This window comes from Alkalihalobacterium sp. TH-98, from assembly GCF_057473385.1.
On record NZ_JBYCKM010000057.1, the window covers coordinates 1 to 44940 of the forward strand.

Annotated in this window: 41 protein-coding genes and 1 riboswitch; of the genes, 31 read left to right on the forward strand and 10 right to left on the reverse strand. The window is 38.9% G+C overall.

Translation table 11 applies throughout. From position 1 onward, the window contains the following. Positions 1-416: 416 nt before the first annotated feature. The 7 genes from AC2VNP_RS21415 (at position 417) to AC2VNP_RS21445 (ending at position 7511) form a co-directional block, all read left to right on the forward strand. Positions 417-1397, forward strand: coding sequence for a hypothetical protein (locus AC2VNP_RS21415; RefSeq protein ID WP_486919370.1), 981 nt, complete (start codon positions 417-419; stop codon positions 1395-1397). A gap of 21 nt (positions 1398-1418) precedes the next feature. Beyond that, a complete protein-coding gene (gene fahA / locus AC2VNP_RS21420) occupies positions 1419-2681 on the forward strand; it encodes a fumarylacetoacetase (protein WP_486919371.1) in 1263 nt (420 codons plus the stop codon). A 58-nt stretch (positions 2682-2739) separates the two neighbouring features. Further along, positions 2740-3873, forward strand: coding sequence for a homogentisate 1,2-dioxygenase (locus AC2VNP_RS21425; protein ID WP_486919424.1), 1134 nt, complete (start codon positions 2740-2742; stop codon positions 3871-3873). A gap of 470 nt (positions 3874-4343) precedes the next feature. Continuing rightward, the gene (locus AC2VNP_RS21430; protein ID WP_486919372.1) at positions 4344-4643 is read left to right on the forward strand and encodes a 4a-hydroxytetrahydrobiopterin dehydratase; all 300 of its coding nucleotides are present in this window, start codon (positions 4344-4346) and stop codon (positions 4641-4643) included. Between the two features lie 87 nt (positions 4644-4730). After that, positions 4731-6461: an aromatic amino acid hydroxylase gene (locus AC2VNP_RS21435; RefSeq protein WP_486919374.1), complete on the forward strand. Its 1731-nt coding sequence runs from the start codon at positions 4731-4733 to the stop codon at positions 6459-6461. A 250-nt stretch (positions 6462-6711) separates the two neighbouring features. Beyond that, the gene (locus AC2VNP_RS21440; protein WP_486919375.1) at positions 6712-6858 is read left to right on the forward strand and encodes a zinc-ribbon domain-containing protein; all 147 of its coding nucleotides are present in this window, start codon (positions 6712-6714) and stop codon (positions 6856-6858) included. 317 nt (positions 6859-7175) lie between these two features. Next, positions 7176-7511: a hypothetical protein gene (locus AC2VNP_RS21445; RefSeq protein WP_486919377.1), complete on the forward strand. Its 336-nt coding sequence runs from the start codon at positions 7176-7178 to the stop codon at positions 7509-7511. A 56-nt stretch (positions 7512-7567) separates the two neighbouring features. On the opposite strand, the gene AC2VNP_RS21450 is transcribed toward AC2VNP_RS21445, so the two are convergent. Then, positions 7568-8155: a TetR/AcrR family transcriptional regulator gene (locus AC2VNP_RS21450; protein ID WP_486919378.1), complete on the reverse strand. Its 588-nt coding sequence runs from the start codon at positions 8153-8155 to the stop codon at positions 7568-7570. 156 nt (positions 8156-8311) lie between these two features. Here AC2VNP_RS21450 and AC2VNP_RS21455 point away from each other — a divergent pair, with 156 nt between their 5' ends. From AC2VNP_RS21455 to AC2VNP_RS21510, 12 genes are all read left to right on the forward strand, one after another. Continuing rightward, positions 8312-9478 carry a type 2 periplasmic-binding domain-containing protein gene (locus AC2VNP_RS21455; RefSeq protein WP_486919379.1) on the forward strand — a complete coding sequence of 389 codons (1167 nt, stop codon included), beginning with the start codon at positions 8312-8314 and terminating at the stop codon, positions 9476-9478. An 88-nt stretch (positions 9479-9566) separates the two neighbouring features. After that, positions 9567-10880 (forward strand): TRAP transporter large permease, encoded by a 1314-nt coding sequence (locus AC2VNP_RS21460; RefSeq protein WP_486919380.1) that lies wholly within the window; start codon positions 9567-9569, stop codon positions 10878-10880. 26 nt (positions 10881-10906) lie between these two features. Continuing rightward, positions 10907-11461, forward strand: coding sequence for a TRAP transporter small permease (locus AC2VNP_RS21465; protein ID WP_486919381.1), 555 nt, complete (start codon positions 10907-10909; stop codon positions 11459-11461). A gap of 32 nt (positions 11462-11493) precedes the next feature. Continuing rightward, on the forward strand, positions 11494-11718 hold the full coding sequence (locus tag AC2VNP_RS21470; protein ID WP_486919383.1) for an enoyl-CoA hydratase/isomerase family protein: 225 nt from the start codon (positions 11494-11496) through the stop codon (positions 11716-11718). 119 nt (positions 11719-11837) lie between these two features. Beyond that, positions 11838-12347, forward strand: coding sequence for a YusW family protein (locus AC2VNP_RS21475; RefSeq protein ID WP_486919384.1), 510 nt, complete (start codon positions 11838-11840; stop codon positions 12345-12347). Positions 12348-12465: 118 nt separating this feature from the next. Continuing rightward, positions 12466-12801, forward strand: a complete 336-nt coding sequence (locus tag AC2VNP_RS21480) for a thioredoxin family protein (protein ID WP_486919385.1) — start codon at positions 12466-12468, stop codon at positions 12799-12801. Between the two features lie 68 nt (positions 12802-12869). Then, positions 12870-13148: a DUF1292 domain-containing protein gene (locus tag AC2VNP_RS21485; RefSeq protein WP_486919386.1), complete on the forward strand. Its 279-nt coding sequence runs from the start codon at positions 12870-12872 to the stop codon at positions 13146-13148. A gap of 720 nt (positions 13149-13868) precedes the next feature. Continuing rightward, positions 13869-14366: a MarR family winged helix-turn-helix transcriptional regulator gene (locus tag AC2VNP_RS21490; protein ID WP_486919388.1), complete on the forward strand. Its 498-nt coding sequence runs from the start codon at positions 13869-13871 to the stop codon at positions 14364-14366. A 513-nt stretch (positions 14367-14879) separates the two neighbouring features. Continuing rightward, positions 14880-16490 carry a gamma-glutamyltransferase family protein gene (locus AC2VNP_RS21495; protein WP_486919389.1) on the forward strand — a complete coding sequence of 537 codons (1611 nt, stop codon included), beginning with the start codon at positions 14880-14882 and terminating at the stop codon, positions 16488-16490. 18 nt (positions 16491-16508) lie between these two features. Next, positions 16509-18650 (forward strand): M20/M25/M40 family metallo-hydrolase, encoded by a 2142-nt coding sequence (locus tag AC2VNP_RS21500; protein ID WP_486919390.1) that lies wholly within the window; start codon positions 16509-16511, stop codon positions 18648-18650. Between the two features lies 1 nt (position 18651). Beyond that, positions 18652-19485, forward strand: coding sequence for an N-formylglutamate amidohydrolase (locus AC2VNP_RS21505; RefSeq protein ID WP_486919391.1), 834 nt, complete (start codon positions 18652-18654; stop codon positions 19483-19485). A gap of 238 nt (positions 19486-19723) precedes the next feature. Beyond that, positions 19724-20422, forward strand: a complete 699-nt coding sequence (locus tag AC2VNP_RS21510) for a hypothetical protein (protein ID WP_486919392.1) — start codon at positions 19724-19726, stop codon at positions 20420-20422. 392 nt (positions 20423-20814) lie between these two features. Here the strand turns inward: AC2VNP_RS21510 and AC2VNP_RS21515 are convergent, their stop codons facing one another. From AC2VNP_RS21515 to AC2VNP_RS21525, 3 genes are read right to left on the reverse strand one after another with little or no spacing between them, the layout of a single operon-like run. Further along, positions 20815-21969, reverse strand: a complete 1155-nt coding sequence (locus AC2VNP_RS21515) for a Ger(x)C family spore germination protein (RefSeq protein WP_486919394.1) — start codon at positions 21967-21969, stop codon at positions 20815-20817. 2 nt (positions 21970-21971) lie between these two features. Further along, positions 21972-23426, reverse strand: coding sequence for a spore germination protein (locus AC2VNP_RS21520; RefSeq protein WP_486919395.1), 1455 nt, complete (start codon positions 23424-23426; stop codon positions 21972-21974). Further along, on the reverse strand, positions 23392-24504 hold the full coding sequence (locus AC2VNP_RS21525) for a GerAB/ArcD/ProY family transporter (protein ID WP_486919396.1): 1113 nt from the start codon (positions 24502-24504) through the stop codon (positions 23392-23394). Before AC2VNP_RS21525 ends, AC2VNP_RS21520 begins: the two co-directional genes overlap by 35 nt. A gap of 1015 nt (positions 24505-25519) precedes the next feature. Here AC2VNP_RS21525 and AC2VNP_RS21530 point away from each other — a divergent pair. From AC2VNP_RS21530 to AC2VNP_RS21550, 5 genes are all read left to right on the forward strand, one after another. Further along, positions 25520-26869: a YeiH family protein gene (locus tag AC2VNP_RS21530; protein WP_486919398.1), complete on the forward strand. Its 1350-nt coding sequence runs from the start codon at positions 25520-25522 to the stop codon at positions 26867-26869. A gap of 8 nt (positions 26870-26877) precedes the next feature. Further along, a complete protein-coding gene (locus AC2VNP_RS21535; RefSeq protein ID WP_486919399.1) occupies positions 26878-27057 on the forward strand; it encodes a hypothetical protein in 180 nt (59 codons plus the stop codon). Positions 27058-27504: 447 nt separating this feature from the next. Then, the gene (locus tag AC2VNP_RS21540) at positions 27505-28050 is read left to right on the forward strand and encodes a sigma-70 family RNA polymerase sigma factor (RefSeq protein ID WP_486919400.1); all 546 of its coding nucleotides are present in this window, start codon (positions 27505-27507) and stop codon (positions 28048-28050) included. Beyond that, positions 28043-28768, forward strand: a complete 726-nt coding sequence (locus AC2VNP_RS21545; protein WP_486919401.1) for a DUF4179 domain-containing protein — start codon at positions 28043-28045, stop codon at positions 28766-28768. The genes AC2VNP_RS21540 and AC2VNP_RS21545 overlap by 8 nt, the downstream gene beginning before the upstream one ends. Next, positions 28765-29331, forward strand: coding sequence for a hypothetical protein (locus tag AC2VNP_RS21550; protein ID WP_486919402.1), 567 nt, complete (start codon positions 28765-28767; stop codon positions 29329-29331). The genes AC2VNP_RS21545 and AC2VNP_RS21550 overlap by 4 nt, the downstream gene beginning before the upstream one ends. 246 nt (positions 29332-29577) lie before the next feature. On the opposite strand, the gene AC2VNP_RS21555 is transcribed toward AC2VNP_RS21550, so the two are convergent. From AC2VNP_RS21555 to AC2VNP_RS21565, 3 genes are all read right to left on the reverse strand, one after another. Then, the gene (locus AC2VNP_RS21555; RefSeq protein WP_486919403.1) at positions 29578-30969 is read right to left on the reverse strand and encodes an amidase; all 1392 of its coding nucleotides are present in this window, start codon (positions 30967-30969) and stop codon (positions 29578-29580) included. After that, positions 30962-31153, reverse strand: a complete 192-nt coding sequence (locus AC2VNP_RS21560) for a hypothetical protein (RefSeq protein ID WP_486919405.1) — start codon at positions 31151-31153, stop codon at positions 30962-30964. The genes AC2VNP_RS21555 and AC2VNP_RS21560 overlap by 8 nt, the downstream gene beginning before the upstream one ends. Before the next feature lie 99 nt (positions 31154-31252). Further along, positions 31253-31753, reverse strand: coding sequence for a spore coat protein (locus AC2VNP_RS21565; RefSeq protein ID WP_486919406.1), 501 nt, complete (start codon positions 31751-31753; stop codon positions 31253-31255). Between the two features lie 938 nt (positions 31754-32691). On the opposite strand from AC2VNP_RS21565, the gene AC2VNP_RS21570 reads away from it, so the two are divergent. From AC2VNP_RS21570 to AC2VNP_RS21580, 3 genes are all read left to right on the forward strand, one after another. Further along, positions 32692-33351, forward strand: a complete 660-nt coding sequence (locus AC2VNP_RS21570; RefSeq protein WP_486919408.1) for a DUF429 domain-containing protein — start codon at positions 32692-32694, stop codon at positions 33349-33351. Between the two features lie 229 nt (positions 33352-33580). After that, on the forward strand, positions 33581-35131 hold the full coding sequence (locus tag AC2VNP_RS21575; protein WP_486919409.1) for an ATP-binding protein: 1551 nt from the start codon (positions 33581-33583) through the stop codon (positions 35129-35131). Positions 35132-35141: 10 nt separating this feature from the next. Next, a complete protein-coding gene (locus AC2VNP_RS21580; protein WP_486919411.1) occupies positions 35142-35585 on the forward strand; it encodes a YhfM domain-containing protein in 444 nt (147 codons plus the stop codon). Positions 35586-35689: 104 nt separating this feature from the next. Here the strand turns inward: AC2VNP_RS21580 and AC2VNP_RS21585 are convergent, their stop codons facing one another. The 3 genes from AC2VNP_RS21585 to AC2VNP_RS21595 form a co-directional block, all read right to left on the reverse strand. Beyond that, the gene (locus AC2VNP_RS21585; protein WP_486919413.1) at positions 35690-36178 is read right to left on the reverse strand and encodes a sigma-70 family RNA polymerase sigma factor; all 489 of its coding nucleotides are present in this window, start codon (positions 36176-36178) and stop codon (positions 35690-35692) included. Between the two features lie 337 nt (positions 36179-36515). After that, the gene (locus AC2VNP_RS21590; RefSeq protein ID WP_486919415.1) at positions 36516-36812 is read right to left on the reverse strand and encodes a transposase; all 297 of its coding nucleotides are present in this window, start codon (positions 36810-36812) and stop codon (positions 36516-36518) included. A gap of 206 nt (positions 36813-37018) precedes the next feature. Beyond that, positions 37019-38281 carry an L-lactate MFS transporter gene (locus AC2VNP_RS21595; RefSeq protein WP_486919417.1) on the reverse strand — a complete coding sequence of 421 codons (1263 nt, stop codon included), beginning with the start codon at positions 38279-38281 and terminating at the stop codon, positions 37019-37021. Between the two features lie 193 nt (positions 38282-38474). Continuing rightward, positions 38475-38669, reverse strand: a riboswitch (cobalamin riboswitch). A 307-nt stretch (positions 38670-38976) separates the two neighbouring features. Here AC2VNP_RS21595 and AC2VNP_RS21600 point away from each other — a divergent pair. The 4 genes from AC2VNP_RS21600 (at position 38977) to AC2VNP_RS21615 (ending at position 44561) form a co-directional block, all read left to right on the forward strand. Beyond that, the gene (locus tag AC2VNP_RS21600) at positions 38977-39660 is read left to right on the forward strand and encodes a histidine phosphatase family protein (protein WP_486919419.1); all 684 of its coding nucleotides are present in this window, start codon (positions 38977-38979) and stop codon (positions 39658-39660) included. A gap of 354 nt (positions 39661-40014) precedes the next feature. Beyond that, positions 40015-41091, forward strand: coding sequence for a Y-family DNA polymerase (locus AC2VNP_RS21605; protein ID WP_486919421.1), 1077 nt, complete (start codon positions 40015-40017; stop codon positions 41089-41091). Positions 41092-41258: 167 nt separating this feature from the next. Further along, complete coding sequence (locus AC2VNP_RS21610; RefSeq protein ID WP_486919422.1) at positions 41259-42473, forward strand: YecA family protein; 1215 nt, start codon at positions 41259-41261, stop codon at positions 42471-42473. 459 nt (positions 42474-42932) lie between these two features. Next, positions 42933-44561, forward strand: coding sequence for a ribonuclease J (locus tag AC2VNP_RS21615; RefSeq protein ID WP_486919426.1), 1629 nt, complete (start codon positions 42933-42935; stop codon positions 44559-44561). Positions 44562-44940: the final 379 nt, after the last annotated feature.

The following is a 44940-nucleotide window of genomic DNA, read 5'->3' on the forward strand; positions in this document are numbered from 1 at the left end:
AAATACTAGGAGATCCCGCTATACAAAGTGGTTGTTTCGTTAGCACTAGAGGGAAATACTAGGAGATCCCGCTATACAAAGTGGCTGTTTCGTTGGCGCTTGAGGGAAATACTAGGAGATCTCGCTATACAAAGTGGCCGTTTCGTTCGCGCTAGAGGGAAATACTAGGAGATCCCGCTATACAAAGTGGTTGTTTCGTTGGCACTTGAGGTAATTTTAGGGGATGCCGTTATCCAATGAGGGTATTCGGTGTAACCTTAAGGTAAAGCTCAGGAGCAATCCAATAACGAAAGCGAAAAAACCTTAATACACGAGAGCAATGACTCTTCAAACTAAGGAGTAACTGGAATAACATAAACGGATAACGATCTCCCGTTACTCCAAAGTTCATTAAACAAATAAAGGAGGGAGGACAAATGGTAGAAGAGAACAACCGAAGTGAAACGCAAAAGCAAAATTCTAGCACTCTACATTTTTTTTCAAACCTAATTGATTACGCAGGACTATTCCCTCCTGCACAACTGCCATTAGAGCAGGCGCTTCAAAATTATGCCTCGTACCAAAAAAATGAGGAGGCGTGGATGCTAGGTTACTTTATCATTCCTGCTACTAGGTTAGATGAGCTTGACCTTTACCTGTCGCTTTTTTCAAAGAAAAATCCTTTACCTGTTTCAGCCATTGGTCAAAGAAGTGTCGATAGCATAATGTGCTTGGAACAACTTGCTTATGATTTAGAAAAAATCCATTCATTCCATGACAAGCATGGGGAAGTTGCGCACGTCAAAGTGTTAGAAATGTCGCTTCCACCTGTTGTGCCTAATCGTCAATTACTGGAAAATATATCAAAAATCGTTCAGATGCATCCATTACAACTGTTTTGCGAAGTAACGGTTCCGCTAGATGATGAACATTGGCACCAAAAGATGATCCTCACGTTAAATGAAATCGCGATCCACAATAACAAAGGCGGTTTACGGATGGGTTTGAAATTACGGACCGGTGGAGTCACTGCTGAAGCTTTCCCAACACCCCAACAAGTAGCAACCGTATTGCACGCATGTGCTGAACGGGATATTCCCCAAAAGTTCACTGCCGGTCTACATCATCCAATCCGTATGTACCGGAATGAAGTGAACACCTCTATGCACGGGTTCTTGAATATTTTTACAGCTGGGATGCTAGCACGAACGAATGCATGTAGCGTGAAAGCCCTTGCTGAGGTGATTGCAGATGAAGACGCATCTCATTTTACGTTTACTGAAGAAGGTGTAAGGTGGAAGGAGTATCTTATCCGCGCCAAAAAAATGAAAGACCTTCGACAGCATGCACTATGTTCGTACGGAAGCTGCAGTTTTGATGAACCGCGAGACGACCTGCGAACGTTGAATATTCTCTAAGTATAGGAGGGGCTTTTATAGATGTTGAAATCTTTTATTCCCGTTGAATCGGACTCTCATTTTCCAATACAGAACTTACCTTTTGGTATATTTCGGCCTTTAGATGGCGGAAAGCCCCGCGTTGGTGTGGCTATAGGTGAATATGTCCTCGACCTTTCTGTATTAGAAGGTGCTGGGCTTTTAAAAGATACTGGTTTACCTGACGAAGCAATTTTTGCCAGACCTTCACTTAATGCATTCATGGCTTTAGGTAAAGACGTCTGGAAAAAGGTACGTGCGAAACTGCAACATTTATTAAGAGAAAATGAACCGACTTTGCGAGACCTAGCAGAGCTTCGAACAGCAGCAATACGCAAACAAAGTGAAGTGGAACTCCTATTACCAGCACAAATTGGCGACTATACCGACTTTTATGCTTCAAAGGAACACGCGACGAATGTCGGGACGATGTTTAGAGGAAAAGAAAATGCGTTAATGCCGAACTGGACACACTTACCTGTGGGCTATCACGGAAGGTCTAGCTCGGTCGTGGTCAGTGGTACGGATATCCACCGACCAAAAGGGCAAATGAAACCGAAAGATGCGGACGCACCACTTTTTGGACCGAGTAACCAACTAGATATCGAGCTTGAAATGGGCTGGTTTATCGGCCCTGGAAATGAACGAGGCAAACCGATTTCTGCTGCAGCTGCTGAAGAACAAATATTCGGACTCGTGTTAGTGAATGATTGGAGTGCCCGTGATATTCAAGCATGGGAGTATCAGCCGCTCGGACCATTTCTGTCAAAAAGCTTCGCGACCTCAATTTCTCCTTGGGTTGTCCCGCTTGAGGCGCTTGAACCATTTCGTACGGCGGGCCCAAAACAAGATCCAGCTCCTTTACCGTACTTGCAAAAAGAGGGGCCAAGTACGTTTGATATTCATCTAGAAGTTCATTTAAAAGGTAAAGAGATGGATCAATCGCAAAAGATCATTTCTACCAATTTTAGCTACCTTTATTGGAGCATGGCTCAGCAAATTGCACATCATACGGTAGCGGGTTGTAATCTAAGACCAGGTGATTTACACGCTTCAGGTACGATCAGCGGTGAGAAAAAACATGAACGTGGTTGTTTACTAGAATTAACGTGGCGAGGCTCAGAACCAATTGAGCTAGATAATGGAGAGCAGCGAGTATGGTTAAAAGACGAAGATGAAATTACGATGACAGGCTGGTGTCAAGGAGACGGGTATCGAATTGGATTTGGAGAAGTGACCGGGCGAATTCTTCCAGTCGTAGACTAATAAAATAGTAATAAAACTAGTCATAGAAGGAGGGTTTAGCGTGCCATTTTATAAGCAAATGGGAGAAATTCCTCGCAAACGCCACACGATGTTTAAAAAGGAGGATGGAACGTTATACCGGGAGCAAGTGATGGGTACAAAAGGCTTTTCGGGTATTCAGTCGATTTTATATCATCATTATCCGCCGACAAGTATCGTTAAATCTGAGCTTTTAAAAGATTGCAGCGTTCATTATGAAGGGCAAGGTGATTTGGCTCACCGTCATTTTTACTCGCATCAGTATACGGAAAAGACGGACGCCGTTATGGGTAGACACTATTTGCTAGGCAACGAAGATGTCCTCATCGGTGTCGTCAATCCAACAGAACCGATGGACTTTTTTTACCGAAATGGGGACGGTGACGAAGTGCTGTTCGTTCATTATGGTACAGGGAAAGTCGAGACAATGTTTGGCACGTTAACGTATAAACCTGGGGATTATATTGTCATTCCGATCGGGACGATTTACCGTGTCGTACCGGACGAAGGGGATGCCAAATTTTTAGTCATTGAAACGAATAGCTGGATTTCCACACCAAAGCGCTATCGTAATGCGCATGGACAACTACTAGAACATAGTCCATTTTGTGAGAGAGATTTACACGGCCCAGAAAAATTAGAAACCTATGATGACCAAAATGAATACGAAGTGAGAACGAAATCAAGAGGGTTTATGCATGCTCATACGTTTAACCACCACCCGTTAGATGTGGTTGGTTGGGACGGCTACTTGTTCCCGTATATTTTTAATGTCGATGATTTCGAACCGATCACAGGGCGCATTCATATGCCGCCGCCGATCCACCAAACGTTTGAAGGAAACAATTTCGTCATTTGTTCGTTTGTTCCCCGCATGTATGACTATCATCCCGAAGCCATTCCAGCACCATATTTTCATAGCAATGTGAACAGCGATGAAGTTCTTTATTATGTCAAAGGAAATTTCATGAGCCGAAAAGGCATTAGTGAAGGCTCCATGACCTTACACCCCTCAGGCATACCGCACGGGCCTCATCCTGGAAAAATTGAAGCAAGTATCGGGAAGAAAGAAACACTCGAACTTGCGGTAATGATCGACACGTTCAGACCGTTACGCGTCGTCAAACAATCCCAAAATTACGAAGATGTCGAGTACAAATTTAGCTGGAAGTAACGGTAGGAATCGAGTTAGGCTGATTAGAAGTTGCTAGAGCGTCTATCTCCTAATTAGTGAAAGGCACATGATGAATATCGGATCAACTTCCAAGAAAAAATTACGATATATTGGCGGAAGTCCCAATATACAGCGTAACTTTCAATTTATCGGCGCAACTCACGATATATCGGCGTAACTTTCAATTTATCGGCATAACTCATGAAATATCAGCGCACCAACTCTCTCTATTGGAGAAAACCACCAGATAGAATTACATTTATGGATTCGGTAATTCGTCACCACTACCACTACAACTACAACTAATAACCACGAAACAAAAAATAAAAACAACCCACGATAATGGTTAAACAAACAGCAAATGAACTCCCTCATAGTATCACTACAAACCTCATCGTGGCATTTTGGTAAAATAACATCTAGAATAAGAATATATAGAAATTATTTTACTAAAAATAAGGAGGATCACTGTGGAAAAATTAACAGAACAAGAATTGCAGCAATATTTAGAAAGCCAACAAGGGTGGCAGTTAGTCGATGAAAAATGGATCGAAAAAAAATATCGGTTTAAAGAATACCTGAATGGAGTTGATTTCGTCAAAGAAATCGCTAAAGTATCTGAAGAAATCAATCATCATCCGTTTATTGCGATTGATTACAAATTAGTCCGTGTCCGGTTATCTTCATGGAAAGAAAATGGGATAACACCGTTAGATACAAAACTAGCAGAACAATATGACGCCATCTATGAAACAATTAAAAATGTTTGACATATTGATATGAAACCGATATGTTATTATAGTATAACGCTTTAACGCTAAAAAGCGTTAGGGCATGTTTCAGAAGGGTGTGAAAAAATGGCAACGAGAAAAGTACCAAAACATTTAAGGAAGTATACGATAGAACAAAACTACGATAGCTATACAGCGATCAATCATGCGGTGTGGCGATATGTCATGCGTCAAAATCATCACACGTTAAAAGACTTGGCGCATGAAGCTTATACCGAAGGATTAAAAGCATCAGGAATTTATACTGAGAGAATTCCTGATGTGAGTGAAATGAATAAATGTTTAGCTCCTTTTGGATGGGGAGCGGCAACAATTGATGGTTTTATTCCTGGCGTTGCCTTTTTTGAATTCCAAGCGAACGGCATCTTGCCTGTCGTGGCAGAAATTAGAAAACTAGAAAATATTCAATATACACCAGCTCCTGATATGATTCATGAAGCGGCTGGGCATGCACCAATACTATGTAACGAAAAATACTCCGAATACGTGAAGCTATTTGGAGAAATCGGTAAAAAAGCAATTGCAACAAAAGAAGAACATGATGTGTTTGAAGCGGTTCGTCACTATTCTAATCTTCTTGAAAAAGGTGAAGCGACGGAAGCTGAAATTGCAGAAGCCAAAAAGCAAGTCGACGAAAAATCTAAATTAATCACTGGAGTTTCGGAAGCCGAGAAAATCGGCCGTTTATACTGGTGGACCGTTGAATATGGCTTAATCGGCACGCTAGAAGATCCGAAAATATATGGTGCAGGACTTTTATCTTCTGTATCAGAGGGCGGCAACATCTTAAGCCCTGACGTTAAAAAAGTGCCGTTTAATCTTGAGACGATCATTCAAACAGGCTTTGATATTACAAAACCGCAGCCGCAGCTCTTTGTATGCACGGACTTTGAACAGCTAATCGAAGGACTTAAACAGTTTTCCGAAGAAATGGCATTTATGAAGGGCGGCACGGAAGGCCTCGAGAAAGCAATCCAATCGGCCAATGTAGCTACAGCTGTTTACAGTTCAGGACTTCAAGTGACTGGGGTCATCGATGATATGATCACAGATGACAGTAATGAACCGATTTACATTAAAACATTAGGCCCAACAGCTCTAGCTTTCAACAACAGTCAACTAGATGGACATGGAACAGAAACTCACCAAGATGGCTTTGGTGCTCCTGTCGGCAAGTTAAAAGGTACGGCAAAGCCGCTTGAGGCATTGACTGACATTGAACTGAATGCACTCGGTGTTGTTGTTGGTCAACAAACGGAGCTTCATTTTGAAAGTGGAGTGGAAGTGAAAGGTACAGTAACAGAAATCACCAAGCAAGGTGGAAATATCGTACTTATCTCGTTTAAAGATTGTTCCGTTACATTAGGAGAGCAGGTGCTTTTCGACCCAGCTTGGGGCATGTACGATATGGCGGTCGGTGAAAAAGTGACTTCTGTTTTTGCAGGAGCAGCCGACGGTGAAGCGTACTATTCAGACGATGAAGAGTCGAGTAGCGAAATCACGCATAATCAGGAACAAACTGAATTAGATGCGTTATACCAAACCATTCGCGATGTAAGAGCGGGTAATGCTGAAAACCCAACTGCTGCGATTGAAAAAACAGCAGAAGAGCTCCAAGCCCAATATCCAAACGATTGGTTATTACGCCTAGAAATTGCCGAAGTTCTGCACCAAAACGAGTGGTTGCCAGAACTAGAAAAAGCAATGGTTGCTGACCTGCAATCACTAAGCCAAAATAACCGTCAACTAACATCCTTAATCGAAAACGGCCTAAAAATCTATAAAACAACAATATAAAAAAACATACCGGTGCCAGGCACCTTTACTACAGTAGAGTGGTAAAGGTGCCTGGCACCATCACTGTAGACCAAAGTAACAAAACAAGAGGTGTAACAATTTATAGTAAGCCATCGAGAGTGGCCGTTAATAAGAAGCTGATCAATAGTATATTGGTCAGCTTTTTTCCTGTTCTATCAAGAATTCTTTGCACTTATGTCTATGGTTATATTTTATGAATGTTACTATCTACTCGAAGGGAGAGCATAAAATGACTTGTCCACACTGTAATCAAAACATTGATGCAAGTTCAAAGTTCTGCACATTCTGCGGTGCCAACTTACAAACCTATAGCAACATGAGACTCATAAAAAAAACCTTCAAATTCTGTATCTCAACAACCTCATACATACAATAAACAACCTAAAGCAAACATTCATGATACCCTTATGTTAATCAAGGTAGGCAATACAGCAAAATGTACTTTAAATTTGCATTACAGGTATTTAAAACCTCTTACAAAAAGATGCGAGAAGCGAAAGAAAAGGAAGTGGTAAATGAATTATATCGTTTGTGTTGTTTGCGCTTCTTATACCATCATATTCATACTTTGCAGCTAGCACCGTTGCAAGTGCGACGTTAAGTATTCCATTTTTCGAAATAGTTGTAATACCATTTATTATTCAACTCATATTTTTCTTAGCAATACCAGCTTCTTTATTTGTAGTAGCTAAAATGATGAAGGTAAATATCACTTTTAAAGGTGTACTTGCGAAATTTGGAACAGCTATTACAGTACCAACCCTGTTTTTTAGTGGGAACATTTTAATGATGATAAAAGTATCTTTGTTTTCTATAGTATTTGTCCTAATAGGATTTATTACATTGACTGTAACAATAACAGCTACTGTATTTGCTTTCAAGACAGGTGATGAGGAAGGTGGAATGGATCCATATTATGGTGTGTTTATTGCTTATATCATAATTGCTATTCTTTTTCTTATTCTCGGTGAAAGTATGATCTCAGCCATTATTAGTAATATAGAGAAGCAATTTTACGGACTTATTTAATATTTATTACTATTTGATTAGATGATAATTTTAGTTTAATTTTTTTAGTATAGTTTTTAAGACTTTGCAATTCGCAGGAGATACTCAGAAAATACTTCAGCAATTTCGTCTTTTGTTTTATCTCCTTCTTTACAATACCACTGTTGAACTTGCGTCATTGCTCCGAAAATTAACAAACGATAAAATTTAACATCTACTTCTCGAAATTCGCCATTGTCTATTCCTTCTTTAATAATTTGATCGAAATACTTCTCATATTCTGACCGCATAGCTATAATTCCATCTAAATAATGTCCAGAAAACTTCTCTTCTGGATGATCGATCGTGCTACATAATGCTAAATCATTAATGGTTATATTAATATGCGCAGTTATGGCGCTTGATAGTTTATCGAGAGCAGAGCTAGAGCTATTTATAATCTCTTGTACTTTTTCAATACCTATATCAATAACCATTTTATGACATTCGAAGTACAAATCCTCTTTTGTCTTAAAGTAGTAATACATAGAACCTTTTGTCATGAGTAATTTAGCCGAGATTTCCTCCATGGTTGCACCGTTGTAGCCTTTTTCGTATAGAACTTCAGCAGCCATTCGAAGGATGTCCTCTTTCTTTTTTGCGATTTTTTTTTCTCTTAAAGACAAACGCTTCACCTCTATTCTTTATTTTCTATACTTATAAATTTTATTGTACTATAAAAAATTAAATATTTTGTCATTTTTTGAATTACGATTTAAAAATTCACCCTATTCAAGTAGAGAATGAGAAATCTTAATTACTAATAGGGAGGGGTTAAAAACATGGGAAATAACAAAATTTGGTTAGCCGCTTTGATCGCTTTATTTCTACTAGTGTTAGCTGCTTGTGGAGGTTCCGACGAGGCCTCAAAGGAACAAGGTAATACAGAAAAGGCAGGAGAGAGTAATGGAAGTGCTGCTTCTAGTGAAGAAACAATAACTCTTACACTTGCATCAGGCCTTAGTGCTCAACATGCTTTTTATACTGGGTTTTACGGACCTTGGATGGAGAGGGTAACAGAAGAAACTGATGGTCGTGTACAATTCGAAGTATTTACTTCTGGTGAATTAGTAGAAATTACGCAAAAATTAGAAGGTTTACGTCAAGGAATTGCAGATATTGCTGCTCCAATGTTAACAATCTATGATCCTCAAAGGTTCCCTATGGCTGAAGTTACGATGTTACCATTGATAGAGTCTGATACATACATCGCATCAAGGGCCTATAAGAGGTTGCTTGAAAGTGATGTTCCAGTGCATGATGGAAAAACATTTTATGAACTAGAATTTGGTGATAAAGACCTATTTGCTCTTCCTATTTCAACAACGCAAGAATATGTTATCTCTACTACTGGACATGAGTTCAACTCTGTAAGTGATATTCAAGGGACAACATTACGAACACCATCTCGAATTACAGAAATGTATGCAGCGAATGCTGGTATGGGTACAAATACGATGGCTGCGGTAGAAATGTTTGATGCTTTAAGTCGAGGAGCATTTGAAGGAAGCTTTTATAGTATTGCGGACTGGACTGGGTACGGTTTCCAAGACCTATTTAAATATACATTAACTGGGGTCAATTTTGGTCACTTTAACGGTTCGTTAGTATTTACCCAAGAAAAATGGGATAGCTTACCAGAAGATGTAAGAGAAATAATGGTAACAGCTGCTCATGATTTAAATGAAAACGGAGCAGCAGAATATGAAAACCGTACACCTGATATCATTTCTTCTAACATTGAAGCGGGTGGTAAGTTTGTAGATATTAATGACTTAGATCCAGAGGTTAGAGATCACTTTATCCAAGGGATTGAACAAACTTGGTACGACTACATTGAGTTACTAGAAGAAAGAGGAGTTGAAGGGAAGCCAATTGTTAAACTTTGGAGAGATTTAATTGTTGAAGAAGGCGGAAAAGTTCCAGATGCAATAATGGAATTAGAATAACATAAAAAAAACTAAAGAATCTCTCAACTGTACGTAGAACATACAGTTGGGAGATTCCTTCATAACTACATATTTAAGGAGGGAGAGTATGCCGGATATCGTATTAATAGTCGTCATTTGCTTCATATTTTTCTTATTATTGCTATCAGGATTATATATTCATTCCGTATTATTAGGTGTCGGTATTATAGGGTTGCTTCTTATTGATAGAGGAAATGTCATCCCAGGTTTTTTAACAAATGATCCTTTTCTTTCTGCGGCAAGCTATACCCTGACTACAATCCCGCTCTTTCTACTGATGGCCCAATTTATTTTGAAAGCAGGAATTGTTCAAGATTTGTTTACGATTATTTATAACATTTCTAGGGGGAAAAAGGGATTACTAGGGACGTTAACGATTGTAGTTGGTGGATTTTTAGGAGCCGTTTCTGGATCAGGGACTGCAACAGCAGCTTCATTAGGGCAGGTAGCTGTACCAGAGTTAAAAAAGCATGGATATAAAAGTGAATTAGCAGGAGCTATTGCGGCTGTTGGAGGGTCATTATCAGGAATAATTCCTCCAAGTATCATACTAATTTTATATGGTGTTATTACTGAAACACCAATAGGTGCACTATTTATTGGAGCATTAATACCAGGCATCATGATTATGTTTGTATTTATTGGATGTATGCTTTACTACTTAAGAAAAACAGATCGATTAAACCCGGTGGAAGATGGGATAGTTGTTTCTAAAAGTAAGCCAATTAGTGTATCAAGGATGATTACTGTACTTTTAGTAGGTACTTTCATTACGTTCGTGATCTTTGGAGGAATTTATTCAGGGTTTGTTACACCAACAGAGGCAGGTGCAGTAGGAGCATTTGCAGCTTTCCTAGCAGCGCTAGTACTTGGAAAGGTAACGAAAGACTTTTTCATAGATTCTCTAACGGAGACAGTTAAGGTAACAGTAATGGTAATCCTTATTTTGATTGGAGCTAAAATATTTAGCCGATTTGTTTCATTATCGCTATTACCTAGAAAACTAGTAGATATGATTGGCGGTCTGTTAGAATACCCAGTATTAGTTTTAGGGCTTCTAACAATTGTATTCTTCCTACTATTTATGTTTATTGAGGGTGCTGCAGTTATTTTAATGACACTGCCTGTTACACTTCCAATTATTCAAATGATGGGTATTGATGTACTTTGGTTTGGAGTTTTCGTTTCCGTTATTTGTACCCTAGGGTTAATAACACCACCTGTCGGGTTAAGTGTTTACTCCGTATCTGGGGTTACTAAAATCCGATTAGAAGGGATATTTAGATATACCACAATTTTTGCTGTAGTTGTAGCAATTGTCGTATGTGGATTGCTTATTGCCTTCCCAGCACTTGCTACGTGGTTACCTAGTACAATGTAATTATTTTCACATAAGGTGGTGAGATTATGCCAGATCTATATCTGAAAAGCTACAAAATATTTAGCAAAATAAAATTTGTTGGATTAATTATTAGTGGTATTAGTTTGTTTTTAATGATGATATTTATTATGGGTGATGTATTAAGCCGTAACTTTTTAAATAGGTCAATTCCAGGAAATTATGAAATCGTACGAAACTACTTTATGCCACTGTCTATTTTTCCAGCTCTAGCTTATGCGTATGGCACTGGTATTTTTCCTAGAATTACAATGGTGGTTACACGGTTTAAAGTGTTATATCAACGTATCATCGTGATTGTTTTATTATTCATTGAATTAGTGCTCTTCTCTCTATTAGCCTATTATGGCTTACAGTATGCACTAGAAGGAGTAAGAGAAGGTCTTGCTTTTCCAGCTGGCGGAAATTTATACCCACTGTACCCATTTATCTTTCTCGTACCTATAGGATTTGGTTTATTAATTATTGAGGTAATCTATTTAATTATGAAGAATATCCTTCAAAAGGAACCAACTATGACAGTACTAGATGAGCCTGATGATGACGCATTAACTAGAGAATAGGATAGGTAAATATATTTAACTACTGTGGTGTAATGAATGAAGTAGTTACGCTAGAAGTGAGCGAACGAGTAGCTTATATTACTTTAAACCAACCACAAAACATGAATGCTTTGTCGGATGAATTGGTTGAACATTTTAGATGTTCGATAAGCAAAGTAAAATCGGACTCGAATATTCGTTCACTTATTCTAACTGGAAGTGAAAAAGCTTTTAGTGCAGGTGGGGATATAAAAAGCTTTCCTCAGACTAATCAATAGGGGTGCCAGGCACCTTTACTACAGTACTGTGGTAAAGGTGCCTGGCACCGTTTCAAGAGCTATAGAATAATTATAGTTAGAAATTCCATACTAAACAAAAAATGGTGGTGAATCAGAGAATGAAGAAGATAATCTTGTTAACAATAACTACCTTTGTCTCGTTTGTTATGTTAGGCTGTGGAGCGGGTGGTGGTGCCAATGAGGAGATAATGCATGATGAAGTCACTCATGAAAAAACAGTGGAATTAGAAGAGACGGTCGGAGATGATCAAACGGTAGCCGACGAACTAGGACAAGCAACAGCGCTTGGTCATATCCTAGAATTTGAATTAGAGATTGATTTAGTTAATGATGAAGAAATTGATATGGAATACAAACAAAAAGGTGAAGAGGAAACAGCTGAAGTAGAGACCAAAACTGCAGAGGGACAACAAGAGAAAAGAGGGAGAGAAGCCATAGAAGAAATACAAAACCTTGTTTCGCAAATAGCACTCAATCCTAATACGGATCCTAAAGAAGCAATGGAGCAGATCTTAGCGACGTTGAACATCTCAAATAATGATGTTAGGAAATGGGAACTTGAAGTTGACTTTACTACAGGTGAAAAACTAAAAGGAAATTTTAATTAACCAACCATATTCTTTACATAACGTTTAAAATGAATATAAGATAAAACAACGCAAGACCCTTAAAGACAACTATACTTTACCGCATTAAAGGTACCTGGTACCGGAGGGAGGGAGAAAAATGAGAGAGTTAACATCACTTGACATGGTTGAGGCATTTTTAAAAGAACATCAATATAGTTTTATTTATATTTCTCGAACGAATTGTGGAGTTTGTCATGCGTTATTACCTCAAGTGAAAGAGGTGCTGCAACGATATCCACTCATCCAACTGGGATTTATCAATGCGGATGACGTCGAAGAAATTGCCGGTAGGTTTTCTATATTTACAGTACCTGCTATGCTTTTATTTATTGAGGAGAAAGAATATATTAGAGAAGCGCGGTTCGTTCACTTAGACGCACTCGAGGAGAAGATAAAAAAGGTATATACAATGCAGACAACGCACGATGAGTAAAAACGCTTTCTTTTTAATGATAGATAGACGTACAATGAAACATACTAAAGAAAAAGGAGGGAAAGCAAATGGCTGTTGAAATTGGTGAAGAATTGTACTTTGGGGATGAAGGCAACGAAGAGCTGTATGAAGTACTTTATACGTGTGAACTCAATGAAAAAAACTATTTAGTAGCAGGTCTAAGCGCAGACTTAGAGGACCCAGATAAAGATCCAAATATTATCTCGTTCAGTTATACTGAAGACGAAGAAGGAACGCTATTCTTTGATGAATTAAGTGACGAAGAATGGCAGCAAGTAGAAGCAAAGTTTAATGCGTACATAGAAAAAGTGGGTCAAGAAGAATAAATCTGTTTTAAGTGAAGGGTATGGATCCATTGAGGATTTGTACCCTTTTTTACGTTGAAATTACGGGTAAGAGAAATATATACAATAATAAATTACTCAAGTTCACAATAAAGAGAAACTGTTATATTGACGGACAAAGTACCAACTGTCATCTCAATCATTTAGTTACTCTAAACAAAGAAGAGGTGCAGGAAGGATAGGAAGCAACAGGCGAACTCATAACGGAACGCACCGGATAATAAGTTGTATACTGAGGATACGAATAAGTATTAGTGGGGTAATTATTGATCGTATTTCTTTTTTCTAAATAATCATGACTAGATGCTTGTTTACCATTCGTTTGCTCGTACAAAGGATGTACCCAAAAATTAAAGCGATACATAGCAATCCTCCTAACTCATGGATTACATTTATACTATGAAATATTTACACAAATGGAGTATGTTCATCTATGAAATTCACAGTAGCTACGTCTCTTATAAAAAGTATTATATGATAGCTGCTGGCGCACAGCCTCAAGAATTATCAAGATCAAGATGTGGCAACTAGCAACATATATATGGCGCAATATTAAGTAGAATAGAAGTACATACAACTTCACCTAAATCCGGTAATTACACAACTATTTCAATGTAGAGGTGACTAAAAAACTCCACAAGGAAATAAGGTGTAGACCTTATGAAAGATATGGTGAAATTCATTTTTACTAGGAGGAATAAAATGGATTACACTAATATACACAAACTCATTAATTACTTACGAGCCACATATAAAATATTAGATGAAGAATGGAAGAAATCGGTTCAAGCGTTAGGGTTAACGCAAGCCGAGCATCATCTATTGAGCATCGTTTATTATGAAAAGATTATATCGATGTCTAAGTTGGCTCAACTCGGTTTAATTGATATATCAACGGTAATGCAAGTAACGAAAAGATTAACACAAAAAGGTCTTATTAGTATTGAAAAGGATGAAAGAGATCTGCGAGTATCCTATGTCAAGTTAACTGAATTAGGCGCTGAAAAAGTGAGAACGTCCTACGAGGGTACACTGAAGCTTCAAGACTATATTGAACAATTCATAGCGAACAGTGAGGAAAATAAAAAATTCATGGATCAGTTGGCCGACTTTCAACAAGAATTAAACCAGCATTTTCATGGAAGAGAATTTGTAGAATGGGTAGAAAAGTCAAGTAAACGCGAAATACACGGAGCGTAGTTGGATGGATCGTTTAATCAATGGAACACAGCATTGTTTAGATCTTGCAAAGAATAAATTTAACAATAAAACGGACGATGAACGGGAGGACAGGTGAAAACTTGTTCTTCTTTATTTGGTTAAACGTTATTAGAAGCTCAAGCAACTCTTCAAAAAAGCCACTGCCTTCTATATAAAAATAAATATCACTAGGACAAGCGCATTTTGTAACCAATTTAACATAAAATAGTCTACGCTTAAGTGATTTATATTGTGGTAAAATATTCAAGAATAAGAAAATTCTTTACCCCGTTTAACTGACCTAAAACGATCACATCAAGCATTTGAGGAAGTAAAAAAAGCTAAGTGGGAGACGATTGAACACAGACTAACGTCACCACGTCCTGTGGCAACGTTTGTGAGATCCACATCTTGTGGCCCTCAATAACAACCCGATTAATTTTCAGTTGGGGATGAAGAACCCCCATTGAAAGAGTTTCACTTTATCTTCTATAGAAAGTATGGCGAACACGAATGAAAAAAACTAAAGATTATACAGCAAACAGTTTGTATGGCATGGTTTCTACAGCTTCGAAGCCTGCGACAGATGCAGGCGTTGAAATGCTTGAAAAAGGCGGAAATGCAGTAGATGCAGCCGTTGCAGCTGCTCTTTGTCTCGGCGTTACCGAACCGCAAGCTTCAGGGATTGGCGGGCAATCGATGGCATTGCTTTATTTAAAGGAAGAAGATCGCGTGTTTGCTTTAGACGGCTCTTCCCGCGCTCCTTTTAATGTTCAACCGATGAAGACACCAGAAAAACCGATTAAACTAGGACTGAAATCAACGACCGTTCCATCTACACCTGCCACTTTAGGATATATGCAAGAATCATATGGCAAGCTGACATTTGCTGAAGTTGCCGCGCCAGCGATCCGCGCGGCCAAAGAAGGCTTTACTGTTTCTCCATTGATCCACAAGTTACTCAAAAAAGAAGCAGACCATTTACGTGAAGATCCTTTCATTGTTAAGAACTACTTTGAGAATGGCGAACCGAAAAATACAGGTGAACTCATCCAGCAGCCCGAACTTGCGACCACTCTAGAAACGATGGTAGAAAGAGGTTGGCAAGATTTTTACGTAGGAACGATCGGACAACAAATAATCGAGGATATGAAAAATCGAGACGGCTTAATAACAGAAGCGGATCTATCCCAAATCCCGCTTCCAGTTGAAAGAGATGTGCTTTCGAGCAGCTATAGAGGGTACGATCTTTATACATTCCCACCTCCTGGGGCAGGACGAGTGCTCATTCAAATTTTAAATACATTAGAAAGCTTTTCTCCTGACATACTGAATACAGAGGAGCCGATTGGTGCCGTTCTCTCCGCTTTAGCGTTCCAATTTGCGCTAACGAATCGACAGAACATGCCGATCCATCCTGACTATTATTTACAAACTGTTAATAATCTCATGTTGGATAAAGAATATGCGGCAGAAGTCGCTCAACTCATTACTAGAATTGCCGAAACAAATTTACCAGATCTGTTTCCCGCACCTCCTACTTCAGGTGAAACGACCCATCTGTCAGTTGCAGACAGAGACGGAAATGCAGTAGGAATCACTCAATCGATTGAACTTGTATTTGGTAGTAAACGAATGGCTAATGGCCTAGGCTTCTTTTACAACAACTACATGAGTGCGTTTGATTATAAAAATATGACCCATCCCTATTATCTTTTACCCGGTGGAAAGCCATGGAGCAGTGTCGCACCGACGCTTATCTTTAAAGACGGTTCACCGAGATTTTTATTAGGCAGTCCTGGCAGTAGTCGCATTTCGACTTCACTGGCGCAAGTGATTACACGTTTAATTGACCGCAACGAAAACTTAGATGCAGCCATTGCCGCACCGCGGTTTCATTCTTCAGACACTGGACAGCTTTTAATTGAAAAAGCAAGATTTACTGAGGATGTCTTATCAGCACTAACAAATACCGGGTTTGAATTAAAACGAAGAGGGGCCTATAGTTTTTACTTAGGCTGTGTCCAAGGCATACAGTTTCCTGAAAAACACGGAGAACCATTTTACGGAGTCGCTGACCTACGAAGAGATGGAACAGCAAAAGGACCAGAAACATTAACATAATAGAAGGGTGAGGGCGTAATGAAAATTGCAATAGTCTACAACCGTGAAAGTCAAGCTGTTATTAATTTATTCGGAAAACAAAATCGGGAAAAATACGGTCTTGAAACGATTCGAAACATTAAGGAAGCCTTAGTTGCGGGCGGACATCAAGTTAAGACGTTTGAAGGAGATAAAAACATCATCGCGAAGCTAGAAGAATTCATGCCGTCTGTCGTATCCGGCGAACGGCCTGGTCTTGTTTTTAACTTAAGTTATGGTATTCAAGGAAAAGGTCGCTACATGCACATCCCAGGAATTTTAGAAATGCTCGGAATTCCTTATGTTGGCTCAGGACCTGAAACACACGCATTAGCACTTGATAAAGTCGTTACGAAAATGATTTTAATCCAAAGAGGACTTCCTACACCTAAATTTACCGTCATGGAAAAGCCGGACTCTCCAATCATGGATGACTTAAAATACCCTCTCATTGTAAAACCCAAAGATGAAGCAGTCTCATTCGGACTTAAAGTCGTTCACAATGAAGAAGAGCTCCGAGCAGGTGTTCAAGTGATCTATGAAACGTTCCAAGCACCGACATTAGTTGAGGAATACATTGAAGGGCGAGAAGTTAACGTTGGGCTTCTTGGAAATAATCCGGTTGAAGCACTTCTGCCCGTCGAACTGGTCTTCGGTGAGGGAGAACAGATCTATACATACGAAGATAAAAAGAACAAAAGCGGAAGAACCGTTCAAAAGGTTTGTCCAGCGCCGCTTTCTGAAGAACAAACGAAAGAAATTCAACAGCTAGCGATTGATACATTTAACGCATTAGGTTGTTATGACAGTGCCCGTGTTGACTTCCGAATCGATAAAGATGGAAAACCATATATTCTAGAAGTGAATTCGATGGCAAGCTTAGGGGCTGACGGCTCTTTTGTCTATGCCGCCGAAACGATGGGGTTAAGCTATGCTGATTTAATGAACAAGCTGATTGACATTACGAATGAACGTTATTTTGGTCCGTATTTCCTCGATAACAATATAGAAGAAGGGAAAGACCAACTAGAGCTCATTTCAACGATTACACAAAAACGCGATAAAATTGAAGCGGATTTAAAACGTTGGACAAACATTTCAAGTTGGACAGAAGATCCTGTCGGGTTAAGTACAATTCGCAGACGTTTAGAAGAGCGGTTAAAAGCATTAGACCTTAGACTTGTCGAAGAACACACGAACGGACGATCGGCTTGGACCTGGGAAACAAAAGAAGGCTTTGAAGATGGCACGTTACTCGTTATTCCAATCGACATCCCTGGAGAGCGAACAGGCTTTCCGATTCCGTACCGCACCGAGCAAGAGTGGATCTACGGGGAAGGTGTAGCTTCGAGCCGCGGAGGTCTTGTTACAATATTAACGGCTTTAGAAGCACTTGACGCACAAGGGTTGCTGTCAGAAAAGAAAGTCGGCGTCTATTTTTATTCAGATGAAGGAAGAGGAATGCGTTACAGCAACTCAACCTTACGTAAAGCAGCCCAAAAATCCAAACAGGTCATTGTACTGCAACCTGGATTTACAGATGGAAAAATTGCCGACCAACGTCGGGGATCTAAACAATATAGCATTATCGTAGAAGGCGATCCAATGCGAATTGGGAAGCAAACAAATGAAACCGATGTCCTTAGCGATTTTATTCAAAAAGCAGAAAAGCTTAAGAAATTTAGTAGTCGTAATAAAAAATTAACCGTGGCTGTTCAAGACGTACGTTCGCAGCGTTACAGTGTGTTATTGCCACACCGCGTCCATGCAACGGTAGTTGTCACGTATGTAGACGAAAAGCTAGCGGAAGATGTAGAAAAACAAATCCGAGAAACGTTTACATCTAAGTCTAGCGGCATGCGAGCTTATGTTGAAACATTAGTTGAACGTCCGCCATTATTACGTAAGCATAATAACCCGATGATTACACACCTGCAAGAGTTAAGCAGTAAATGGAACTTACCGTTTGGAATGGAGTCGAGTCTTATCGCAACGGCTGCTGGAGAAATTCCAACGAATATTCCTGTCGTGTGTGGCTTCGCACCGGCTAGTAAACATTTATATACACCTGCCGAAGCGATCCACCGAAGTGAACTAATTCAACGTTCTTTATTACTCGGGTTGTTTTTACTGGAACAATAAGATGAGCGAGATAAAAAAGAAGTTACCTATCGTGATATCAGTTCCCCACGGGGGACTGATGATCCCAACGAATTTAATCAAGAAATGCTTGCTCACACCGGAGGAAGTTTTACTTGATTGTGACACATGGTCTCATGAGATTTATGACTTCAATGGAATGGTCGAAGAGTTTGTCGACACACCCATCGCGCGTATTGTTGTCGATATGAATCGTCACCAAAATGATCTGCCTCCGCAAAATCCCGATGGCGTCGTCAAAACGTTGTCTGTCGTCCAAAAGCCGGTGTGGGATACAGAAGACGGTGGTTTAACACAAGCCGAAATTCAGGTTTTGATGGATGATTACTATTCTAATTACCATCAACAGCTTGAGGCAGCAGCCAACAACCCGAACGTTGTGTTAGGAATCGATTGTCATACGATGCTTGATGTCGGTCCCGTCGCTATAGGAGAAAATTGGGAAAAGCGCCCTTTGTTTTGTCTCGGTAACCGCGGGTCTGAAACCGGCCACTCAAAAGGCGAGCCGATCACAGCACCCGTTGAAATGATGGAAAAACTGAAGCGCTTGCTAGAAGATAAATTCAGTGACTACAAAGCCGAAGCCGAAGGTATGCCAATCGTCACACTCAATCAACCATTTGCTGGCGGTTATATTACGAAATATCACGGGAACAAAGGTAACATCCCGTGGATCCAACTAGAGATCAACCGCCGCATGTATTTACCTAAGCTATCCGAAAAACTAAAAGTCATCCCGCCCAAGGAGACACAAATCAAACTGAAAAAGTTCCGTGATGATTTGTATGAAGTTTTTAAAGAATTGGTGGAGGAGTAGAGTATAGATTAATCTGATCACCAACACACGAAGAAAGTTTCAATTGAGTTCCCGTTACTATTGAAAACCTAAAATAAAAGACTTAAAAAAGGCTATCAACGTACCGCCCCCAAAAGTTAGAGTAGAAACTAACTGTTGGGTTTTTTTTAACTGATATTAAATTTATCCTTTACACATTCAATTTCCAATATGGTTAAATATGCATATAGCGCTAATTTCTATGCTATTAGGAGGGTGTATGAGAGCCTGTACAATACAAAACCGTCTTAAACGATATCTATTAGATCTACTCCAATTATTAAAAGTAGAAGAATTAGAGTTGCCCGAGCAAGCAAAGAAAGAGTTTGATAACATTTTTGAAAATTCCATATTAGCAGCTGAAGGTAAGTATATTCCTTATCGTAGTGACTACCCAATCTATCAATTTTTAAATTATCTCATTGAGAATAAAAATGTATTAGTGCATGGTTCTAATAACCCCGTGATTGATAGCTTCGAACCAAAAGATAGTACGCTATTTAATGGGAAGCCAATAAAAGCTGTGTTTGCCGCAAGCGATGGCGTATGGTCCTTATTTTTTGCTGTTAAAAATCGAAAAGACTATGCAAACTATAAACGTTCACTAAGAAATCTTTGCTTGACGGTTCCAACAAAGAAAGGCATCAGACGTTACTATTATTTTTCTATTAATAATGAAGACGTCGAGGACGTTTGGACATCTGGTACTCTTTATATTTTGCCTAAAGATAAGTTTAAGCCAGCTGGAATTAGCGATGAGTGGGTATGTGAACAAAATGTAAAGCCACTAGCGAAACTATCCGTGACACCAACGGATTTCCCTTTTTTAGAGAACATCCGAACACACGCAGAGACTGAGTCTATTATAAAAACCATATTAAAAGCATTGTTTTTTAAAAGTAACAACAAATCAAAATAGTTATTTCAAACCTTTTGAACATTGCGTTACTGAAGCGGACTCAGAAGCCCTTATTTGTGACAATACCAGTGATTTCTAGAGTTTACCGGACTGAGAGGACCTTATTCTCTGAAATAACCATCTTTCACACAGTGAAAGTGACAAATAACGGCCTCTCAGTCATCTAACATTACCAAAATGTTAGATTTAGAGGAAATAAGGGCTTCTCAGTCCCCTAAAAGTCTATCGCACCTTATTTCTGCCTGTCCTTCTCTAGTCGACTAATTCGTAAATTGTGAAATAGTTTTAAAAGAGGAAGTGGGCCCCAAGGCCTTTATTGGTGACACACAAACCACGATCTATTAAGTTTTTACCGAAATGAAAGTTCGCTCTTATTACGCCAATCACGAAAATTACTCATCCACCTGAACTTGTTTGTTTTTGAAAGCTCCTGAATGTAGCAACGTAACATCAACTACTATATCGTCTAATAGTTGCTCGTGTAAAAAATCATCATTCTTAAATTGGCTCCAGTCTTCTTTTCTTTCTTTATAAATCAAATGCTCTAAATTTAGAAAATCGATATTTTCCTCAACACCTAACTGATATAACTCCTGAATTTGCTTGGCGATACTTTCGTTTGTTTCCTGTTCCATTTCCCTTAATTTAGTCAATCCTGCTAACTCATTGCCTATACTTCCTTCACCATTCATGACAACTTGAAATTTATACGTATCTTGATGTTCTTTCAAAATAATATCAGTGTCTATATGATCCATTACAACAAGAAATTCTGCTTTTTCCTTACTAGGAACAAGTAGGGATGCGCGCATTGTTTCAGGAGCCACCCAGCGAAGTCCTTTTAATTGGTCTAAATTGAAAAATCCCTTATAATTTAAATTTTGAATAAAGTAGGCCCCATTTAATGCAAGTTTCGGCTCATCTTCTTGCCCTTGTTGCCAGTGATCCTTGTTAATAGATAATGAGGGAATATAAGTCGTCCGAGCGGGTTCGAAGATTTCTCTTCCAAATTGGTTGACCTTAATGGGTCTTACCAAAGAACTTTGCTCGAAAAGTCTTTGTGGATTGTGTAAAACCGTTTCTAGTGAAGTGCGCTCGAAAAAGCCGAGAGTTGTTAACATCTCATCTAGTGGCTCTTTTGTTGCAAATACCCATGGTGTTAATCGAAATTCATAATACCTTGTTAATCCATCAAAAATATTTTCAATTCCTTCTTCTAGAGCCGACTCACTCAGGAGAATTGTTGTCATATGAGACCAAATAAACCGATTTTGGCCTGACTCATAAACTCTAAAGAAAGCTTCAATAAAAGTAGGTCCTGTAACGTCAGAAACATAAGTTAACGGCGGACTTTCCTGACCTTCTGTACTAGCAACAGATGCTAAGTTAATTAATTGAATAAATAAATGGTACTCGCCTTCTTTAAAGTCTACACCGATGGCGGTTGCATAGTTAAGATTTTGAATTTCTTTCATATCCGTAGTACATCCAGATAAAATGAGTAATCCAATAAGGAGACTGTAAACAATTCTAGATCCTACTTTCAATTTCATTCTCTCCTTTTTCTCATCTGAATGGTAGGCGACGTAAAATCTTTTCTTTTAAATGGATTCGTCAAAAAAGCATTTAAGTAGTCCCTAAAACGTAGAGAGGAAATGGGTTCAAGATAAGATAGGCGAAACGATTCTAATTGTGCTAAATAAATAATAATACTTAAAAAAGTAAGGACAAATCCATATACACCTAAAAAGAGGGAAATGATCATTGAGTATATACGTAAAATGGTAACAGTCCCTGTTAGTGATTGATTGACCAGAGTATAGGTTGCTACAGCGGATATAGCGATTACAACGAGTAAGGTTGGTGAAGTTAATCCAGCTCGAATGGCAGCATCACCGATAATGAGCCCACCAACAATAGATATCGTTTGTCCTACAGCTGAAGGCATTCGAATGACAGCTTCCCTAAGAATTTCAAATAATAAGAGGATAAAAAAAGCTTCTAACGGTAATGAAAATGGTAGACCTTCACGTGATATAACAATAGTGGCAAGAAGAGAAAATGGAAGCTGATCTAAATTTACAGTCGTAATTGCAATATAAAAACCTGGAGCAAATATAGATATCGCTAACCCGATAAATCGAATTAGCCTTTGTAAAGCTACGATCGAATATGGGAAATGAACATCCTCCGGTGATTTCAACATAGCAAACAAGTTGATAGGACCGATTAAAACAGAAGGTGAACCATCTACAATCACAACGAAACGACCACGTAACAAGCATTCAATAGCATAATCTGCACGTGTAATATAGTCGAAAAGAGGAAAAATAGAAAACGTACGGTCTGAAATCCATTGTTCTAACTGACCCGAACTCAATAAACTTTCTGTTTCCAACGTTTCTAATCGTTTTCTAATTTCCTCTAAGATTTGAGTATTTATTTTGTTGCTAAGATAAAGCAAGGATACTTTTGTTTTACTCAAACTACCTATTTCGAATTGTTCATTATGTAACGTTTCTGACTTAACTCTCTTTCGAATAAGAGAGATATTTATATGCAGTTCCTCTGTAAAACCATCTCGAGGCCCCTTTAAAGAAATTTCAGTTTTTGATTCCTCAGGTGACCTTGATGGGACCTTAGAAATATCAACTGCATAAACATGTGAATCTTGATTAATGTAAAAAATTAAAAATCCTGAGAAGACTTTATCAACGATTTCCTCCATATTATCAACTAATTTAATCGGTGGTAAATCTTTCTTATCTTCCTCAAGACCTTCCACTATATAAGCTGCTATTTTATTAAAATAGTCATTAAGCTGAGTCATATCCACCATACCTTCACAAATAAAGGCGGTTACATCCGGTTGTTTTTCAATAGGTAAAAATGAAATATCTGCTGAACTTTCAAAAAAAGATTTTAAGTCTTCTTTAACTAATTCTCCCTTGCTTAACATTTCATTAATTTTAGTAATTTTCATCTGTTGTTCGTTGTCTCTCATAACTTTGGGGACCCTTTCTTTTTGTGAAATAACCTACAGTTAAAAGTGTTAAAGTAATCCCTATACCAAATAAAACGACGAAAGGATAGAAATAATTTCTTAAAATGGTTTGCATCCAAATATCACTAACATGAAAAAACATGACTAAAGAATAAACAACAGCAGTCGAGATGATATATAACCGTTTTCTCTTAACCGTGCGAAGCTTAAAAATATTGCCAACCAAATAAAAGCAGAGTGATATTCGAATCACAGCACCACATAGTAACTGAAAGACGGCTAATGCATCAACGTGTGATATATGTTCACCTAATTCAACTAAACGCCACTGTTCAAAAGCAGGAAACCGTAAATCAGCTGCAATATTAGGACCAAATGCCACAATCGAACCTATCGTTGGTCCAAGTACCAGTCCTGTTAATAAGGTAATTAAGATAAATATAAATAAAAAGGAGACCGGTTTATTAAAGTATTGCTGCAGTAAAAAAAGAATCAATAAATCAACACTTCCCCCTAGAACAATAAGTACACCATGAACGATAGAAACATGATCCGTATCAAATAGAGGGAATAAAAAAGAATAATCTTTTTTATCCATTGTCGTAATTGCCACGAAATGCCCAAGAGCCCATACAATCGGTAAAATTAATGCTGATGTATAGACAATGGTTTTAAGAGATGTCGTAGCGGCCCATATACATAAAAAGAGAAAAGGGATAACGAGATATCCTGTAGGCGTCAATGGCAGAAAATAAATTTTCACGGATACGACTAAATCATAAAAAGAAATAAAGCCAATGATTATAATATATAAGAAAAATAACAAGAGAATAATATTCGAAACCCCTTTACCGACTCTCAGATGTAACCAGTCTCCCAAAGGGGCTCTCTCAGGATTCTTTTTGAATATAGATGAAAGGATTTTACCCCATAAAAGAAGAATAATATAACTGATTAAGACACAAATCCAAGCATCACGCTTTGCGACACTTAATAAATGCGGAATGATTAACACGTGATTGGAAATGCCAATAAAAAGAAGTAATACAAATGTTATTTGGATACGTGAGAAGGTCAAATCAGATCCTCCAGTATATTTGTTTCAGATAGTGTTTGTGAAAAATTTCTATTTTATGTATTGGCATACAAGCCATCAAAGCCCACTGTAGAAAAAGTAACGCAAGGTGAAATCAGGAACAATATCGTGAAAAAGGTAGGTTGCATTTGTCTTGTTGAATTTTCTGATGAAATGTAATCGTACACATTAAAGTTACAAACTAGATTAGAGGGGATGCAGGAGAATTGAGTTGAAATATTGAAATCTTTCGTTTTATATACACATTAGCTATCATACTAATCGTTATCTTAACCATCGCGATCTATTTAGTAATTGTGGCGTTACAAGGGATGTTGTTTGTATCTGAAGACTACATGATGTGGATTTTTAAATATCCTGTTTCAAGGTTCGTGCTTGTTTACGAAATCCTCCTCATTATAAGTTTTTTTATATATTGAACCGGCGCACGAAAAATTCAGTCTTTCCCTCTAGTGCAAGCCAAACGGCCTCTTTCGTTAACCGAATCTCCTAGTTTTTCCCTCTAGCGCTCACCAATCGGCTTCTTTCGTTAACCGAATCTCCTAGTTTTTCCCTCTAGCGCTCACCAATCGGCCTCTTTCGTTAACGAGATCTCCTAATTTTTCCCTCTAACGCTCACCAATTGGCCTCTTTCGTTAGCTGATTCCCCTAAATTTCCCCTCTAATGCAACCGAATACGGAAAAATCGAGAATACAAATTAAAGAAACAGAAGGCTAGGAGATCATCGGATTTCCTAGTTTTTTTGCCATGGTCATCATTGGCTTATGTTCAATTTCCGTATAAATACGAAGATGAAAGTCTATCAAACTTGTAATCAATCGAACGAGAATGGAAAAAATAAAATGAAATTCCAAAAAAAGTATTGACACATATCAAAGTATAGTAATATTATAAAACGTATAAGATTACTCGGATATAAAAGTACTGACTGGAAAACCAGAGGTCCTTCTTCCTGTTAGAGTGAATGACAACATTATATTGTAGGGGGATCATCGAATGTTACCGAATTTAAAAGATAAACAACAAGAAGGAAACGTACCTTCAAATGAAGAAAAGAAAAGAAGTTGGAACACTGAAGATTGGTGGGCCGTTTGGTTAGGTTTTGGCGTTATATTTTTAGTTCTTATCAATTTTATACCTAAACCTACATTACCCGCTCGATGGGGCTCAGGGGATCAACAAGGGATTTTAAACACGATACCGAGTGATGGTGTCATACCTGTTGTCATTACCGGAATTATAACGTTATTCATTTTTTACGTAGCGATTCGATTTTTAAAAAAGGAAATTAGTAATCAGTTTCTAGTGGCATTTCCAGTTCTTTTTGCATTAACTTTACTTGCTTACGTACTTGGACAGTATGGACCTTGGCGTCATTACGGGTTCAACGATGTCATCTGGGCGTTAGCGATCGGGTTATTTATAAGTAACGTTTTAAAAACACCGGCGTTTTTAAAAAGCGTTCTGCATACCGAACTGTATATTAAAGCAGGGTTAGTTTTACTAGGAGCTTCAATTTTATTTGATCGTATGTTAGCTCTTGGTATGTTAGGCGTAGGAGTCGCTTGGGTTGTCACCCCGATTGTCATTATTGTCATGTACTGGTTCTCACAGCGTTACTTAAAGATGAACGACCAAAAAGAATTAGCTATAACCATTTCATCAGCAACAGCAGTTTGTGGTGTATCTGCAGCAATTGCATCGGGAACTGCAGCAAAGGCGAAGAAAGAAGAGATTACACTGGCAATTTCGATCACATTGATTTTTACAATCTTAATGATGTTAGGTATGCCTGCACTTGTTCGATTGTTCGGAATCGACCCGATTGTAGGAGGAGCTTGGCTTGGTGGTACGATTGATGCAACAGGGGCAGTAGTTGCCGCCGGTTCTTTACTAGGCGATGAAGCTATGGAAGTCGCTTCGGTCATTAAGATGGTACAAAACATTTTAATTGGATTTGTTGCGGTGGCGATTGCCATTTTCTTCGTATCACGAGTTGAAAACAAAGGAACGACTAGCAAGAAGAAAGTTTCAGGAAAAGAAATTTGGGTGCGCATGCCAAAGTTTATTTTAGGATTTATCGGTGCCTCACTGATTTTCTCATTCCTATTGCCGGATCAAACGGTTGAAGCAGCCTTACCAACCATCGATGGCTATCGTGGCTTATTTTTTACACTAGCGTTTGTCAGCATTGGGTTAGAGTCCAACTTTAAAGAACTAGCTAAAGGGGTTCGAGGTGGAAAACCTATCATTCTATACATCGTCGGACAGCTATTCAATATTATCTTAACGTTACTTGCAGCGTGGGTGTTCTTTAGTGGAACGTTCTTCACACTACCATTCTAGGGGATGTAATGATGAAAAAATTCGTGAACTTATTAGGCTTTGCCGTCGTTATTTTTGTCGTGACGTCTGTATTGCACCACTTACCTGGAGCACCTTCAGATGAACCTGGGGCAGGCGACATCTGGTGGATGAATGTTCCTGAGATTAATGAGATGTATGAGAAAATGAACGAGAAAACGCAGGGATAGGAAGATTGGAAGAACAAAATAAGCATAAGGCTGTGTTTAAGAATTAAACTTAGACACAGTCTTTTTTCTGCTCGATCTACACAGCGTATAATGCTTGTATATTTAAACGATATTCTCATTCGATTTATCCAGTTTCAGGAAAATTCCGACGATATAACTCATTTTCATGCCCGGTTTATCCAGTATAAGGTAAAATGAGGTCATAAATCTCAAATCCATGCCCACTTTCTCCATTTTTGGGAAAATACGGGCCACAAACACATTTTTCGCACCCTATATATCCATTATTAGGAAAAAACAGCTCAAAAAAATCATTTTAACAACAATAGCGTCGGCCCAGAACGTAGTCCCAATTACCGAAGAATCTATTAAAAAAATTTTATATAAAAAAATGAACTTTCTTCAAAGCTGAGGACTCTTATAGGGGAGAGGGAGAGAGGTGAAGGCATGAAAGTCATTCGATTAGTAAAAAAAGCGAAAAAAGGAAACAAAGAAGCATTGCTCCAATTAATTATGGCTGAAAAAGACCTGTACTACAAGCTAGCTCTCACCTACATGGGGAACTCACACGACGCCATGGGTGCGATGGAAGAAATGATCGTAGCACTTTATGAAAAAATCGATCAACTAAAAAAAGAAGACGCGTTCTATAGTTGGAGCAAAACGATCTTAGTGAACTGCTGTAAAACACTGCTCCGTAAGCAAAAAAAAATCGTACTCATTGAAGAATGGAATACGCCGATTGAAAGTGAAACGGGGCATGCGCTAAATGTGAACCCGTATGTTCGGACAGAACGGCAAATCGACATTCAACAACTGTTGCTTCATTTAAATGACCATCAGCGAGAGGCGATTCAATTAAAATATTTTCACGACCTCGACTATCAAACGATAGCAGAGATGACGAATGTGTCAGTTGGAACGGTGAAATCGAGAGTTTTTCAAGGACTAAAAAAACTAAGAGAGCACTATGGGGGTGAGATGGATGAGTAATATCGAAAAGCATTTAAAAGAAGAAAAAGAACGGTTGGACCACATGACAGCACCAGCTGAATTAGAAGCGAGATTAAGAGGGGCACTAGAGAACCGAACGCCAGTTAAAAGAACGAAACGCAAAACACCGTTTATCGGTGCTGCAGCTGTCGCCTTACTTTTCATGGTCATTGTTGGCTATCATTACAATGGATTTGCTTATTACGGGAAGAAATTGTTTGGTTTTGATGAAGTCATCACAGGTACATTAAAAGAACTAAATGAAGATGAGATGGGCCAAATCATAGATAAGCACAAGCAATTAGCAGACGGAACGGTGTTCACAGTGGACGGAGTTATGACCGATGCCAATCAGCTGATCCTGTATTATACATTAACCAATCCGAACGGTCTTTCTTATGAAGATCATTTCCGGTTTTACCGAATGACTGGCTTTTTAACCAACTCCCATGCCGTTGGAGGTCAATCTTTACTCAATGAAGAGGAGAATGAAATCAAAGGAATGTTGTCATTTGAACCCGTTAGTCCTTTTACAAAAGAATTAACCTTGCACTTTTCTAACCAATGGCAAAATGGACAATTCATCGAAGACACCCTTTTTTCCCGTACAATCCAAATCAAGCGATGCAAACTGAGTTTAAACAGTCGATTCGAAAGTCCGTTAACGTCGACCAAGGAAGAGTTACCTTTCATTCGATTACAGCAACACCGACAATGACGGTGATTGATGGAAAGTTACAAGTTGACAATTATGATCGCGTCAACTATGCGTTAGGAGGTGTTGATTTAGTCGCTAATGGTGAAGTTTTACAACAACTAGGGGGCGGAAGTACATCGACTATAAGAGGCTTTAATTTTGATATCCGCTTTGACGCCTTACCGCAGCCATTACAGTCACTTGAACTCGTTATGCGAGAGTTTGTCGGCTATGAAAAGCTGGAACAAACAGTTAACCTTGGAACGATCGACAAAGATCCAATTCCTCTTCATGACGGGAAATCATTATGGATCATTGACATGTCAACTACTTCAACCGGAGTAGAAATGACGATTGCAACTGAAGGCGACGTAATGCTGGACGGTGTCTCTATAAAAGCAGGGGATCAAGATACAGAATTACGGACGATCGTCAACCAAACCGAATTCAAACTAGATGATGGAACGCTTCTAAAACAACGAACCTTGTTGTTTGACACCATAGACAAACCTGAATTTCTAATCATAGAAGGAATGCACTACATGAAACGATACAACGAGACCATTGATATACCCATAAATTAAAATAGTAATAATCGGTACCAGGTACCTGTCCACTGGTACCTGGTACCTGAAATCAACAGGTGCCAGGTGTTTTTTGTTTACTAGTTTAGAAAATTTTCACTAGAAGAGATCTATACTACAATTTCCCTTTCCAAGTGACTAGAATTTGTTTAGCAATTCAAAGTAAAATAATTAAACCGCCCATTCATGCCGCTCAAAGCATAGATGGGCGGTTTTTAAGTTGAAAACGGTCGCACCGTGCTGCCTTTACGAATTAATAGTTATATTTAGAGGGTTTACTTTTTCCCATTCACTTCCCACTTGTAATAATCGTTTTTCAGTAAAATGATTTCCGATCAATTGCATTCCAACCGGAAGCCCTTCCGAACACAACCCGATCGGTACTGACAAACTCGGGGCACCCGTTAAGTTCGGTGGAGAAGTAAACGGCACACCACCTCTCGTTACTTCTAAGTTTTGCTCAACCCAATTTTTCTGGAAAGCCGGGGTAGTGATTGGAATGGTGGGTCCAATTAATACGTCAACGTCTTCAAACGTTTTCTTTAGGGCTTCTGTTAAAACTCGACGAACTTGCTGTGATCTAACGTAATGCGGGGAATTCGTCATCACTCCTGTTTTGAAGAATATACGTACATCATCAGCATACTCTTCAGATCGTGTTTGTAACCATTCATAGTGATACGTAGATGCCTCACCGATTGTAATAACATAACCGGCAAAAGTAGACATCGATAGTTCTGGTATATCAATGTCCATAACCGTCGCACCCATCGTTTCTAAGGTTTTAGTTGCCTTCTTAAACAAGATCTCCACATCACGGTCCAACCCTTGCATGTAATAGGAAGGTACTCCGATTTTCAATCCATCGATTCCTTTATTTAGATTTTCTGTGTAATCGGGGATCCGTGTTTTAATACTGCCAGGATCTTTTGGATCATAGCCCGCCATCACATTTAACATTAAGGCTAAATCAGAAACGGAACGTGCCATTGGACCAGCGTGATCTAGTGACCAAGCTAACGGGGCAACGCCTTTTGTACTCACTAAACCATAAGTAGGCTTTAAGCCGTACACGCCACACATCGAAGCGGGCACACGAATGGATCCAAATGTATCCGTACCTGTAGCAAGCGTCGCTAATCCCGCTGCTAGTGCAGCACCACTTCCGCCACTTGAACCACCAGGACTATAATTAACGTTCCAAGGGTTTCTGGCATTTCCATAGACAGGGTTCGTATTGGTTATGCCGCCACCAAACTCATGCATATTCAGTTTCCCTAACATTACTCCACCAACTGCCATCAATTTTTCAACAGCTGTGGCGGTTTCGTCCGGGATAAAATCAGACAAAATCTTTGAGCCTGCGGTCGTACGAATCCCTTTCGTATAGTAATTGTCCTTAATACCAATAGGAATCCCGTGAAGAGGCCCTTTGTATAAGCCATTCATGATTTCTTTCTCAGCATGAGCCGCTTGTTGAAGAGCTTGTTCCGGAAGTGTCGTAATGTAAGCATTGACGCTTTGATCAATAGTTTTGATCCTCTCAAGTATTGAGTGAGTCAGTTCGGTAGGGGAAATTTGTTTGGACTCGAGTAAGGGTCCAAGTTCCGTGGCGGTTAGGGAATATAGATCAGTCATGACGGATCAGCTCCGGATCCACAATAGTCATCGGCACTTCTTCATTCAAGTCCAGTTGAATTTGTAACGGCTCCTGAGCTTGCAGGATCGTACGATAGACGTGTTGAATATACGGAAGGTCTGCTTCTTGAACAGGCATTCCGTTTACGTGCAAACTTTGCCTAATAAATGTATTTAGATCCATCTATCTCACTCCTTCTTATGCTATGAAGATAATCGTTAGTACTGCAAAAAGGGGAGTATCAAATCGAAGTGGCCATCGTTTGATACTTCCCTCAAGTTTTTAAAGAGATAAAGCCTTGTTTGCCAGCTCTACATCATTTTCAAGTATTTTTCTGAAGTCATATGAAGGATATAGACTACGGCGGTACATATAATTAAAAGCTTTGGCGTGTGTATCGATTGCCTTCATCAAGTGCTGTCTTAATACTTTGCGTACAGCCGGTGTTGCGGTTTCGGTAATAGCTATGGAATAATTTCGAACAGAAGTCTTTGCTAATGCAAGCAGATCCCCAGCATAGAACGGTAGTAAATCCTGACGCTCTTCAGCATTTCGCTTAGGGGTTGGGGCTAATGGGTAGAACTCCAAAAGCTCACGAAGATTCGTACTGATTCCGTCAATCGTCTCAGAATAAAGTTTTCTTAAATCTGGATCGGTTACTTCACCAATTGCTTTTTTTAACTTCATAAGACCGACGGATTGAAAAGCGACTAATTCATGGATCTCCAACGTTTCATGCCATGCAAGGTGGCGTGGTTGTTGCATATGACCAGTATGTTCCATTTTTCTCCTCCTATAAATGTCATCGATTTAAGCTATTCATTTTAGAGGAAAACGGGACTTTGTCTATTGAGTTTTTTGCGAATTTAGGGAACTGTTAAGGACTATTGAGAGAATGGGTGTAACTAAAAGCCCCGAATGGTTTGCGCTTGAGGAAAAATCTAGGAGAACTGAGTAACCAATAGCCCTGATTGATGTGCGGGAGAGGGAGGGGAAATTTAGGAAATACGTGAACGAAACGGCGCGAATCGTGAGCGGCAAAGGGAAAAATTAGGAGAATACATGAACGAAACGGTGCGAATCGCGAGCAGAAAAGGGAAAAATTAGGACAAATCGTGAACGAAACCGTGCAAATCGTGAGCGGTAAAGGGAAAAATTAGGAGGATGCGTGAGCGGAACAGCATGAATTGTGAGCGGTAGAGGGAATATTTAGGAGAATACATGAACGAAACGGTGCGAATCGCGAGCAGTAAAGGGAAAAATTAGGAGAAATCGTGAACGAAACCGTGCAAATCGTGAGCAGTAAAGGGAATAATTAGGAGAAATCGTGAACGAAACGGTGCGAATCGTGAGCGGTAAAGAGAAAAATTAGGAGAATACATGAACAAAACGGTGCGAATCGTGAGCGGTAAAGGGGAAAATTAGGAGAAATCGTGAACGAAACCGTGCAAATCGTGAGCAGTAAAGGGAAAAATTAGGAGGATGCGTAAACGAAAAGTCGTGAATGGCATGCGGTAGAGGGAATCTCTAGGAAAATCAAGCAACCAATAACATGAGTTAATCCAACCATAAGAAAATAACAAGAGAAACCGTAAACCGTTACATTCTATTATCCTCATAAGTTTAAATTTACAACTATATTACTTGAGAGAGAAACTCAATAAGCCTAAAATCAATATATACCATTAATATATACAGCATAAATAAAAGAGGAGAATATTATGATTGTCATTGGCATTGATTTATCCGGTCCTAGCAACCATAAAAATACTGTGATGACAGTGTTTGAAACGGAAGGGACTCAATTAAAGTTTTGTAAACTGGTTAGAAACGTAAGTGACCTTATGATTTTAAATGAAGTGATCGCACAAAGTGAACGCGATGAAATCGTGGTTGGTATAGATGCGCCTTTATCTTATCAAGATGGGGGCGGTGATCGAGAAAGTGATCGACTGCTCAGACAGTTTATCATTTCTTTAGGCATGAAATCTGGTTCAATTATGGCACCGACCTTCAATCGAATGGTGTATCTTTCGCTGCGCGGCATTAAGCTTAGTCGTGAAATAGAAAGGCTGAGGACGACGAATCACATCTCAATGGTAGAGGTTCATCCAGGAGCTGTTATTGGCTCGAGACTTCCACAAATAGAAATAGAACGGATTTTAACCTATAAACAGAATATAGAGGAGCGCCGCAATTTAAGAGGGTGGTTTTATAAGCAAGGGATCCTCGGGTTACCAAACTATATCGAGGATGAAAGTCATACGATTGATTCCGTTGCCGCTGCTTTGGGTGCTTGGCATTGGAAGGATCCCGCATTTCAACCTCAATGGATCTATCTCGCCAACACCCCCCTGCATCCCTATGACTTTTGCTGTTAAAAAATAGACCAATGTGCGAACAGGTAAGAATATCTAAATATAGTAAAATAGATACATATAATTACAATTTATTTATTATCGTGATATGATTAAGTCTTAAATAACATTCAATTACTAAGTGTTCAAGATAACTTGATATAGATAAAGCACTGTATTGAGTTAAAATAACAAATACTATTAGCGTTAGCATCTAAATATAATTCAAACTTTAAAAGGACGGAAATAAAACATGGTAAAAGATTATCTTGCTGAGGTGAAAGCTCGTTGTCTTGAATATGGCCTTAACCCGAATGAAATTCCTTCATTTGATAAAGTATCAACAGAGGAATTGACGGCAGTACACCAGCAATATGCAGATACATTAGCCGTCATAAAGGAATTTATTAATAAATTTCTAGAAAAAACAAAAGGAATCCCATTATTAGTGACTGTCACAGATGACAAAGGCACGTTTATCGAATATATGGGTGACGAAAGTTTAAGTGCTACAATCGTTGAACAAGCTGGCCTGCAAAAAGGGATCCAATTTACAGAAAGAAAAGCGGGCGTAAGCTCAGTGCTTGCGGCAATCGAACTTCAGAAACCCATTCAACTGTTAGGGGCCGATCATTACCACCATTTTCTTCATAGCGCGGCATGTTATAGTGTGCCATTATATGTTAATGGTAGATTGATAGGGACGGTTTCGGTTATGACGTTTTTAGATTTTGGCCATCCGATGATCCTGACGACACTTGAAACGGTTGTTGATTCCATTCAAAGAGAACTAGATTTACGTGAAGAAAATCGTTATTTAGATAAAATGAATCAAATGATGTTAGAGCAATCTAATATCGGGTATATTGTCATTGACAAAAAAGGAAAAGTGGTCAAAGTTAATCCGAAAGCTAATTCATTACTATCAAGAGTGCAAAAAGAGTGTCGCTACATCCAGGAAATTGAGCCCTTAAATGACCTTTACAATCAATTTAAAGAGGGTAAAGCGATACAAGATTACGAGATAATCATTCAAAACCATAAAAATATCATTTGTTTAGTTGATTATTTTACTTTTCTAGAAGGTTGTTTAATCCAGATTCATGATATTACAGAGTACAAAAAAACAGAATCCTATATCCAAAATGCAGAAAAACTATCACTTGTTGGCCAATTAGCAGCAGGGGTCGCGCATGAAATAAAAAATCCTTTGACTACATTAAAAGGATTTATACAGCTAATGCAACAAGATCTGTACAAAGACTCGTATACACCTGTGATGCTTAAAGAAATTGAGCGCATTAATGAAATTGCTAATGAATTTTTAGTACTATCCAGGCCAACTGTACTCTCAAAAGAACGGTATGACATCAGAAAATTATTTGTAGAAATCGATGTTTTATTATCTAGTCTAGCCATCCAAAAAAATATAGAGTATAGACAGAACTTTAAAGAGATCCCACGGATACATTGTGACAGGAACCAATTAAAGCAAGTGATTATTAATCTATTTAAAAATAGTGTAGAAGCGCTAGATCAGAACGGACAAATTGAATTGACTGTTAGACCCTATGACTCACAAAATATTCTAATTCGTTTAGAAGATAATGGACCTGGTTTTCCTGAGCAAATACTTCATAAATTGGGCCATCCCTTTGTAACAACAAAAGAAAACGGCAACGGTCTAGGGATCATGGTGTGTAAGCGAATCATTGAAACGATCCATATGGGCCAGTTAAATATGTACAATAAAGAAAACGGCGGAGCAGTTGTCGATATAATCCTTCCAGTGAGTGGGGATTAAGGAGTACACTATGAGAATGAAAATCTACTGTACTTTAATTTTATTAGTTAGTCTCATCCTGTTGGCTGGCTGTCGTTCACCCCAGGTAGAAACAATGGATTTACTAGATCAAAAAATAGGGACAATCGAGATATCCAAAACGATAGAAACGGGTGTCATTAATGGTGATGACCTCGCAACGTTAGAAGACCAACAATCGATAAAGATCGTTGAAAAAACGATTCGGTCAGCCATACAAAAAACTTCTAATGTTAACGTCAAAGAAACGCTCCCTGATTTTAATCTCATTGTAAACTATAAAAAAGGGTACCCGAGTCATCCGATTCATGTCTGGCTTGGAGAAGAGAGGGAGGAAAGCACACTCACCTACATCTTTGGTGAACTGGAAACCTACATGACTTCGCCAGAACAGACCAATGAACTGCGACAACTTCTCTTGACCATAGAGCAGTAATCAAAACAAAAGCCTTCACTTTGTTCAATCTCCGTAAAGTGAGGGCTTTCATTATTTCCTAAATTATAAACGTAAGATACATTAAACGGTATCCCATACATAAATTACACAATCTTCATTTTCAATTTTTTGATCGCCGCTTTCTTCCAGCTTCTTACTGTATGGACGCTGACATTGTAATCTTTTGCGATCTCAGATGTCGTCTTCCCTTCTAAAATCGTCTCTTTGATCCACGTCTGTTGCCGTTCTGAAACAGTCTCCATGTAACATTCGATAATCTCAACCTCGAGCATAGATGCATTCCGTTCATCAACGATATAATGAAAACTTTCATCTGTCACATGATGTCTAGCAGCATACGTTTTTTCTTTCGATAATTCGGTCAGTAATCGCCCGCGGACGGTATGAATAGCAAACGTAGCAAAATTGCCTTTTTCCGGATCAAAACGTTTGTACGCTTCCCATAACGCGATCATTCCTAGTTGGTAATAATCATCATAATCTTTATGAATTTGGAGCTGTTTTAATTGTTTTTTCACGATCGGGGCATAACATTCAATCACTTCATCAACTGTTAATTGGCTTTCTACCACAAACATTCTCCAATAGAAAACGCGCGTTCTCAACTATTCCGCCGGTACCTTTAATTTAAAAGATTACTACAATACGGTCACACTTTAAAAATTCAGGGTTGACCAGTGAAAATTCAAAAAACGCTTAGTGAAATTTGAAAAATGGACAGTGGAAACGAAGAAATCAACGTTTTTATTAGTAAATGAGAATTCAAGTGAGCGATAAAGATGCAGTAAAAAAAGGGGGTATCATAAAAGAAACAGTCATCAAAAGAGATTGACAACTGCACACGAAAGTACTATTCAATTGAGAAAACATATTATCAAACTGTAGTGAATATCAGAACAAGTAAGCTCATCAGGATTGAGTCTTTTCCTCTTGAATACTCCTCATAATGACATAAACGAAATAAAGTCCCAAGTAAGATCCGGTTAATAAGAATAGCGGGTTAAGAAACAGTGCATGTATGTTCGTCATAAAAACAGTATTATCTCTTAGGACCGTATAGATTGCAAAAGAGGCTATATTTCCAAACGTCAATGCAGCAAGCAAAGCTAGCGAATGAAACAGTATACGAATTTTTGTCCACTTTTTTTGAAGAATTATCATAACAATAGGCAGCACGATACTAACAATTAATATAAGGACCTTCATCTAGCGATCACCTCTGCTTTCAGTCTAGTCGATTTTAGATAAATATAAACCAACTGAAGAAGAGAGGTTTCACCTCTTTACCCGTAAATCTTATCTTAGAAAAGATACTATAACGAACACAAACAAAGGATAGATGCATAAAATGACCTAATATATAGAAAAAGCTGGTCCAAATCGCAGTGCCATTTGAGCCAGCTCACTAATGATTAACCTACACTCTGTTCTTGTTGTTCGCGTTCTCCTTTTCGTAACTTCATAATATCATGACGCAGGAAAAGCGAAATAACAAAAGCTAACATGATCATCCCAAGAAAAACGTAAAAGACAGGAATATAACTTCCAGTTGTCGCTCGAATATTGGACACTAGTAACGGGCCTAGGATCCCTCCAAGAGACCATGTCGTTAGTAGATAGCCGTGGATGGCCCCGAGCTGTTTTGTTCCAAACAAGTCACCGATAAAGGCAGGGAGGTTCGAGAAACCGCCACCGTAACAGCTGACCACTAATAAGATGAGCGCCTGGAATAGTAAAGCACTTGTTGTAAATGGCAACGTAGCAAAAGCAATAATTTGAATGATAAAAAAGATGATAAATACATTATGACGGCCTAGATAATCTGACGCTGCCGCCCAACCCAGTCGACCGCCACCATTGAAGATCCCCATAATTCCAACCATTGTTGCTGCAGCGGCTGCCGATAATCCTACGACATCTTGTGCCATCGGTGAGGCAACGGAAATCATCATAATACCAGCACTAACGTTAATAAGCATCATTGACCATAACATCCAAAAATGTTTCGTTTTTACTGCTTGTTTGGCTGTTAGTTGGCGTAGATCTTTCTTTATCGTTTTTTCACCAGTCGATATTGCCTTAACCATACTTTGAGGCATCCAACCAGACTTTGGTGGTTCAATGTAGGAGGCACCTAACATCATTAATAGGAAATAGGTAGCTCCTAAAATATAAAATGTGTTCGTGATTGTGATCGACTCTATTAATATAGCTGCAACAGGAGCTGTTGCTAAAGCACCCGTACCAAATCCAAGAACGGCCATACCCGTCGCTAATCCGCGACGATCGGGGAACCATTTAACGAGTGTAGAAACAGGTGAAATATAACCTATTCCTAAACCTAAACCACTTAATAATCCGTATGTAAGTAGGAACAAAATTGAAGAGTCAAGAGCAACGGCAACACCTGAACCCGCTTGACCGATACCAAATAAAATAGCCGCAACAATGGCCGATTTTCTAGGGCCATTTCTTTCTACAAAATTGCCAAATAGGGCGGCAGACATCCCAGCAAGTGCCATCATAATCGTAAAAGCTAATGTAACGTTCGTTTCTGACCAACCGACCGTTTCCGTCAGCGGCCTTTTATAGACGCTATAAGCATAAGCCGCCCCAATCGAAAGGTGTATCGCAATGGCTGAAAGAGCCATTAACCATCTATTTTTTGTTTTCATATAGATCCTCCTAAACCATTAGAAAATAAGATAATTAGATTACAACCCTCCTTATTTGTATATAAAAAAATAAAAACTCCCCTTAAGCAGGAGAGTTGAACTTGGACAACACGAATAAAAGGGTTATCAACTGACAAACAAGCAAATAACCGAATTTTTGCTGCGTATCCAAATTCTCCATCCCCGAAGAAATGTGGTATTGCTCCAAAAGGCAGGTTTCCTGACTTGTGCTTCCACCTACTTTGACCCTTCCCACATCGGCGGCTTCTACCACACTAATGCAGTGGAATATGTCATTTCGTCTACACTAACAGTTGCGGGGGCAGCTCTAGATTTTCACCAGATTCCCTTTTAACCAGATTATGGCACCTTTTAGACAGATTATTTTGTGAATTACGACTATTAAAACATTAATCTCTTAATTTTGTCAATTTTTTGTCTGAATTTGTTTCCATACAAACATCTCTGAATCATGATAAATTATAGCTAAAAGAATTGTAGTGATTTAATTCTCTAAAGAAATTAGAGCATATTTCCGGCATGACAAATGCACGGGTAGAGGAACGATAGCATAATGATAGCTTCTGCTATCAGCATGCTATCATTATGTTACAAAAAGCGACAAACAAGGACTTTCAAAGGGAATTGCGCATACAATAGACCGACGCAATACTTCAGAAAGGAGAACGATGAAAATGGCTGATGTCACAATTGGTGGAACTAAAGTGCCGGATCTAAGACCACAAATGAACATAAAAGAAAACGCGCAAACAACTCTCAACGCAACTCATTGGTTGACCTCTAATTCACCACTATCTAAAATGGTTGTGAGTGATCGCGGAAACGATTTTTTAAATCTACTACTTGATGGTGGGTTTATTTTTTACGTGAGACATGCTGAAGCTACGGTTGGAGTGGACCAACCTTATTTAAATTTTTATGATTGCACTACTCAGAGAAATCTCTCCTATATTGGGAAACAGCAAGCGATTGTTTATGGGGAAACCCTTCGTAATCTAGACATCCCAATTGAATACCCAGTTATAGCAAGTCCATTTTGTCGAACGACAGAAACTGCAACTCTGGCGTTTGAAGAGGAAAGTATAGCGATCATTCCTTTATGGGCTGAAGTTTATCGTTTAGCTGAAATTTTACATCCTATTGAACAAGATCGGATATTGCGTTCAGTCACGTCTGTTCTTGAACTTCCACCTTTACGTGGCACAAACAAAGTGATTATCGGTCACAGCTTTCCCGAGAGCGTTGGGCTAGGGAGAATTCCTAACATGGGTACTGTCATAATAAAACCTTATGGAAGAGGCTTAGGATATGAAGTTATTGGTAAGCTATCTTTACAAGATTTACAAAGTCTGTCATAAGGGGGCCCTCTCACTATTAAAATAAACTGGATTTCACGAAACATCTAATTGTACAATGAAAAATGCACTTATTCGTTGAAAGAAAGAGGTATTTGTATCAAACGGATCACATTACTCTATTTCCAGAGGTGAGACAGGCTCGTTTATTGTCCGATTTGTCCTCTTTATTGTCCATTTTTTTATTTTATTGTCCGGATTTTTAATTTATTGTCCATTTTTTTATTTTATTGTCCGAATTCACCATTATATTTGCGAAAGTGTGACCAGTGACTTCTTACATATCCAGCTGACAATATCATGAGCTAAAAATATAACCTGAGTCCACTAGATTTCGAATGAAAGGAAGGGGAAAACATGCCTACAGGTAACCGGACCATTGCTTTAATTGATATGAATGCGTTTTATGCGAGTTGCCACCAAGCACAAGACCCTGCTCTTCGAAATCAACCGGTTATTGTTGGTGGAAGTCCAACGAACAGGTACAAAGGAATGGTCATTGCAGCTAGTTATGAAGCGAAAAATCAAGGGGTCTATACGACGATGTCAGTATATGAAGCGCTAAAAAAAGTCCCAGAAGCGATTGTCGTTCCACGAAATCATCCGTTGTACTCATCTTACTCCAGCAAAATTATGGAGTTTTTAAGAATAATCGGACCGACGGAAGTGGCTTCGGTCGATGAAGCATATGTAGATTTGACAGATCGTGTGGACAAGGGCACCTCACCGCATACGATTGCCACTTATATCCAACAAACATTGTGGGAGAAATTACATTTAGGCTGCAGTATCGGGATCAGTGATACGAAGTGTTCTGCTAAGATGGCGGCAGATGTGAAAAAGCCATTCGGATACGTGCACTTAGAACGGATGCAATTTTGTAGTTATTTTCATCCGCAAAAGCTCAGCAAGCTTCATGGCTGTGGAAAAAAGACAGAAGAGAAGCTTAATAAATATGGCATTTATACCATTGGGGATCTTGCCCAAACCGATTCTCTGCAAATCAAGCTCATCCTTGGCTTAAGAGGAGAAGTCCTCCGTAACAATGCATTAGGAATTGGTTCTGATGTGGTCGATACGGATCGTGAAAAAGGCGATAAAACGATCGGTAAAGAAAAGACATTTTCTCAACCCACATCTGACGCGGATCAACTACTCGGAAGCGCCCGTCCCATGATCGAACTTCTTTGTCAGAGACTTAAGGAAAAACAGTTACGTGCTAGCACGATTGCTGTTGTTTATAAGACTGAGAGAGGCGGTGCAAGTCATTCCAAAAGCCAAACGCTCGCCGACTCGACATCAGAACCAGATCAGGTGTATACAATCGTCGAAGATTTGTATGACAAGCATTTAGTCGACATTCCTCTTTGGTTATTTGGCGTTCGTTTAAGTAACTTTGAGGATGCAAACTACGTCCAATTAAAGCTTTTTTAATCATTCCACGCTTATTATTGAAATGGATTGAATGGGGTGAAACGACCTCTTTATGTTCGATCAACTGGTTAAAAATCGACATTATGGTAAAATAGAGAACGTAGCTTAATAGACATACATAAAAAACAACAAAGTATCACAGAGAGTAAGGAGATTGTATAGAAAGTATGGATATTCTAACAAAAGAAGATTTATCATCAATTCTAGCAAAAGAGACAGTTGACAACGCACAGCAGCAAAAGCGTGAACAAAAACTTTGGAAACAGACGGAACTCCCGTCAACATTACTGAATACGTTAAATAGTTTACCTAAAACAGAGCTTGATCCCATTCGGAAAAACCTTCAGGTGAAAAATGCTAGTTCATTGAAAAAAGCTGAGCTTGCGACACTTCTTGCTAACGAAATTCCTTCAATGTTTAACGAAGTTTTATTACCGTTAGATCAAGAGCGTTATAATCTACTGCAACAGATTGCAAACGAGAGTGGATCGATACTAAGCCCAGACCTTTCAATAGAAAAAATTGAATGGTTAAAAGAAAGAAGTCTTGTTTTCCCTGGTCTTTACAACAAGGAAAAAGTTTTATTTTTACCAACTGAACTTATCGATCTATTTAACAACCTTAACGGCGCAGAACTTGAGACAACGATTCGACGCAACACCGAATGGGTTCGTCTCACGCATGGATTACTTTATTATTTTGGTGTGATGAGTGAGGAGTTACTTATCGGAAAAATCCAAGACCTTACTGGTCAAACCGTCGATCCTGCTGAGTTTAAACATGTCATATCATCAGCAGCCGATTATTATGGGCAAGTTCAACTCTCAGATTACGGACTCCAAGACTACCGTGTAATTGATCCGAAAAAAGTAATCGAAAAGCAAAATAAAAACTCAGATCTCGACTTTTTTGAGTTTACAAAAGGTCAATTACTAAGAGCAGGTAAGCCCGGAATTGTACAAAAAAGCTCAGCATTAAACGACTTGGTCAACCTTTTACTAGAACAAACGGACCTAACAGCTGGTAGCGGGGATCAATTAGCCGCGCAAATTGTTTACATGATCAACACAGACGTACAACTAACACTAATCACTGAATATGTACAAAGTAAGGTAGTGCTCTCTGAAAAAGTGTCGCAACAATTGTCTGAGCTACTAAAAGAAGTAAAGAACCAAACGCGCCTATGGGAACTAAAAGGACATACGATCAATGAAATTACGCCGCCAGAAGAGAAAAATGTAAATCCTTTCCCTACGTATACGGTAGAGTCACTGCAACAAAAAACAAATGACATCCATATTAAAAACCTAAAGAAAATCGGTCGTAACTCACCTTGCCCTTGTGGAAGTGGAAAGAAATATAAAAAGTGCTGTATGAAGTAATTTTTAGAAAAGAAGCAGGCATTTCATTAAAGTAACCCAAAATAAATTTGAGAAACGCATGAGTTTTCATACGAGAATGGGTGCTTACACCCATTATATCAATGACGGCTATCAGCTCCTATTGGCCGTTTTCATTTAAGATTATACAGTTAATGGACGCCAACATTCATGCCATGATCGGGCTTATGTTAGGATATGTTCTACTGGATAGCATAATAGAATAAAGACTTAAGGCTGAATACAATTAGTTTAAAAATTTTCACAAGAAAATCGTGACTGAAAAGACATAGAGTGACTCTGTGTCTTTTTTTTACCTTAAATGCTACTAAACAACACTTTGATTTTTCACAAAAATGATAAACGTCATTGAACTGGGTATACTACCATTAATATGTATTGATTGAGGGGGTATACAAATTGAGTGCTGAGACTGCATTATCAATTTATGCGTTAGGTGGTATGAATGAGATCGGCAAAAATATGTATGTCGTTCAGTATGCAGATGACATCGTAGTCATTGACTGCGGAAATAAGTTCCCAGATGAAAGCTTATTAGGCATTGACTTAATCATTCCAGATATTTCGTACTTGGAAGAAAATAAAGAGAAAGTACGTGCGTTAATTGTTACACATGGACATGAAGATCATATTGGTGGGATTCCATTTTTCTTAAAAAAATTGAATGTTCCCGTCTATGGCTCTCGCTTTACACTTGGACTCATTGAATTAAAATTAAAAGAACATAAAATTCTTAGAGAAACCGAACTACATGAAATCAACTCGAATTCAAAACTCAACTTCGGAGAGATGAATTTAGAATTTTTTAGAGTTACGCACAGTATTCCAGATTGTTTAGGGATTCTTTTCCGTACACCAGAAGGGAATGTCGTACATACTGGTGATTTTAAATTTGATTTAACTCCGGCGAGTAACGAGCATTCAGACCTTCACAAAATGGCTGAAATCGGTCAAGAAGGGGTCCTACTTTTATTATCAGAAAGCACGAATGCTGAACGTCCTGGCGCAACACCTACCGAGCAAATCGTTGGTGAACATGTTCTTGAAGCGTTTATGAAAGCGGAACGTAAGGTGATCCTATCGACATTTGCATCCAATGTAAGCCGACTTCAACAAACGGTCGATGCCGCAATCAAAACAAATCGCAAAATTGCCCTGCTTGGACGAAGTATGGTAAATGTCGTAGAAGTTGCGATGGAAAGAGGCTACTTAAATATTCCGGACGGGATGATTATTGATCCTAAACAAATTAACGAATTACCACCAGAAAGAGTTGCGATGCTTTGTACAGGTAGTCAGGGGGAGCAGATGGCCGCATTATCTCGCTTATCAACTGGTGATTTTCGCGGCGTTGAACTATTACCTGGTGATACGGTGATCTTAGCCGCAGGTCCAATCCCTGGAAATGAAAAAGCAGTAACAAAAATTGTCGATAATTTGTTTGCGCTTGGGGCAAATGTCATCTACGGACCTGGAAGTTCCTCTGGCATGCACGTTTCAGGGCACGGATATCAAGAAGATTTAAAACTGATGTTAACTCTAATGAAACCAAAATACCTTATCCCGGTTCACGGAGAGTATCGCATGCTCCATCACCACCGGTTATTAGCAGAGGCAGTTGGGGTAGAAGAAGGGAATACATTTATTTTAAAAAACGGTGAGGTCGTTGATATTAAAGACGGTACCGCCAAGCACACAAGAAACATCCCAACTGGTAATACGTATGTTGATGGAATTGGTGTCGGGGATGTTGGTGAAATTGTCCTTCGCGACCGCAGACAACTTTCGGAAGACGGGATGCTTGTCATTGTGTTAACGATGAGTAAATCAGATAAGAAGCTCATATCTGGTCCCGACACGATCTCGCGTGGGTTTGTATTCGTGAAAAATTCAGATGAGCTCTTAAAAGATGTGAATGCACTGATTAAAAGAACCATTAACAACATGGAAGAAGCCGATAAAAAAGAATGGGGCATCATTAAAAAGCATCTTAAAAAAGCCGTGGGTCAATATTTATTCAATCAAACAAAGAAAAAGCCAATGATCTTGCCGATTATTATTGAGGTTTAAGGAATATTAGCTCCAAAAGAAGGTTGACTAGTCTCTGTTTCTAATCGCATGTCTAAATTGTGGTGGGCCGCAAATTTAGATTATAGCGGAGTCGAACAGGGAGTAATGTCAACCTTTTTAGTTTCATTAATTTAGCTTAGTTTTCTGTGACCATATGAGAAGATCACAGCAGGACTGCATTCACCTCGAACGCTGATTACACACTTCCTCCTAAATATTCCCTTTACCGCTCACGATCCACGCCGCTTCGTTCACACTTCCTCCTAAATATTCCCTTTACCGCTCACGATCCACGCCGTTTCGTTCACGCTTTCTCCTAAATATTCCCTTTACCGCCCACGATCCGCGCCGTTTCGTTCACGCTTTCTCCTAATTTTTC

Bases quoted from the DNA above. Each gene is read 5' to 3' on its own strand.
- AC2VNP_RS21520 (WP_486919395.1), bottom strand. From the start codon at position 23,426: ATGAGAGACAACGAACAACAGATGAAAATTACTAAAATTAATGAAATG.
- AC2VNP_RS21510 (WP_486919392.1), top strand. From the start codon at position 19,724: ATGAGAGCCTGTACAATACAAAACCGTCTTAAACGATATCTATTAGAT.
- AC2VNP_RS21500 (WP_486919390.1), top strand. From the start codon at position 16,509: ATGAAAATTGCAATAGTCTACAACCGTGAAAGTCAAGCTGTTATTAAT.
- AC2VNP_RS21595 (WP_486919417.1), bottom strand. From the start codon at position 38,281: ATGAAAACAAAAAATAGATGGTTAATGGCTCTTTCAGCCATTGCGATA.
- AC2VNP_RS21485 (WP_486919386.1), top strand. From the start codon at position 12,870: ATGGCTGTTGAAATTGGTGAAGAATTGTACTTTGGGGATGAAGGCAAC.
- AC2VNP_RS21480 (WP_486919385.1), top strand. From the start codon at position 12,466: ATGAGAGAGTTAACATCACTTGACATGGTTGAGGCATTTTTAAAAGAA.
- AC2VNP_RS21610 (WP_486919422.1), top strand. From the start codon at position 41,259: ATGGATATTCTAACAAAAGAAGATTTATCATCAATTCTAGCAAAAGAG.
- AC2VNP_RS21440 (WP_486919375.1), top strand. From the start codon at position 6,712: ATGACTTGTCCACACTGTAATCAAAACATTGATGCAAGTTCAAAGTTC.
- AC2VNP_RS21550 (WP_486919402.1), top strand. From the start codon at position 28,765: ATGACGGTGATTGATGGAAAGTTACAAGTTGACAATTATGATCGCGTC.
- AC2VNP_RS21570 (WP_486919408.1), top strand. From the start codon at position 32,692: ATGATTGTCATTGGCATTGATTTATCCGGTCCTAGCAACCATAAAAAT.
- AC2VNP_RS21495 (WP_486919389.1), top strand. From the start codon at position 14,880: ATGAAAAAAACTAAAGATTATACAGCAAACAGTTTGTATGGCATGGTT.
- AC2VNP_RS21455 (WP_486919379.1), top strand. From the start codon at position 8,312: ATGGGAAATAACAAAATTTGGTTAGCCGCTTTGATCGCTTTATTTCTA.
- AC2VNP_RS21475 (WP_486919384.1), top strand. From the start codon at position 11,838: ATGAAGAAGATAATCTTGTTAACAATAACTACCTTTGTCTCGTTTGTT.
- AC2VNP_RS21530 (WP_486919398.1), top strand. From the start codon at position 25,520: ATGTTACCGAATTTAAAAGATAAACAACAAGAAGGAAACGTACCTTCA.
- AC2VNP_RS21555 (WP_486919403.1), bottom strand. From the start codon at position 30,969: ATGACTGATCTATATTCCCTAACCGCCACGGAACTTGGACCCTTACTC.
- AC2VNP_RS21470 (WP_486919383.1), top strand. From the start codon at position 11,494: ATGAATGAAGTAGTTACGCTAGAAGTGAGCGAACGAGTAGCTTATATT.
- AC2VNP_RS21505 (WP_486919391.1), top strand. From the start codon at position 18,652: ATGAGCGAGATAAAAAAGAAGTTACCTATCGTGATATCAGTTCCCCAC.
- AC2VNP_RS21435 (WP_486919374.1), top strand. From the start codon at position 4,731: ATGGCAACGAGAAAAGTACCAAAACATTTAAGGAAGTATACGATAGAA.
- AC2VNP_RS21415 (WP_486919370.1), top strand. From the start codon at position 417: ATGGTAGAAGAGAACAACCGAAGTGAAACGCAAAAGCAAAATTCTAGC.
- AC2VNP_RS21540 (WP_486919400.1), top strand. From the start codon at position 27,505: ATGAAAGTCATTCGATTAGTAAAAAAAGCGAAAAAAGGAAACAAAGAA.
- fahA (WP_486919371.1), top strand. From the start codon at position 1,419: ATGTTGAAATCTTTTATTCCCGTTGAATCGGACTCTCATTTTCCAATA.
- AC2VNP_RS21465 (WP_486919381.1), top strand. From the start codon at position 10,907: ATGCCAGATCTATATCTGAAAAGCTACAAAATATTTAGCAAAATAAAA.
- AC2VNP_RS21580 (WP_486919411.1), top strand. From the start codon at position 35,142: ATGAGAATGAAAATCTACTGTACTTTAATTTTATTAGTTAGTCTCATC.
- AC2VNP_RS21575 (WP_486919409.1), top strand. From the start codon at position 33,581: ATGGTAAAAGATTATCTTGCTGAGGTGAAAGCTCGTTGTCTTGAATAT.
- AC2VNP_RS21535 (WP_486919399.1), top strand. From the start codon at position 26,878: ATGATGAAAAAATTCGTGAACTTATTAGGCTTTGCCGTCGTTATTTTT.
- AC2VNP_RS21490 (WP_486919388.1), top strand. From the start codon at position 13,869: ATGGATTACACTAATATACACAAACTCATTAATTACTTACGAGCCACA.
- AC2VNP_RS21600 (WP_486919419.1), top strand. From the start codon at position 38,977: ATGGCTGATGTCACAATTGGTGGAACTAAAGTGCCGGATCTAAGACCA.
- AC2VNP_RS21565 (WP_486919406.1), bottom strand. From the start codon at position 31,753: ATGGAACATACTGGTCATATGCAACAACCACGCCACCTTGCATGGCAT.
- AC2VNP_RS21545 (WP_486919401.1), top strand. From the start codon at position 28,043: ATGAGTAATATCGAAAAGCATTTAAAAGAAGAAAAAGAACGGTTGGAC.
- AC2VNP_RS21590 (WP_486919415.1), bottom strand. From the start codon at position 36,812: ATGAAGGTCCTTATATTAATTGTTAGTATCGTGCTGCCTATTGTTATG.
- AC2VNP_RS21425 (WP_486919424.1), top strand. From the start codon at position 2,740: ATGGGAGAAATTCCTCGCAAACGCCACACGATGTTTAAAAAGGAGGAT.
- AC2VNP_RS21460 (WP_486919380.1), top strand. From the start codon at position 9,567: ATGCCGGATATCGTATTAATAGTCGTCATTTGCTTCATATTTTTCTTA.
- AC2VNP_RS21560 (WP_486919405.1), bottom strand. From the start codon at position 31,153: ATGGATCTAAATACATTTATTAGGCAAAGTTTGCACGTAAACGGAATG.
- AC2VNP_RS21615 (WP_486919426.1), top strand. From the start codon at position 42,933: ATGAATGAGATCGGCAAAAATATGTATGTCGTTCAGTATGCAGATGAC.
- AC2VNP_RS21445 (WP_486919377.1), top strand. From the start codon at position 7,176: ATGATGAAGGTAAATATCACTTTTAAAGGTGTACTTGCGAAATTTGGA.
- AC2VNP_RS21605 (WP_486919421.1), top strand. From the start codon at position 40,015: ATGCCTACAGGTAACCGGACCATTGCTTTAATTGATATGAATGCGTTT.